This window comes from Xanthomonas sp. 3058, from assembly GCF_014199765.1.
Taxonomy (GTDB): domain Bacteria; phylum Pseudomonadota; class Gammaproteobacteria; order Xanthomonadales; family Xanthomonadaceae; genus Xanthomonas; species Xanthomonas campestris_B.
Map to the genome: position 1 here is coordinate 130592 of NZ_JACHOF010000005.1, position 57277 is coordinate 187868.

49 protein-coding genes and 1 other RNA gene (1 of these 50 only partly in view) are annotated in these 57277 nt (G+C 63.6%); 22 read left to right on the forward strand and 28 right to left on the reverse strand.

What is annotated here, in order from left to right; translation table 11 throughout:
• The 3 genes from GGR61_RS09335 to GGR61_RS09345 all read left to right on the forward strand — a co-directional run.
• Positions 1-1342 carry the 3' portion of a rhamnan synthesis F family protein gene (locus GGR61_RS09335; protein ID WP_260287368.1) on the forward strand. It extends 368 nt beyond the left edge of the window, so 1342 of the gene's 1710 nt are visible here — the last part of the coding sequence; its start codon lies beyond the left edge, outside the window; the stop codon is at positions 1340-1342.
• Between the two features lie 23 nt (positions 1343-1365).
• Positions 1366-2217, forward strand: coding sequence for a class I SAM-dependent methyltransferase (locus tag GGR61_RS09340; protein WP_184621223.1), 852 nt, complete (start codon positions 1366-1368; stop codon positions 2215-2217).
• 281 nt (positions 2218-2498) lie between these two features.
• Entirely contained in the window at positions 2499-4841 is a 2343-nt protein-coding gene (locus GGR61_RS09345) for a hypothetical protein (RefSeq protein ID WP_184621224.1), read from the forward strand.
• 160 nt (positions 4842-5001) lie between these two features.
• Here the strand turns inward: GGR61_RS09345 and GGR61_RS09350 are convergent, their stop codons facing one another.
• The 12 genes from GGR61_RS09350 to GGR61_RS09405 form a co-directional block, all read right to left on the reverse strand.
• Positions 5002-5394, reverse strand: a complete 393-nt coding sequence (locus GGR61_RS09350; RefSeq protein WP_184621277.1) for a GtrA family protein — start codon at positions 5392-5394, stop codon at positions 5002-5004.
• Positions 5395-5566: 172 nt separating this feature from the next.
• Positions 5567-6832 (reverse strand): hypothetical protein, encoded by a 1266-nt coding sequence (locus GGR61_RS09355; protein WP_184621225.1) that lies wholly within the window; start codon positions 6830-6832, stop codon positions 5567-5569.
• A 20-nt stretch (positions 6833-6852) separates the two neighbouring features.
• Positions 6853-7296, reverse strand: coding sequence for a GtrA family protein (locus GGR61_RS09360; RefSeq protein ID WP_184621226.1), 444 nt, complete (start codon positions 7294-7296; stop codon positions 6853-6855).
• The gene (locus GGR61_RS09365; RefSeq protein WP_184621227.1) at positions 7293-8600 is read right to left on the reverse strand and encodes an NAD(P)/FAD-dependent oxidoreductase; all 1308 of its coding nucleotides are present in this window, start codon (positions 8598-8600) and stop codon (positions 7293-7295) included. The genes GGR61_RS09360 and GGR61_RS09365 overlap by 4 nt, the downstream gene beginning before the upstream one ends.
• 28 nt (positions 8601-8628) lie before the next feature.
• The gene (locus GGR61_RS09370; protein WP_184621228.1) at positions 8629-9573 is read right to left on the reverse strand and encodes an NAD-dependent epimerase/dehydratase family protein; all 945 of its coding nucleotides are present in this window, start codon (positions 9571-9573) and stop codon (positions 8629-8631) included.
• A gap of 32 nt (positions 9574-9605) precedes the next feature.
• On the reverse strand, positions 9606-10277 hold the full coding sequence (locus GGR61_RS09375; RefSeq protein ID WP_184621229.1) for a class I SAM-dependent methyltransferase: 672 nt from the start codon (positions 10275-10277) through the stop codon (positions 9606-9608).
• 28 nt (positions 10278-10305) lie between these two features.
• Positions 10306-11034: an SDR family oxidoreductase gene (locus GGR61_RS09380; RefSeq protein WP_184621230.1), complete on the reverse strand. Its 729-nt coding sequence runs from the start codon at positions 11032-11034 to the stop codon at positions 10306-10308.
• Positions 11035-11036: 2 nt separating this feature from the next.
• Positions 11037-12338 carry an FAD-binding oxidoreductase gene (locus tag GGR61_RS09385; protein ID WP_184621231.1) on the reverse strand — a complete coding sequence of 434 codons (1302 nt, stop codon included), beginning with the start codon at positions 12336-12338 and terminating at the stop codon, positions 11037-11039.
• Complete coding sequence (locus GGR61_RS09390) at positions 12338-13726, reverse strand: UbiA family prenyltransferase (RefSeq protein ID WP_184408843.1); 1389 nt, start codon at positions 13724-13726, stop codon at positions 12338-12340. The genes GGR61_RS09385 and GGR61_RS09390 overlap by 1 nt, the downstream gene beginning before the upstream one ends.
• Positions 13727-13821: 95 nt before the next feature.
• On the reverse strand, positions 13822-14817 hold the full coding sequence (locus GGR61_RS09395; protein WP_184621232.1) for a lysylphosphatidylglycerol synthase transmembrane domain-containing protein: 996 nt from the start codon (positions 14815-14817) through the stop codon (positions 13822-13824).
• A gap of 15 nt (positions 14818-14832) precedes the next feature.
• On the reverse strand, positions 14833-15777 hold the full coding sequence (locus GGR61_RS09400; RefSeq protein WP_184621233.1) for an electron transfer flavoprotein subunit alpha/FixB family protein: 945 nt from the start codon (positions 15775-15777) through the stop codon (positions 14833-14835).
• A 94-nt stretch (positions 15778-15871) separates the two neighbouring features.
• Positions 15872-16618, reverse strand: a complete 747-nt coding sequence (locus GGR61_RS09405) for an electron transfer flavoprotein subunit beta/FixA family protein (RefSeq protein WP_184408805.1) — start codon at positions 16616-16618, stop codon at positions 15872-15874.
• Between the two features lie 230 nt (positions 16619-16848).
• On the opposite strand from GGR61_RS09405, the gene rfbB reads away from it, so the two are divergent.
• The 4 genes from rfbB to rfbD are packed head-to-tail and all read left to right on the forward strand — an operon-like array spanning position 16849 to position 20307.
• Positions 16849-17904, forward strand: a complete 1056-nt coding sequence (gene rfbB / locus GGR61_RS09410; protein ID WP_184408804.1) for a dTDP-glucose 4,6-dehydratase — start codon at positions 16849-16851, stop codon at positions 17902-17904.
• Between the two features lie 56 nt (positions 17905-17960).
• The gene (rfbA, locus tag GGR61_RS09415; protein ID WP_184408803.1) at positions 17961-18848 is read left to right on the forward strand and encodes a glucose-1-phosphate thymidylyltransferase RfbA; all 888 of its coding nucleotides are present in this window, start codon (positions 17961-17963) and stop codon (positions 18846-18848) included.
• Positions 18845-19402, forward strand: a complete 558-nt coding sequence (gene rfbC, locus GGR61_RS09420) for a dTDP-4-dehydrorhamnose 3,5-epimerase (RefSeq protein WP_184408802.1) — start codon at positions 18845-18847, stop codon at positions 19400-19402. Before rfbA ends, rfbC begins: the two co-directional genes overlap by 4 nt.
• A complete protein-coding gene (rfbD, locus tag GGR61_RS09425) occupies positions 19399-20307 on the forward strand; it encodes a dTDP-4-dehydrorhamnose reductase (RefSeq protein WP_184621234.1) in 909 nt (302 codons plus the stop codon). The genes rfbC and rfbD overlap by 4 nt, the downstream gene beginning before the upstream one ends.
• A gap of 117 nt (positions 20308-20424) precedes the next feature.
• Here the strand turns inward: rfbD and GGR61_RS09430 are convergent, their stop codons facing one another.
• Positions 20425-21828, reverse strand: a complete 1404-nt coding sequence (locus GGR61_RS09430; protein ID WP_184408800.1) for a mannose-1-phosphate guanylyltransferase/mannose-6-phosphate isomerase — start codon at positions 21826-21828, stop codon at positions 20425-20427.
• A gap of 48 nt (positions 21829-21876) precedes the next feature.
• On the reverse strand, positions 21877-23223 hold the full coding sequence (locus GGR61_RS09435) for a phosphomannomutase (RefSeq protein WP_184408799.1): 1347 nt from the start codon (positions 23221-23223) through the stop codon (positions 21877-21879).
• A gap of 135 nt (positions 23224-23358) precedes the next feature.
• Here GGR61_RS09435 and GGR61_RS09440 point away from each other — a divergent pair, with 135 nt between their 5' ends.
• Together GGR61_RS09440 and GGR61_RS09445 are read left to right on the forward strand one after the other, a co-directional pair.
• Entirely contained in the window at positions 23359-24090 is a 732-nt protein-coding gene (locus GGR61_RS09440; RefSeq protein WP_184408798.1) for a CoA transferase subunit A, read from the forward strand.
• Positions 24090-24725: a CoA transferase subunit B gene (locus GGR61_RS09445; protein ID WP_184621235.1), complete on the forward strand. Its 636-nt coding sequence runs from the start codon at positions 24090-24092 to the stop codon at positions 24723-24725. The genes GGR61_RS09440 and GGR61_RS09445 overlap by 1 nt, the downstream gene beginning before the upstream one ends.
• Before the next feature lie 29 nt (positions 24726-24754).
• On the opposite strand, the gene GGR61_RS09450 is transcribed toward GGR61_RS09445, so the two are convergent.
• Positions 24755-26842 carry a glycoside hydrolase family 99-like domain-containing protein gene (locus tag GGR61_RS09450; RefSeq protein ID WP_184621236.1) on the reverse strand — a complete coding sequence of 696 codons (2088 nt, stop codon included), beginning with the start codon at positions 26840-26842 and terminating at the stop codon, positions 24755-24757.
• A complete protein-coding gene (locus GGR61_RS09455; protein WP_184408795.1) occupies positions 26839-28488 on the reverse strand; it encodes an electron transfer flavoprotein-ubiquinone oxidoreductase in 1650 nt (549 codons plus the stop codon). The genes GGR61_RS09450 and GGR61_RS09455 overlap by 4 nt, the downstream gene beginning before the upstream one ends.
• A 125-nt stretch (positions 28489-28613) precedes the next feature.
• Here GGR61_RS09455 and GGR61_RS09460 point away from each other — a divergent pair, with 125 nt between their 5' ends.
• The gene (locus GGR61_RS09460; RefSeq protein ID WP_184621237.1) at positions 28614-29213 is read left to right on the forward strand and encodes an alpha-ketoglutarate-dependent dioxygenase AlkB; all 600 of its coding nucleotides are present in this window, start codon (positions 28614-28616) and stop codon (positions 29211-29213) included.
• 452 nt (positions 29214-29665) lie between these two features.
• Positions 29666-29742, forward strand: a non-coding RNA gene (locus GGR61_RS09465) — sX9 sRNA.
• A 22-nt stretch (positions 29743-29764) separates the two neighbouring features.
• Here the strand turns inward: GGR61_RS09465 and GGR61_RS09470 are convergent.
• From GGR61_RS09470 to GGR61_RS09485, 4 genes are all read right to left on the reverse strand, one after another.
• Positions 29765-30409: an ABC-type transport auxiliary lipoprotein family protein gene (locus tag GGR61_RS09470; RefSeq protein WP_184621238.1), complete on the reverse strand. Its 645-nt coding sequence runs from the start codon at positions 30407-30409 to the stop codon at positions 29765-29767.
• A complete protein-coding gene (locus GGR61_RS09475) occupies positions 30406-31332 on the reverse strand; it encodes an MlaD family protein (RefSeq protein ID WP_184408792.1) in 927 nt (308 codons plus the stop codon). Before GGR61_RS09475 ends, GGR61_RS09470 begins: the two co-directional genes overlap by 4 nt.
• 2 nt (positions 31333-31334) lie before the next feature.
• Complete coding sequence (locus GGR61_RS09480) at positions 31335-32171, reverse strand: ABC transporter ATP-binding protein (protein ID WP_184408791.1); 837 nt, start codon at positions 32169-32171, stop codon at positions 31335-31337.
• 85 nt (positions 32172-32256) lie between these two features.
• Complete coding sequence (locus GGR61_RS09485; RefSeq protein WP_184408790.1) at positions 32257-33369, reverse strand: ABC transporter permease; 1113 nt, start codon at positions 33367-33369, stop codon at positions 32257-32259.
• Positions 33370-33535: 166 nt separating this feature from the next.
• On the opposite strand from GGR61_RS09485, the gene GGR61_RS09490 reads away from it, so the two are divergent.
• Positions 33536-34795, forward strand: coding sequence for a threonine/serine exporter family protein (locus GGR61_RS09490; protein ID WP_184408789.1), 1260 nt, complete (start codon positions 33536-33538; stop codon positions 34793-34795).
• 59 nt (positions 34796-34854) lie between these two features.
• Here GGR61_RS09490 and GGR61_RS09495 read toward each other — a convergent pair whose 3' ends face one another.
• The 3 genes from GGR61_RS09495 to GGR61_RS09505 all read right to left on the reverse strand — a co-directional run bounded on the left by GGR61_RS09495 (position 34855) and on the right by GGR61_RS09505 (position 37704).
• A complete protein-coding gene (locus GGR61_RS09495) occupies positions 34855-35313 on the reverse strand; it encodes an H-NS family nucleoid-associated regulatory protein (protein WP_184621239.1) in 459 nt (152 codons plus the stop codon).
• A 145-nt stretch (positions 35314-35458) separates the two neighbouring features.
• On the reverse strand, positions 35459-37153 hold the full coding sequence (locus GGR61_RS09500; RefSeq protein ID WP_184621240.1) for a proline--tRNA ligase: 1695 nt from the start codon (positions 37151-37153) through the stop codon (positions 35459-35461).
• 149 nt (positions 37154-37302) lie between these two features.
• Positions 37303-37704, reverse strand: coding sequence for a DUF4124 domain-containing protein (locus GGR61_RS09505; protein ID WP_184408786.1), 402 nt, complete (start codon positions 37702-37704; stop codon positions 37303-37305).
• 126 nt (positions 37705-37830) lie between these two features.
• Here GGR61_RS09505 and pssA point away from each other — a divergent pair, with 126 nt between their 5' ends.
• The 4 genes from pssA (at position 37831) to GGR61_RS09525 (ending at position 41540) form a co-directional block, all read left to right on the forward strand.
• Entirely contained in the window at positions 37831-38604 is a 774-nt protein-coding gene (gene pssA / locus GGR61_RS09510; protein WP_184621241.1) for a CDP-diacylglycerol--serine O-phosphatidyltransferase, read from the forward strand.
• Entirely contained in the window at positions 38601-39074 is a 474-nt protein-coding gene (locus tag GGR61_RS09515; protein ID WP_184621242.1) for an alanine acetyltransferase, read from the forward strand. Before pssA ends, GGR61_RS09515 begins: the two co-directional genes overlap by 4 nt.
• Positions 39071-39553, forward strand: coding sequence for a ribosomal protein S18-alanine N-acetyltransferase (rimI, locus tag GGR61_RS09520; protein WP_184621243.1), 483 nt, complete (start codon positions 39071-39073; stop codon positions 39551-39553). The genes GGR61_RS09515 and rimI overlap by 4 nt, the downstream gene beginning before the upstream one ends.
• An 853-nt stretch (positions 39554-40406) precedes the next feature.
• Positions 40407-41540 carry a pectate lyase gene (locus GGR61_RS09525; RefSeq protein WP_184408781.1) on the forward strand — a complete coding sequence of 378 codons (1134 nt, stop codon included), beginning with the start codon at positions 40407-40409 and terminating at the stop codon, positions 41538-41540.
• Positions 41541-41634: 94 nt separating this feature from the next.
• Here GGR61_RS09525 and GGR61_RS09530 read toward each other — a convergent pair whose 3' ends face one another.
• The 4 genes from GGR61_RS09530 to GGR61_RS09545 all read right to left on the reverse strand — a co-directional run bounded on the left by GGR61_RS09530 (position 41635) and on the right by GGR61_RS09545 (position 47076).
• Entirely contained in the window at positions 41635-44598 is a 2964-nt protein-coding gene (locus tag GGR61_RS09530) for a valine--tRNA ligase (protein ID WP_184621244.1), read from the reverse strand.
• A gap of 209 nt (positions 44599-44807) precedes the next feature.
• On the reverse strand, positions 44808-45233 hold the full coding sequence (locus tag GGR61_RS09535) for a DNA polymerase III subunit chi (RefSeq protein WP_184621245.1): 426 nt from the start codon (positions 45231-45233) through the stop codon (positions 44808-44810).
• On the reverse strand, positions 45233-45604 hold the full coding sequence (locus GGR61_RS09540) for a hypothetical protein (RefSeq protein ID WP_184621246.1): 372 nt from the start codon (positions 45602-45604) through the stop codon (positions 45233-45235). Before GGR61_RS09540 ends, GGR61_RS09535 begins: the two co-directional genes overlap by 1 nt.
• Positions 45604-47076, reverse strand: coding sequence for a leucyl aminopeptidase (locus GGR61_RS09545; RefSeq protein ID WP_184621247.1), 1473 nt, complete (start codon positions 47074-47076; stop codon positions 45604-45606). The genes GGR61_RS09540 and GGR61_RS09545 overlap by 1 nt, the downstream gene beginning before the upstream one ends.
• A gap of 107 nt (positions 47077-47183) precedes the next feature.
• Between GGR61_RS09545 and lptF the strand changes: the two genes are divergently transcribed.
• The 3 genes from lptF to GGR61_RS09560 are packed head-to-tail and all read left to right on the forward strand — an operon-like array spanning position 47184 to position 49722.
• Entirely contained in the window at positions 47184-48266 is a 1083-nt protein-coding gene (gene lptF / locus GGR61_RS09550) for an LPS export ABC transporter permease LptF (protein ID WP_184621248.1), read from the forward strand.
• The gene (lptG, locus tag GGR61_RS09555) at positions 48263-49369 is read left to right on the forward strand and encodes an LPS export ABC transporter permease LptG (RefSeq protein WP_184408775.1); all 1107 of its coding nucleotides are present in this window, start codon (positions 48263-48265) and stop codon (positions 49367-49369) included. The genes lptF and lptG overlap by 4 nt, the downstream gene beginning before the upstream one ends.
• 5 nt (positions 49370-49374) lie before the next feature.
• Entirely contained in the window at positions 49375-49722 is a 348-nt protein-coding gene (locus GGR61_RS09560; RefSeq protein WP_184408774.1) for a hypothetical protein, read from the forward strand.
• Positions 49723-49821: 99 nt separating this feature from the next.
• On the opposite strand, the gene GGR61_RS09565 is transcribed toward GGR61_RS09560, so the two are convergent.
• Positions 49822-50289: an RDD family protein gene (locus GGR61_RS09565; RefSeq protein WP_184621249.1), complete on the reverse strand. Its 468-nt coding sequence runs from the start codon at positions 50287-50289 to the stop codon at positions 49822-49824.
• A 173-nt stretch (positions 50290-50462) separates the two neighbouring features.
• Here GGR61_RS09565 and xerD point away from each other — a divergent pair, with 173 nt between their 5' ends.
• The 3 genes from xerD to purL all read left to right on the forward strand — a co-directional run bounded on the left by xerD (position 50463) and on the right by purL (position 57054).
• Positions 50463-51434 carry a site-specific tyrosine recombinase XerD gene (gene xerD, locus GGR61_RS09570; protein ID WP_184621250.1) on the forward strand — a complete coding sequence of 324 codons (972 nt, stop codon included), beginning with the start codon at positions 50463-50465 and terminating at the stop codon, positions 51432-51434.
• Positions 51435-51797: 363 nt separating this feature from the next.
• On the forward strand, positions 51798-52601 hold the full coding sequence (locus GGR61_RS09575; RefSeq protein ID WP_184408771.1) for a DsbC family protein: 804 nt from the start codon (positions 51798-51800) through the stop codon (positions 52599-52601).
• A gap of 406 nt (positions 52602-53007) precedes the next feature.
• Positions 53008-57054 carry a phosphoribosylformylglycinamidine synthase gene (purL, locus tag GGR61_RS09580; protein ID WP_184621251.1) on the forward strand — a complete coding sequence of 1349 codons (4047 nt, stop codon included), beginning with the start codon at positions 53008-53010 and terminating at the stop codon, positions 57052-57054.
• The last annotated feature ends 223 nt before the right edge of the window (positions 57055-57277 follow it).

Genomic DNA, 57277 nt, shown 5'->3' on the forward strand with positions numbered 1-57277 from the left:
AGAGTCGTTACAGGTCAGTCGTCACCTCCAGTCCTACTTCCTTGTATTTCGCAAGAATGCTTTTTTCAGTCACTACTTCGACCGGTTCTGGAGGAATGTCCGCGTCCTGGACGATAAGTGGGAAATCATCCTTTCCTATGAGGTCGGTTTGACTCAATGGCTGCTCACGCACGGCGCCAAGCTCGGCGTTGCGTATCAACCTGATGAAGCCGCAAAGCAGGTGGCAGCGACAAGAATAAAGCGCAAACGCTTACGCGATGGTGTGAACGTGCTGATCGCAGCGCCGAGCAAGCAAGGGGTGCTCATGGCCAATCCCGCGCATTACCACTGGGATGAGCTGTATCGCCGTTTCGGCTTCATCAAGAGCGAAGTGCTTCGTGACGATCCATTGGGCGTTCTGGATCTGGAGTTGACACGGCTGATTGCCGATGATGATGCGCGTGCGATGGTCGAGCGTGAGGTCGCGCGGATGCGGCAGACACGCAAGAACACCATGCCGATCATTACAGGGGACCGCGACGCTCCTACTCCGGATGAGCTTGAGCGTTATGGTGTGGGCGCGATCGACGCGGGGAGCCTGCATGCGCGCGTGGCAATCGTCCTGCATTTGTTCCATATTGATTTGATCGATCCGATCTGCGGATACATGCGCAATGTAATCGTGGATCACGATATTTTCGTATCCGTTAAGTCGATTGCGGATCGCCGCATCGCGGTCGGGTATTTTCAGCAACACAACATCCGGGCGTTTGTATTCATCCACCCAAACATCGGACGAGACGTCGGTCCGTTTGTCAGTCTGCTCAACGCTGGCCTACTCGATCGCTACGATGCGGTCTGCAAAATCCATTCGAAGAAAAGCGTCTACCACGATGGTGGAGACCAGTGGCGTAACGAACTGATGAAGTCCTTGCTCGGCTCATCGCTCACTGTCCTGAAAATTCTCCGTGCTTTTGATGATGATCCGATGTGTGGAATCGTGGGTCCGGAAACTGCTTACCTTGGCAATGCGCGGTTCTGGGGTGGGAACGAGGAGCGCCTGCGGGTACTCGCCGCCGAGACAGGTGTCGACGACGCGCGCATCCGTTTAGGATTTTTCGCCGGCACGATGTTCTGGTTCCGGCCCGCCGCACTGGCTGCGCTTCGTGCAAGGAACATAGGATTGAGCGAATTCGACCCCGAGGCCGGGCAGCGTGATGCAACTCTCGCGCATGTAATCGAACGGTTGTTTGTACTCTGGGTCGAACAGGCCGGCTTTTACGCCAGTACCACGCGTTTGCCTGGCGTGCCGCTTTGCCATGATGATTACGATAGGCAGGGTATTGCCGTGTTGCCTTGCTGATTTTTTATTGACGGAGTGACGAAATGGATGATCAGCAGTGGTACGAGCGTATTCTTCGCTCGATAGATGACCCATCACTGGGATTGCCCGGATTTCCTTCTGTGTATCAGCAGGAGGTTTTTGTCGGTAAATCCAACGAAGTCGCGTTGGCCGAGGCGTTTACGTTCTATAAGATTGTCAAGGCTGGCAGCTACCCGCTCCGAAGCAATTCCCGGGTGCTCGATTTCGGTGTCGGCTGGGGGCGCATCATCCGGTTCTTTCTCAATGACGTGGACCCGTCCAACCTGTATGGCGTCGATGTCGACGAGGCCATTCTCGACGTGGCTCGCTCTACAGGTGTTCCGGGAAATCTAAGCTGTGTCGGCTCCAATGCACGTCTTGCCCATAATGATGGCGTTTTTGACGTGATCTACGCTTTTTCGGTCTTTTCTCATCTTTCTGAGGCGTCGGCGAAATTCTGGCTGCCCGAACTGATGCGGGTGCTCGCGCCCGGTGGAACGCTGGTAATGACCACCACAACGGATCATTTTCTCGAACTCTGCCAGGCTTGCGCACTCAAACAGAGTGATCGCAATCGCTACGAAGAGGACTACGCTGGCATGTTTCCCGACCCGGCTGATGCTCGCCGCCGGTATGCTGCGGGGAAGTATGTTTACGCGGCCGTGGCGGGAAATGCAGACGTCTTGGATGCGTCGAACTATGGCTGGGCCGCTATGCCGCCTGCCTTCGTTGAGAGGGAGATCGGATCGCTGGCTCAGACGATCGAGTTTGTTGATGACCCAAGCCTTTTGCCACAGGGCTTTTTCACCGTACGCAAGAAGGCGTCAGTCGCGCAAAGAATCAGGCGCAAGCTGCGCACACTGGCGCCAAGCTGAGCTGGAGGGGCTTACGTTGCCGTTTGGCCGGGTCAATGGTTTTTGCCTCCATATGCACGGACCCTTGGAGTGGAATCACCCTGGCTGGCAGCGCAATTAGGTCGTTTAGTGGTTTAAAGTTACAGAGTGAAAAAACTTGCCTTCGATCGCACTGCCACTCTTTGGTGTAAGCGATACGGACGCGTGGTGTGGCGGAGGTGTTCAACGCGTCAACGCCGGCGCACGTGCACGGTCAAGTTCATTTGTGCGTACGGTGGGTCAAGCGAGACAGCGAGGAAGTCATGGAAAGCGGCAGCGTGAAAAATGGTGACGAGTCGACAATGATCTGGGGCCGGATTGCCTCGGTGCTTGCTTGCATACTGACTGTGTTAATGGTGACTCCGTTCACCCCGGCCATGCCTTTTGCGGGCCTTGATGGGGCATGGGCCTATGCGATGAATGTCGCCACGGCGGAGCATCTGCGTTTCGGATCAGACATTATCTTCACGTTTGGCCCGTTGGCATCTGTCTACACATTGGTCTATTACCCCGCCACTGACGGCCTGATGATTGGCGGTTCGTTGCTTATTGCGATTGCACTCTTTGCCTGTCTGTTCGCAATCGTACCTCCGCGCCGGCGCATGTTGCTGCTATTGCTGCCGGTGGTCATCAGCCTGGGATGGGGGCGCGATGCTGTTTTCTTGTTCCTGCCTTTGCTGCTGCCCTACGTCGTTACACGCGGCATGGAACGAGGTAGACCGTATACGGTGACGCTGTGCGTGCTGGCGGCCGCCATTGGAATATTACCGTTGGTAAAGGGGAATTTCAGTGTCTTGATGGTGTTTGCGACAATAATCGGGATGATTGTTTGCTGGCGATCGTCGCCAAGAACCGCGATCATGATCATCGCCGTAGAGTTGTTCGCCATGGTGTCTGCGTGGTTGATCGCCGGGCAGATGCTGGCAGACCTACCGCGCTACGTCATCGCCCAGGCACCCATCATCTCTGGATACATCGACGGCATGTCGGTGCAGGGGCATTGGCGCGAACTTGCTGTTTTCATTGCCTTCGGCGTACTTTTGCTTGGAGTCAGCGGGCTTGCCTGGTGCCGCAGGCATTGGTACGCCCCGATCCTGATCTCAGCCTATCTTTTTATTGCCTTCAAGTCCGGTTTCGTCAGGCACGACGCGCACGCGTTGGTTTCGGCGGTCGCTCTAGTCTATATCGGGCTTCTTCTTTGCCTAACGCAGGACCGCGGCAAGAAAGCCGCGTTTGCATTTGTCGCAAGCCTGGTGGGGTGGGGCCTGATCAGCAGTACGTACATGCCGGTCAGCTGGGATACCTCGACGGCTCGGTTGGCGGAGATGGTGCGCAAGCCGGCGCATGGCATCTGGGTGCGGCTCTCGCAGCCGGGTTTACTACAGGTCCAGTTCAAGAACATGGCCGCGCATTTAGGCGCACGGCCACCATTTATGGGGTACAAAGGAGTCGCTGACGTCTATCCGTGGGATGTTGGATCCTTGATCGCCGCGGGGGCGGTGTGGAAGCCACGCCCGATCCTGCAAAGCTACTCGGCTTACACACCCAGTTTGCTGAAGGCGAATGCAGCCCATTTGGCCAGCGACCCGCCGCCACGCGTTTATTTCAATGTCGATCCTATCGATCATCGTTATCCCGCGCTCGAAGACGGCATGAGTTGGCTCTCATTGCTCGGCAGTTTCACGCCCAAGGCGATCAATGGTGGATACGCGATCCTTGAGCGAACCAATCCGGGCAAGCCGGCACTGAAACCGCAGACGCCGGAGCAGGTGGATGCTTCGATGGGTCAAGAAGTCGCCGTAGTCGGGTCGGATCAGCCGGTGTGGGTCACGATGGAGATCAGGCAAACCCTCGCTGGTAAGCTCTTCTCGATGCTTTATAAGCCGCCAAAGCTTTCGTTGAGGGTGCGCTATGAAAGCGGCGAAACAGCTGATTTCAGGCTGGTCGCGGGTATGACCCAGACCGGGTTTCTGCTTTCGCCTACTGTCGCCGATGCCAAAGATTTTGTAGCCCTTGGTTCAACGTATCGCCAGGATCTGCTCAGCAAACGTCGCGTGGTCGCATTCAATGTGGCTGGCGGCAGTGGGACAAGATTCCTGTGGGATCTGCACTATCGCGTCTCGTTTGCACGACTGGATATACCACCCACGGCCGAGGCTGACGCAGTGCTTGCCGGCGCGTGGAAGCAGAGCCCTGGGCCCTCGGCGTACAAGACGGGCGGTAACTGCAACATCGAAGATGTCGATCGCCGTAAAGTCACGGCTGTGGCAATGGACTTGCCGGCTGGCATGGTTGTTATCAGGGGGTGGGGAGTTATCGATGGTGCCAAAGGCAAGCCGAACAAGGGGATAGCCTTGCTCGTGACTGCGCGCGATTCGACCTCGCATATTCTGCCTGCGAGCCGCGTTTCTCGACCCGATGTCGCCGATTACTTCAAGCATCCTGGTCTCGAACATGCTGGATTCGAGGCGTATCTCGACGTTCGACAGCTGCCGTCGGATGCTCAGATCAGGGTCATCCAAACCGATGGTACTGGGCAGTTGCTTTGCACTCCGGCGATGCTTACCGTCCACCGCACGGATGCGGTGCCGGCGCATGTTAGGTAACGTCAGAGCGACCGTATATCCAATCAACGCCGCTTTCCAACCTGACCTTGCGCTTGGAGTTGCCTAGATCAGATGAGTGTCTGTTGGCAGTCGTTGTTACGACTTATCGCTGATACGCTCCGCCATCGGTGTCGTGGCCGGGCGGGATCAGTCGAGTGACTCATGAGCGAAATGAAAATTTCTTGTGGCCAAGATAACTGGTGACGACAGGCACGACCACGCCGATTGCATGCGCAATCGTCTCGTTGTGGAAATCTAAGCCAATCGTTGGCAGCAGCCATTTTGCAAGCAGCAGACTGACTAGAATCGTCTGTGCGAGGGCAGCGATGTTGATTGCGATGAACCAGAGCACTTGGTGGTGGAGGCGGTTACTGGCTTGGTTGAACACGAACAGCTTGTTGAGCGTGAAGGCAGTGATGATGCCAATACAAAAAGCGACAGCGATCGCAGGGACATAGTGCAGCCACTGACTGAGCGCAATACGCGAGCCAAAGTTCACCGCCGAGGCGAAACCGCCGACAGCCACAAATCTTACGAATTGCTGGGAAAGCACGGGAGTCTTCATCGGACTCATTATTTCTGAGAAATCTGTTGAGTCAGCGCGCTGCATGTCATCATGCTATTGCTTAGGATCAATCGGTAGATGACCAGCCGACCGAGTGTGCGTGGACTGCTCAACTGCCAGCTCGGATGGATCCTGGTTCGGCTGCGCTGCGAACAGCTGCTCATTTTACCTCCTTGGTTGTCGGGGTTTCGACGGTGATACCCCATCCTGGAGGATTGACTGGAACTGTATGTGGGCCGGGCAGGTCTAGTTGTTTGGCATGACCACGCCACGCATAATCGACAAACGCAGTTCGTCGTAGATACTGCTGATTGGTGAGAGCGAACAAGCAGATCAGCGCAGAGGTCATCACCGTGGCGTTCCACCGGCTGCGGCGGCTGGCGCCAGAGAGCGCCAGCCATACTGCCCACCACCAGATCACCTTGGCAAGATAGAAATAGCGGTCCGCCGCCGCGAGTCCGTAAAGGGGAGAGAAATCTTTCATTCGGACAACGGGCGCAAACACTTCGATCGCGGCAAATGCGATGAATCCCATGACGATCAGGCGGGCGCGCCCGTCGATCTTCCTGGAAAGCAGCAGCGTACCGATTAGCAGTGCATACAGAAGGAGCCAGGCAGTTCCCGTCAGAAAGTCGCTGCCAAAGATATGGATTGGCACTAACTCAGTGAAGGTGATCTTGAGTGTCGGCAGCACGTCATGCTGTATTCCGCTCTCTGCCGGGGGGCTGGTGAGCAGTACAGCTGCCTGCAACACTGCGCCAAGCGCCAAAGCCGAAAATATGTACCAATCGCGGGTGCTGAGGAAGTCACTCAGGGCACCATCGAACGGATCGATGGTAGAGCGCTTGGCGGCCAAGCTGGCAGCGAACATTCCTACGATGACGATCAACAGCAAGATGGAAAAGGGACCAGTCAATGCAATGGTGAGGATGCCAAGCGCGCGCAGCAAGGAGGTACGTAACGTGCCGCTTTGCTCTGCCGGTGCAAGGCAGTAGGCGGCTAGCGCAAACTGCAGGAACCACTGCGTGTTGGTGATAGTGCCAAATATCTCGCCACTGGTCGGTACAGCAAGGAAGGCCAGTGCAACGATCCAGGCGGGAATGTATCTCTGCAGTCGCTTGCAGGTCAGCGTAAGCGCCACTGTGCTCAAAATGATGGCGCTGGCGTTGTAGATCAGTGGCGCTTTCGCAGAAGGCAGCCAGGACGTGATCCATGCCACTGCCCTGGGTGTGGCATGCAAGTAACCGGCATATGGGGTGAATAGCTGAGGCAGCACATTTCCGAACTGATCCTTGAAAAAAACAGTGGCATCTTCTGCCCAGAACTGTGGATTGCTGAGCGCGTCGTTGCTCTTGTAGGCGATCGTAAAAAGTACGGCCAGAAAGAACCCAATCCGCTCCTTAAGCGTCTGGAACTGACGATCCATCGGTTGACTTGAAGATAGGATCATTTGCGGTGGTATCCGTTGTGCTCTTCTGCAATGCTGTTCGACGCGAATGACAGGCGCTTGTGCCCGAAGTAACTGGTGATAACCGGGACAGCAACGCCGATGGCGTGCGCGATCGTTTCGTTATGGAAGTCGATACCGATAGCTGGCAAGAGCAAAAGCGTGAACAGCAGGCTGATCACGATAGTCTGCGCAACGGCAGCGAGATTAATTGCAACAAACCACAGCACCTGGTGGTGAAGGCGGTTCCCAGCGTCGCTGAATACGAACAGTTTGTTGAGCGTAAATGCGGTGACCATGCCCATGCAGTAGGCGAGCACAATCGCAGGCACATAGTGCAACCAGTGGCTGAGAGCGATGCGAGAGCCGATATTGACCGTCGCAGCAAACCCGCCAGCGACCAGGAAGAGCACGAACTGGCGGGATAGAACTGGAGTCTTCACTTGCCGCCCGTGGTCGATGACACCAGACGAGCCAAGGACTGGCCGACCGCAATGCTTTCGTTGATCGAACGGTCTTCCGGGTAGTAATAAGCCGTGTCGGCCATGAAGAACCCGTCGAGCGGCGATTTCATTGATGGCAGCATGTCCTGGAAGCCAGGGGGACAGATTGTCTGTGCGTATTCATAGCGGTGGCAATGTGTCGCACGGATCCACTCGGGTTTGAATGCCGAGTTGATCATCGGCAGGTAGCTGATGACCTCATCGATGAGTTGCTGATTGCTCCACTGCCACTTCGGATGGGTCTTGGGCATGTAGTACGGCGCGTACACGATGTGTTCGCCTGGTCCCTTACCAGGATTGAGATTACTGTATTCGATCAAGCCCGGGATGGCGATGCGCTCATCGCTGATATTCATCCAGAAGTTCTCGCTTACCGGGTGCGAAAGTTTCAGGATTACACAAGCGACGGGAATGTTTTCTATCGCTCCGACCTGGTCGGCATACGACTTTGGCAAGCCAGGTACCAGCTTAGGCACGTACTGGATCGGTGCGGTGGATACCACGCCGTCGTATGCCAGTTGTGCATCAGGCGTGCGGATACCGGTCACTTTGCCCGCTACGGACGTGACTTCCTCGATTGGTTGTCCTAAGAGGATGTTGCCTCCCAGGCGACGAACTTCCTCGGCCATACGGTTTAGCAGCACCGCCGAACCACCTTCCAGATAGCCCATGCTTTCATTCAGCAGGTTTCGCCGCGAGAGCGCCACGCGCTTGATGCGCGTTCCGATCCATGACGCGGACAGGTCGTTCTGGTATTCGAAGAATTTCAATGCGAATGCCTTTTCCCACATTACCTTGTAGGCATTCGGCCCGATCCAGCGGGTGATCCAGTCGCGCGCGTTTTCCTTGTCCAGCGCGGCCCAGTCCTTGATGCCTTTGGTGTGCATCACGTGCAGGGCATAACGGACCTTGTCGACCAATCCCAGGTGGGGAAAGCCGAGCAGCGCGAATGGCGTTCCCCATTTGTGCAGCTTGCCTTCGTAGTAATAGCCCATCTTGGTGTCCGTCCAATGCAGGCGGTCGGACAGCTGCATCTCATCGAGCAGCTTGAATAGCGGATAGTCGGTCTTGCAGATGAAGTGGTAGTAACGCTCGATGCGCAGTCCGTCGAAGTCGAAGTCGGCCGACATGCCGCCGATGCGGTCATCGCGCTCGTACACGTCGACCATGTGGCCTTGTTTGAGCAGCTCCAGAGCTGCCATGAGGCCCATGGGGCCACTGCCGATGATGGCAAGTTTGCTCATTCCAATATTTCCCGTTTGTTCTGTCTGCTCAGCGCTGCAGCACGATGTGGCTGTAGCGCGGGTCTGTATAGCTCTCCCGGATGGCGTCTTCGAACGGAGTCTGAGTCACGCCGAAGGTCACCTGCGTATCCACGCCTTTGAAGTCATCGCCTGCCGAAAGTGCCTTGAGCTGATCTGCAGTGAATGGAGGTTTACTGCTGAACAGGCTATACACTCGGAGCAGAAATGCAAAGAAGCCGATCGGGATATGCACGATCACCGTACGCAGTTGCTTGACGCGCTTGATGGTGCGGATGATATCGACATAGTCCACCCGCGTAGCACCGACGACATCGTAGATATCACCCGCAGGTTCGCGTTCGATGCACTGGGCGATGCAGCGGCAGAAATCGCGCTCGTACAGAGGTTGGCGCATGAACTTGCCATCCCCTGGGATCGGGAATACGGGGGTGCGCGCCATGAAGCGCGACAACCAGCCCAGGTGCTTGGGGTCGAACCAGCCGAACATCAACGTTGGGCGTAGCACGCAATGAGGAATCCCGCTGGCACGTACCATCTCTTCCTGTAGCTTCTTGGTTTCGGTGTAGTCATCGGTGGCAACCGACTTCACCACCGAAGAGCTGATGTGCACCATATAGGGGATCTGGTGGTCAGCACATGCCTTCAGCACGCGCTCTGTCGCTTGCAGGTTGTTGCGATCGAACAAGCTGGGGAACTTTCCAGTGATCTGTGCATGCAACTGCACAACCAGGCGGGCGTCTGCAAACGCTTCGGTCCAGGGGCCAGGTTCGGCGAGATCGGCCAATACCGTCTTCACGTCAGGATGGAGTTTGCGCAGGATTTCGAGATTGTGCTCATGTTTGTCGATGGCGACCAGCTGGGTATATCCCTGCTGTTTCAGCTCGACGATGAGGTTCTGTCCCACCAGGCCTGCGGCGCCGGTCAAGACGATTTTTTCATTTTTTTGTGCCATGGAAGAACTCTAAAAACGGATGGAGGAATGCATCAATCGCGCTTGTAGGCAACGACCAGCGCCTGCTTTCCCAGGATGTGCCAAGCCAATGGAATGCGTAGATACAGCGATACCAGCCAGGGCGCCTGGGGCAGCCTGCTCTTGGTGGTGTAAGGCAGGAATTTGGCGATCACCACCTGCGGGTCCAACCCTGCCATCAGTACGCCTTCTACCAGGCTACGATCGCTCAACGCCGTATGGTGATCGAAATAATCCCAATACTCATCGTAAAGAAATCGAATATTGGGCTGCAGGATAATCACGCGTCCACCCGGTCGTAGCATGCGTGCGCTTTCTCGGAGTGTTTGCAGTACCAGATCCTTGGTAGGAAGGTGTTCGAGGAAGTTGCTCATGAACACCGCATCCACACTTGCGCTGGGAATAGAGCTGACCGAAATGCATGACTCGTTGATGATGCGAATCCCGTCTGCAGCGAACTTGCGCATATCCGGATTCAGATCGACTGCGATCTTGTGGGCTGCTTGAATGTTGTTGATGAACTCGCAATATCCCGCGCCTATATCTACGACGGTGTCAGTCGGTTTGACGAATCGGCTGAAGTACTGCTTGCATAACACTTGCCAGATACGATTCTTGTTGGCGAGCTCTTCCTTCGGAAAACGGTGTTGGTAGAGCACGTCGAGAACATTGTCAATACCCGGCATGTGAGCACTTCCTTAGTAGATGAACTGTCTAAAGGGATAAGCGCCGGAACACGACCTCCGGGATATTCCTGATCGCCATCATGATGGCCCACCAGAATCCGGGCAGATAGGCCACGGCGCGACGCCGGTCTGCAGCGCTGAGGATTCCCTTGGCGATCTGGTCCGGCTTTGCCCACAGTGCACTCTTTTTGAATGCAGCGGTCATCGGCGTGTCGACAAAGCCCGGTTTGATCGTGAGTACATGGATACCTTGCGGGCGTAGGCTCTGGCCGAGTCCGCTCAGATAAGCACTCACCGCAGCTTTCGCACTGCCATAAAGATAGTTGCTGGCGCGGCCGCGGTCTCCGGCGACCGATGAAATCACCGCAAGCGTGGCGCCCGAGGTCAAGCGCGGCACGATCGCCGCGCACAACGCGATCGTGGACGTGCCATTGGTCGCAAACTCGCGTAGCGACAGTTCGACCGATGCGTTGCAGGCTGCCTGATCGGGCAACGTGCCATGTGCGATCAGCACGACATCGACGCCACCAAGTGCTGCCCAGGCGGCGTCCAGTATTTCGCCATGACGTGCGCTGTCGTTGACGTCGAGGACGCCGATGCTGCTCTTGGCGCCGCGTGTGGTCAGGTCCGCCGCGATGGTCTCCAGGCGGGCTGCCTGTCGGCCAAGCAGGTGGATGGCCGCCCCGCGTGCGGCATAGCGTCGGGCGGTTGCTTCGGCGATGGCCGAGGTGGCCCCGATGATGAGGACGCGTTGCATGTCTACTCCGTGACCCGGCGCCAGAAGCCGGAAGAAAAACGTGGATCGAGATAACGGCTGAATTCGCGCCAGCGGCCATAGGCGCGCTGAAACGAATGCGCAGCCATTCGGGCGTCCTTGGCAGGGTACAGAGCACCGCCGGCCTCGTCGACGACGCGGTCAAGGCGTTCAAGCAGGCTGAACACCTCAGGACCGGTATTGGGGAAATCCAGTGCCAGCGTGGTGCCCGGCCTGGGAAACGACAGCATGCCCAGCGACGGTGCGTTGCCGAACTCCTTCAGCACTGCCAGGAACGAGCCGCTGCCACTGCGTGCGATTTCACCCAGTAACGCGTCGACGCCATCACGGGAGGCGTTCGGCGGCAGCACACACTGGTATTGCAGGAAGCCGGCGGGTCCGTACATGCGGTTCCAGTCGCGGATGCCGTCCAGCGGATAGAAGAACGGCAGCAGATGACTGACAGCGCGCTTGCGCGGTGCGGGCTGGCGCCAGTAGTAGAGCGTGTTGAAGGGCCGCAGCGAGAGCTTGTTCACCAACGACATCGGCGGCGTGATCGGCATGGACAGGCCCTTGCCCGGGGATGTCGGCCGCTCCTGGGCAAGCCCGGTGCAATGATCGGCGCGGGTGAAATGCCCGCGTCCGCGCGCCTTGCCGCTGGCCAGGCAATCGATCCAGGCGACGCTGTATTCATGGCTGTCGGCCGATGCCGCCGACAACGCAAAGAACTCATCGAGCGAGCCGAAGCGGATGTTTTCCGTTTCCAGCGCCGGGCTGGCGACGCGGCGCAGTTGAATTTCGGCCCAGGTGATCAGGCCGGTCAGTCCCAGCCCTCCCACCGTGGCTGCGAACCAGCCATCGGCATCGTCCGGCGTGCAGAGGCGGCGCTCGCCACCGCTGCGCAGCAATTCGAATGCGCGCACGTGGTGGCCAAAACTGCCGGTACGGTGATGATTCTTGCCGTGCACGTCATTGGCGATCGCACCGGCGACGGTCACATAGCGTGTGCCCGGCGTGACCGGCAGAAACCAGCCCTGTGGCAGCACCAGCTCGATGATGTCGGCCAGGGTGACACCGGCTTCGCAACGCACCACGCCAGTGGCCGGATCGAAGGCGATGAAGCGATCAAGCCCGCGCGCGCACAACAGTGCGCCATCCGGGTTCAGGCAACTGTCGCCATAACTGCGTCCATTGCCGCGAGGCAGGGCCTGGCCATCGAATGCCGGTAGAGGTGCGGCGCGATCGTAGACCGGTAGCAGTGTCTGGTGTGCTCTGGGATAGCGCCCCCAGGACTGCCCCGCGGCCATCAGATGGCGCTCAGGGCGAACAACCCGCACAGCACGACAACGATCTGGCTCACCCGGTCGGTGGCGGCGAACACGATCGGGTCATCGTGCATCTCTCCACGATGGGCGACGATCCAGACCCGGCTGACCCAGTACAGCAGCACCGGGCACACCAGCCACAGGAGCTTGGGATTGCGATAGAGCTCCACGCTCTCGGGACTGTTGATGTACAGCGCCATCACCATCACCGCGATGTAGCCGGCAGCCGCGCCCATCGACTGCAGCATCGAAAGATCCTCGACCGAGTACGCGCGCCCACTGGCCTTGGTCTTGCCGCTGCTCAACATGGCATGCAATTCGGTGTAGCGCTTGAGCAGCGCCAGCGACAAAAAGATGAAGATCGAAAATGCCAGCAGCCAGAACGACAGTTCGACGCCGATGGCCACCGCGCCGCCGATGATGCGCACGGTATACAGCGCTGCAAGCAACACCACATCGATCATCACGATGCGCTTCAAACGCAGCGAATACGCCAGGGTCATCACGTAATAGGCCAGCAGCACGAACGTGAATTCGACGCTGCAGGCCAATGAAAGCAGTAATCCGGCGATGGTGAGCGCGGGAGCGACAAGCAGGCCTTGCAACAAGGGAAGTCGGCCAGCGGCGAACGGCCGCTTGCGCTTGCGCGGATGCTGGCGGTCGGGGGTCAGGTCGAGCAGATCGTTGAGAACATACACGCCGGAGGCGCACAGCCCGAAGGCCACCAGTGCAATCGTGGATTGCACCACTGATTCCAGATCCAGGAAGCGGTGCGCGGTGAGCAGCGGGACGAACACCAACAGATTCTTCAACCATTGATGCAGCCGCAGGGCCTTGAGCCAGGCACCGCCGCGCGACGGAGCAGGCCAGTGCGCATGCACGGTCGTGCGTTGTGCGGCAGCCTTGGCCAGCGCGCTGCCGTTGTTGACGACCCAGGCGCCGCCGGCCTTGTCCCATACGTGCAGGTCCACGCTGCCGTTGCCGGCGTAATCGAAATTGCCCTGGCCAAACGTCTCAACCAGCACGTCTGCCTTGTTGCGGCCGGACAGATTGCGTTTGCCGTCGCTGGCGATCACCTGTTCGAACAGGCCGAGGTGCTCGGCGATGGGCTGGACCAACAGCGCGTCGGACGCGGTGCACAGCACCCGTGGGCGTTGTGTGGTGGTACGCAGCAGCTCCAGCACCTGCGGGTTGTAGGGCAGCGTCTCGGCGGGCAACGACACGCGCGACGCCAATTCGCGCTTCAGCGCCGCCTTGCCGCGCAACAGCCACAGCGGCAGCAGGAACACATACAGCGGGTTGCGCGCCAGCAGCGCGAGCACCGACTCATAGAGGATGTCCGAATTCAGAAGCGTGCCATCCAGATCCACGCACAAGGCGCGTCCCGAAACAACCGGACGAGTGGAACTGTTGGGTGGGACGGACATCGAAGACCTGGCGATCCATTGCGGGGCCGCGATTATACCTAGTGGATCAGCCCTGCTTGCTCTCGTGAGGCGAATTCGGCGATCGACATGGCCAATGCGCCAACAAGGATCGCGTACCAGAGCGTGACCAGGCGTGCAGCGACCGCGACGGCAATGGCATCTGCGGTGGGGATCCCGAGCCGATCGAGCATCAGCACGATGGCCAGTTCGGTGGTGCCGACGCCGCCGGGAACGAACGACAGCGCGCCGATCAGCATCGCCAACGGATAGATGCCGAACGCGACCAGTGGATCCAGCGGCAAGCCCATCCCTGCGCACAATCCGACGAAGACCGCCGATGTCAGCCCCCAGGCGATCGATCCGGCCAGCATGCTTTGCCCGAAGGCGCGCAGATCCAGGCAGCTCCGCAGTTCCAGCGCTGCCGCCAGACCGAAACGGAGCAGGCGCCGCAACCAACGACCAGGCACATGCCCGGTCAGGCGTGCACAGCGATCGAGCAGTGCGGGCCAGGCTGCTGCGCCGAACAACACGCAGACAAATCCCAGCACCACGGCAACCAGGGCGCCCAGGGTGGGGAACACCGGTGCGGCCAGCAGCGACAGCGACAGGATGACCAGCAGGTCGGACGCACGCTCGAAGACGAAGACGCCCAGCGTGCGCTCGGCCGGAATACCCATGCGCGCAAAATAGCGAATCCGCAACAGTTCGCCGGCTTTTCCGGGCGTTGCGGTCAGGGCGAAGCCCGCCAGGTAGCCGGTCAGGCCGCGCACGACCGGTACGCGATGCCCCTTGCGACGCAGCAGCCAGCGCCAACGCCAGTAGCGGAACAGATAGGTGATGGACACCGGGACGATCGCGAGCGACATCAACTCCCAGACATCGCTGAGCCGCGAAAACGTGCCGTTTCCATGATCCACCCACAGCAGGGTGGCGACGTACCCGGCGCACAACACCAGCACGAAGGCGGCCAGATAATCCAGGCGGTGCCGCATCTTGGCGGCACCGTTGACGCTGGGAGGCGAAGAAAAAGCCATTGCAGCCGGCGGGCCTCAGCCCAGCGCAGTCTCCAGCTCCGGCAACAGCGTGAAAAGATCGCCGACCAGCCCGATATCGGCAATCTCGAAGATCGGCGACTCCGGGTCCTTGTTGATCGCCACGATGGTGCCGGCGTCCTTGATGCCGGTCAGATGCTGGATCGCGCCGCTGATACCGATGGCCACATACAGCTCGGGGGCGATGATCTTGCCGGTCTGGCCGACCTGCAACTCGTTGGGCACATAGCCTGCGTCCACCGCCGCGCGCGAGGCACCGACGGCGGCGCCGAGCTTGTCGGCCAGACTGTAGATGTGCTGGAAGTTCTCGGCAGAACCAACGCCGCGGCCGCCGGAGACCACGCGCTTGGCGCTTTGCAGGTCGGGGCGATCGGAGTTGCCGGCGGCCAGGCCGACGAAGCGGGTGTGGGTTGGCAGCGAGGCGTCGATCGCAACGGATTCGATTGCCGCACTGCCGCCGGTTGCCGCTTCCGGCCACGAGGCGCTGCGCACGGTGGCCACCACGATCTGGTCGGCCGGCGCCTTCACCGTGATGATCGCGTTGCCGGCGTAGATCGGGCGCTTGAAGGTGTGGGCATCTTCGACCGACATCAGGTCGGAGATCTGGTTTACGCCCAGCAGCGCAGCCACCACCGGCATCAGATCCTTGCCAAAGGTGGTGGAGGGGCCGAAGACATGGCTGTAGCCCTGCCCGGCAAGCTGGGCGATCTGTGGCCCCAGCACCTGCGCGATGGCATGTTCGTTGGCGGCGTTTGCCACCGTCAGCACGCGTGCGACGCCCGACAACTGGGCGGCTTGGCCGGCAACGGCCGCAGGATCTGCCGCCAGCACGACGATATCGATGGAGTCGGCCGCTACCGCCAGCGCAGCGCTGAGGGTCTTGGCGGTGGCCGCATTGAGCTGGCCATTGAGATGTTCGGCGACGACGAGAATCTTAGACATCAGAGTGTCCTTTCAATCATGGGACGCTTGGGGGACGCTGGTTTCGGCATTGAGAGGTCCGGCCAGGGACGGACGGGCTCTCGGTCAGGGACGCTCACAAAAGCCCCTTCTGCTTGAGTGCGGCCACCAGTTCGGCGGCGTCCTTGACCATCACGCCACGGCTGCGCTTGGCCGGGGCGGCGTAGTGCGTGGTGCTGAGACTGTCGTGCGCATCGACGGCGAGGTCGGCAAATGCCAGCGTTTCCAATGGCTTGCTCTTGGCCTTCATGATGTCCGGCAGCTTGATGAAGCGCGGTTCGTTCAGGCGCAGGTCGGTGGTGATCACCGCCGGCAGGTCCACTTCCAGGGTTTCCAGGCCGGCATCGACCTCGCGTGTCACCGTGGCCTTGCCGTCGGCGACGACCAGCTTGCCGGCGAAGGTCGCCTGCGGGCGGCCCCACAGCGTGGCCAGCATCTGGCCGGTCTGATTGGCGTCGTCATCGATGGCCTGCTTGCCCAGGATGACCAGGTCCGGCTGCTCCTTTTCGACCAGCTTGAGGAGGGTGCGCGCGGCGGTCAGCGGCTGAATGGCGGCGTCGGTGACCACATGGATGGCGCGGTTGGCGCCCATGGCCAGGCCGTTGCGCAGGTGCGGGGCAGCATCGGCCGGCGCCAGGGTGGCGACCACCACTTCGGTGGCAATGCCGGCGTCGCGCAGGCGCAGCGCCTCTTCCAGCGCGATTTCGTCGAACGGGTTGGGCGAGAGCTTGACGCCCTCGGTGACCACGCCGGAGCCATCCGGCTTGACCTGAATGCGGACGTTGTAGTCCACCACGCGCTTGTAGGCGACGAGGATTTTCATCGTGTACGTGATCCTTCAGCTATTGCGGGAAGGCCCGGCCGCGGCGGCAGGCTCGGGTAGTGGCGTCATTCTAACCGGGCAGGGCGCACCATGCGATGGCGTATGGATGCTGCGATGCAACAGCTGCATGCATCCGTCTGGCTCCGCTTAAGTCCGATATCGCACAGACCGTATATCCTGTGTGGTTTGAAAACGCCGCGCGGTGCGCGCGCGACCAGGAGGGGTAGACAGTGGCGACTTGGCTAGTAACCGGCGGTGCCGGCTTCATCGGCGGCAATTTTGTTCTTGAGGCAGTCTCCCGCGGGATCCGCGTGATCAATCTGGACGCGCTCACCTATGCGGGAAACCTGAACACGTTGGCGTCGTTGGAAGGCAATGCCAACCACGTCTTCGCCAAGGGCGACATCGGCGATGGCGCCCTGGTGACCCGCCTGTTGCAGGAGCATCAGCCGGATGCGGTGCTGAATTTTGCGGCCGAAAGCCATGTGGATCGCTCCATCGAAGGCCCCGGCGCGTTCATCCAGACCAATGTGGTCGGCACCCTGGCCCTGCTCGAGGCGGTGCGCGACTATTGGAAGGCGCTGCCGGGCACGCGCCGCGATGACTTCCGTTTCCTGCACGTGTCCACCGACGAGGTCTATGGCACGCTCGGAGAGACCGGCAAGTTCACCGAAACCACCCCGTATGCGCCCAACTCGCCGTATTCGGCCTCCAAGGCCGCGTCGGATCATCTGGTGCGTGCGTTCCACCACACCTACGGGCTGCCGGTGCTGACCACCAACTGCTCCAACAACTACGGCCCGTACCACTTCCCGGAAAAACTCATTCCGCTGGTCATCGCCAAGGCATTGGCCGGCGAGCCGCTGCCGGTGTACGGCGATGGCAAGCAGGTGCGCGACTGGTTGTTCGTCAGCGACCACTGCGAGGCGATCCGCACCGTGCTGGCCAAGGGCAAGGTGGGCGAGACCTATAACGTGGGCGGCAATTCCGAGCGGCAGAACATCGAGGTCGTGCAGGCGATCTGCGCGCTGCTGGATCAGCATCGGCCGCGCGAAGACGGCAAGCCGCGCGCCAGCCAGATCACCTACGTCACCGACCGCCCCGGGCACGATCGTCGCTATGCGATCGATGCCTCCAAGTTGAAGAACGACCTGGGCTGGGAGCCGGCCTATACCTTCGAGCAAGGCATCGCGCAGACGGTGCAGTGGTACCTGACCAACCAGGCGTGGGTGCAGGGCGTGCTGGATGGCAGCTATCGGCTGGAACGGATCGGCGCTGCCGCCTAACGCAACCCTAGCCAGTGCCCGTGCATGCGTGCGCGGGCCTCAACAGGACATACCTGATGACACAACGTAAAGGCATCATTCTGGCGGGCGGCTCCGGCACGCGCCTGTACCCGATCACCAAGGGCGTCAGCAAGCAGCTGCTGCCGGTGTACGACAAGCCGATGATCTATTACCCGCTGAGCGTGCTGATGCTCGCCGGTATCCGGGACATTTTGATCATCAATACACCGCATGAGCAGGCGTTGTTCCAGTCATTGCTGGGCGACGGCTCGCAGTGGGGCGTCAACATCCAGTACGCCGTGCAGCCCAGCCCGGACGGGTTGGCGCAGGCCTATCTGATCGGCCGCGATTTTGTCGATGGCAAACCGAGCTGCCTGGTGTTGGGCGACAACATCTTCCACGGTCACGGCTTGACCGAGACCTTGCGCCGCGCCGATGCGCGCGAGCAGGGCGCGACCGTGTTCGGCTACTGGGTCAATGACCCGGAGCGTTACGGCGTTGCCGAATTCGATCAGCAAGGCAAGGTCATCGATATCGCCGAAAAGCCGGAAAAGCCCCGTTCTAACTACGCGGTCACCGGGCTGTATTTCTACGATGGCAAGGCCAGCGATTATGCGGCTGCGTTGAAGCCCTCGCCGCGCGGCGAGCTGGAAATCACCGATCTCAATCGCTGCTATCTGGACGCTGGCGAGCTGCACCTTGAGCCATTGGGGCGCGGATACGCGTGGCTGGATACCGGCACCCATCAGTCGTTGCACGAGGCGGCCAATTTCATCGAAACCATCCAGATGCGTCAGGGCCTGCAGGTCTGCTGCCCGGAGGAAATCGCATTCGGTCAGGGCTGGATCGATGCAGCGCAGCTGGAGCGCCTGGCCGCACCGCTGTTGAAAAATGGCTATGGCAAGTATCTGCACGAGTTGGCCGTACGAGGAGTTGTGCCTTGAAAGTGATCGAAACGCGTCTACCGGGCTGCGTCGTCATCGAGCCGGCAGTGTTCGGCGATGCGCGTGGTTATTTCTTCGAAACGTGGAATGCCGAACGCTTCGGCCAGCATGGCTTGCCGACCCAGTTCGTGCAGAGCAACGTCTCGACCTCCGCCAAAGGCGTGCTGCGTGGTTTGCATTACCAGTGGCCGCGCCCACAGGGCAAGTTGGTCAGCGTGCTTGAAGGCGAGGTGTACGACGTCGCTGTCGACGTGCGCCACGGTTCGCCCAACTTCGGTCAATGGGCGGCCGTTGTGCTGAGTGCGGAAAACAAGAAGCAGTTCTGGATCCCGGAAGGCTTTGCGCACGGCTTTGCGGTGTTGTCCGAACGTGCCGTGTTCAGTTATCTGTGCACCGACGTGTACGTCAAGGAAGCCGATGCCGGCGTGCGCTGGGACGATGCCGCCATTGGGATCGATTGGCCGATCAGCGATCCATTGCTGTCGGCCAAGGATGCCGATGCGCCGTTCCTGGGCGATGTGCCGGTGGATCGCTTGCCGGTGTATTCACCGTGACCACCTTGGTATTTGGTGCCAATGGGCAGGTCGGCACCGAACTGCTGCGCGCGCTGGCTGTCGATGGTGCGGTAACGGCGACGACGCGCAGCGGCATGCTGCCCGACGGCAGCAAGTGCGAGACGGCCGACTTCGACGCCCCGGAGACGCTGAGGGCGTTGCTGGACCGCATCGCCCCTTCGCGCATCGTCAACGCGGCCGCCTATACCGCCGTGGATCGCGCCGAACAGGATCGCGACAGCGCAATGCGTGCCAACGCGACCTCGCCGGGCGTCATCGCGGCATGGTGCGCGTCCAACAACGTGCCGTTGGTGCACTACTCGACCGACTACGTGTTCGACGGTCAGGGCAGCACACCGTATCCGGAGGATGCGCCAACCTCGCCGTTGGGCGCGTATGGCGAAACCAAGCTCGCTGGCGAGGACGCCATCCGTGCCTCGGGCGCGCAGCATCTGATTCTGCGCACGGCCTGGGTATATGCCTCGCACGGTGCGAATTTCCTGCGCACCATGCTGCGTGTCGGCGCCGAGCGTGACGAGTTGCGCGTCGTTGCCGATCAGGTCGGAACACCCACGCCAGCAGCCTTGATTGCCGATGTCACCGCGCAATTACTGCAGCAGCGCACACCCGACACATCGGGCACCTGGCACCTCACTGCCGCTGGACAGACCAGCTGGCATGGTTTTGCCGAAGCGATCTTCGCGCAAGCGGTCGGTGCGGGCCTGTTGTCGCGCGCGCCACGGGTGCTGCCGATCACCACCGCAGACTATCCGACGCCGGCAAAGCGGCCGGCTTATTCGGGGTTGTCGATCGACAAACTGCAGCGCGATTTCGACATCGTGTTGCCGCAATGGCAGGTTGGCCTGCAGCGCGTGATTGCCGAACTGGTCGCTGCCAGGCAGTAACGTCGCAACAAGATCGATGGCGACAGTAGCGCCGCCGATCAATCAACGCCGCAAACGCAAACAGCCGGGAATCCCCGGCTGTTTGCTTGGACATTGCCGCATCCTGCGCGCGAACGATCAGGTCCGCCCGTAGGTGTCCTCAAAGCGCACGATGTCGTCTTCGCCCAGATAGCTGCCGGACTGCACTTCGATCAGTTCCAGCGGCAGTTTGCCCGGGTTCTTCAGGCGATGGGTCACGCCCAGCGGGATGTAGGTACTCTGGTTTTCGGTCAGCAGCAGCACTTCCTCGCCACGGGTGACTTCGGCGGTGCCGCTCACCACGATCCAGTGCTCGGCGCGGTGGTGGTGCATCTGCAGACTGAGCGTGGCACCCGGCTTGACGGTGATGCGCTTGACCTGGAACCGCTGGCCCATGTCGATCGAATCGTAGGCACCCCACGGACGATAGACCTTGCGGTGCCAGGTCGCCTCAGAGCGGCCGGCAGCCTTGATCTGGCTGACCACGTCCTTGACCTCCTGGATGCGGTCGCGGTGTCCGACCAGGACCGCGTCGTCGGTTTCCACCACCACCACATTCTCCAGGCCGACCATTGCGATCAGGCGCGAGCCGTAGGCATAGGTGTTCTGGCAATCGAGCTGGATCACGTCGCCGTGGTGCGCGTTGCCTTGGGCATCCTGCTCGGACACGTCCAGCAGCGACGACCACGAGCCGACATCGTTCCAGCCGGCGTCCAACGGCACCACCACCGCATCGGCGGTCTTTTCCATCACCGCGTAGTCGATCGAATCCGACGGACTGGCCGCGAAGGCGTCCTTGTCCAGACGGGTGAAGTCGGCATCGCGCTTGCCACCTTGCCAGGCCTTGAGGCAGGCATCGGCGATGGCGGGGTGGAACTTGCGCAGCTCTTCCAGGTAACGCGAGGCGCGGAACAGGAACATGCCGCTGTTCCAGTAGTACTCGCCGCTGGCCAGATAAGTCTGTGCCGTGGCCAGGTCGGGCTTCTCGACGAAGCGCTCCACCGCGCTGACGCCGGTGCCTGCGCTCGCCTTGATGTAGCCGTAGCCGGTTTCGGGCGCGGTCGGCTTGATGCCGAAGGTGACCAGCTTGCCTTGTTCGGCCGCAGTGGCCGCCAGGGTGACCGCAGCCTGGAATGCAGCTTCGTTCTGGATCACGTGATCGGACGGCAGCACCAGCAGCAGCGGGTCGGCGCCGTCGCGGGTGGCTTCCAGCGCGGCAACGGCAATGGCCGGTGCGGTGTTGCGGCCCTTGGGCTCCAGCAGGATGGCCGACGGTTTCACGCCCAACTGCTGCAACTGCTCGGCGGCCATGAAGCGGTGTTCTTCGTTGGCCACCACGATGGGCGCGTGCGCAGCCACCGGAGCGCAGCGCAGCCATGTCGCCTGCAACATGCTGTGTTCGCCGACCAGCGGCAGAAACTGCTTGGGATAGGATTCGCGCGATAACGGCCACAGGCGCGTGCCGGAACCGCCGGACAGGATAATGGGAAGGACGTCGCTCATGGGCGGGGGAAACTCCAAAGTGCGTCTAAGGGTGGGGGAGGGGATGAATCAACCGCGCAGCAGGGTGGAAATTTCCTGCGTCCGCGTTTCCAGCAGTGCGGCATCGCCGCGCGTTTCCACGTTCAGACGCAACAGCGGCTCGGTGTTGGAGCTGCGCAGGTTGAAACGCCATTGGCCGAAGTCGGCGCTGATGCCATCGGTGTAATCCAGCTCGGGCGACAGCGACGCGTAATGCTCCATCACGCGGGCAACGGCGGCCTTGGCATCGTCCACCTTGAAGTTGATTTCGCCGCTGCAGGGGAATTTCTGCATGCGCGCTTCGACCAGGTCTGCCAGCGAACGGCCGGATTGCGACACCAGCTCGGCGATCAGCAGCCACGGAATCATGCCGGAGTCGGCATAGGCGAATTCGCGGAAATAGTGGTGCGCGCTCATCTCGCCGCCATACACCGCGTTCTCGCTGCGCATCTTCTCCTTGATGAAGGCATGCCCGCTCTTGCACAACACCGGAATGCCGCCGGAATCTTCCACCATCTCGACCGTGTTCCAGGTCAGACGCGGGTCGTGCACGACCTTGCCGCCCGGCTGCTTGGCCAGGATTGCCTGTGCCAGCAGGCCGACCAGGTAATAGCCTTCGATGAAGCGGCCGGTGTGATCGAAGAAGAAGCAGCGATCGAAGTCGCCATCCCAGGCGATACCGAAGTCGGCACCGTGGTCCTGGACCGCCTTGGCGGTGGCGGCACGGTTTTCCGGCAGCAGCGGGTTGGGGATGCCGTTGGGGAAGTTGCCATCGGGTTCGTGGAAGACGCGCACGAATTCGAACGGCAGATGCGGTGCGAGCAGGTCGACGATCAGGCCAGCACCGCCGTTGCCGGCGTTGACCACCAACTTGAGCGGCTTGAGCGTGCTGCGATCCACGTAGCTGAGCAGATGCTCGAGGTAGGCCGTCTTGTCGGTGCGGCTTTGCTCGCTGGCAGTGGGCTCGCCGGGTGCTGCGGTATCTGCCGCGACCGTGTCGCGAATGGCGAACAGGCCGGTGTCGGAGCTGATCGGCCGCGCCTGCTCGCGCACCAGCTTCATGCCGTTGTAGTCCATCGGATTGTGGCTGGCGGTGACCATCACGCCGCCGGCGGCCTTGAGGTAATCGGTCTGGAAATAGACCTCCTCGGTGCCGCACAGGCCGATATCGATCACCTCACGGCCGCTGGCGCGCAGGCCGGCCGAGAGCGCTTCCTGCAGCCCGGGGCTGGCCAGGCGCACGTCATGGCCCAGAACCACGGGCCCTTGATCCAGCTGAGCCGCCAGCGCCACGCCGATGCGGCGCGCCAAGTCCTCGTTGAGTTCATCCGGCACGCGGCCGCGAATATCGTAGGCCTTGAAGGCTGGTAGCGTCATTGGCAATTCCTGGGGTGGGGGACACCCGAGTTTAGCGGCTGCGTTGTGTCTTGGGTGTGGCGGAACCGTCTCCGGGGACAGGCAACAGTCAGCGGCTAGAATGGCCGTTTCCCATCAGCGAAGGCGAGGGCGGTGATGAACAATGGTGGACGTGGTGCGGCAAGCGGCAAACGCTATGCCGATGCCAAGGCGGCGCTGGATGGGGTGCTGGCCCAGGGCCAGACGCTGGCGGTTGGCGGCTTTGGTCTGTGTGGCATCCCGGAGGCGCTGATCGCGGCGGTGCGCGACAGCGGGATCGGTGGCTTGACCGTGATCTCCAACAATGCCGGCGTCGATGGCTTTGGCCTCGGTCAGCTGCTGGCCACCCGGCAGATCCGCAAGATGATTTCGTCCTACGTGGGCGAAAACAAGGAATTCGAGCGGCAATACCTGGCCGGCGAACTCGAACTGGAGTTCAACCCGCAAGGCACGCTCGCCGAACGCCTGCGCGCTGGCGGTGCGGGGATTCCGGCGTTCTATACCGCCACCGGTTACGGCACCATCGTGGCCCAGGGCAAGGAAACCCGCGAGTTCGACGGCAAGCACTACGTGCTGGAAACCGCGTTGCAGGCCGATGTCGCGCTGGTCAAGGCGTGGCGTGCGGATGCCGCCGGCAATCTGGTGTTTCGCAAGACCGCGCGCAATTTCAACCCGGCCTGTGCCATGGCCGGCAAGGTGTGCATTGCCGAGGTCGAAGAGATCGTGGAAGTAGGAGCGATCGATCCCGATCAGGTGCACCTGCCCGGCATCTATGTCGACCGGCTGGTGCTCAACGCCACCCCGGAAAAACGCATCGAACAGCGCACTGTGCGCGAAGGACAGCCCTGATGGCCTGGACCAGAGACCAGATGGCCGCACGTGCGGCACGTGAATTGACCGATGGCGCCTACGTCAACCTGGGCATCGGCCTGCCGACGCTGGTGGCCAACCACATCCCCGAGGGTGTGGACGTGTGGCTGCAATCGGAGAACGGCCTGCTTGGCATCGGCCCGTTTCCCACCGAAGAAGACGTCGATGCGGACCTGATCAATGCCGGCAAGCAGACCGTGACCGCACGTGCCGGTGCCAGCTATTTCGGCAGCCACGATTCGTTCGCGATGATCCGCGGCGGGCATATCGACCTGGCCATCCTGGGCGCCATGCAGGTCAGCGCGCGCGGCGACCTGGCCAACTGGATGGTGCCCGGCAAGATGGTCAAGGGCATGGGCGGGGCGATGGACCTGGTGGCCGGCGTCAAGCGCGTGGTGGTGCTGATGGAACACCTCGCCAAGGACGGCAGCCACAAGATCCTGCCCGCGTGCGACCTGCCGCTGACCGGCGTCGGCGTGGTCGATCGCATCATCACCGACCTGGCGATATTCGATGTCACCGATACCGGGTTGGTGTTGGTGGAGGCGGCGGATGGGGTGACGCTGGAAGAGTTGCGCGCCAACACCGGCGTCACCTTCAGGGTGCAGGGATAACCTGGTCGCTGCACAGTCGCAAGGCGCCGTCAGGGCGCCTTGCGTGCGTAGCGGTAAGGCGCATCGGACCTTGTCTGGTCGATACCCAGGGTCTGTTCGATCGTGGCGACACGGTGTCCTGACTGGGTGACTGCAAGGCCCAGAAAACGTTCGACCGCATGCGCCAGGGTGCCGTCGATCTGGCCTTGCTCGTCTTCGAATTCACTCGGCTGCAAATGCGCGTCCAACAGCGGGCGCAACGCTTCCAGTCTTGCCCAGAACATGCTGCCAGAGGCAAACAGGCTATGCGCGCTCGGCGCATCGGTGCCTGAGCGCACTGCCAGATAATCCAGTGCGTCGGCATTGCCGCCGATAAAGTCGGTTATCGCCAGCAGATGGCCATCGGGTGCCGCAAGACCAAGTTGCGGATCGGAAGAGAACGCCTTCACTAGCGCTTCGACCCGTTGCGGCGCGAGCAATGCCGTGAGCATCTCCTTGCGCCAGTCGTCGCCATCGTTGCGGTGTGTCGATTTCTTGGTGTGCAGCTTCAGCACCAGGCCGACACCTTCGTCGAGCAGGCGATTGGCGACATGGAGGAAGGGCAGGATGTCGCGGCCGCGATTTTCGAAACCTTCTACCTGTGCATGGATACCGCGCTGCTGCGCGCGCTGGCGGACCTCGGCCACCTTTGCGAGGTCGGTGGTGATGACAATGCGTAGCGGCATTCCGCATTGAACGATCGCATCGAACATCTCATCGAGGACATCGAGGTACCACGCATGCAGCACCACGCACGTGCCAGGCGCAGGTACATGCGTGGCACCCTTGGGTGCATGGGTCAGTGCCTGTCGTGTCGCATCCAGCCATGCATGCCCCAGCCGGGTATCGGGTTCCAGTACTGCCCCTTCAGCCCATTCGTTCCACGCGTTGATGAATACAATGCGCTGCGAAGCCTGCGTATTGGCAAGGCGCCGATGCACGGTGCGCGATAACCAGTCACGGTAGCGACGCGGCGAGGCGTGCAGATAGATGCGCCCCTTTCCTGAGCGACGCGGCTCGTTGTCCCATCCTGGATTCACGCCTGGATACAGCGTGTACTCGCGCAATGGGCGTTGCTCCATCTCGCGTGCCAGCTCGCGCCAGTCGAGCGCTTCTCCGTTGAAGTCTGGATTCACAAGGCGCTGCCGAGCGGTGACCGGCGGCGGGGTGCTCATGTTCGGCGGGAACTCGACCGCCGCATCGAACCCGATGTCGCGCGGATCGGGGCGCTCAAACCCCTGCACGTAGGCTAGGTGGATTTCGCCGAGCCCGTTGTCGCGACACCAACTGCGCCAACGCGCTGCGGTCTGTGCAGGATCGGGCAGTAAATGTGGGCGATATACCAGCAGCAACGGGCGGCCGTCCACGCGCAGATATTTCGGATTGCGCAGATACGTCGCGACGTGGGCGATAAAGGCGAGGTCGTCGTCGGCGCCGTGCGACTGGTCGATCAGAATGTCATCGCCACGGCCATCCCAGCGACGCGCCCATTTCTCGTTTGCCCAGCAAAGGCAGAAGGGCAATGTGATCGAGGTGTCTTCATGCCATCGGGCAATCGGCATTTCCAGCAAGGTCTTGCCGGCAAACCAATAGAAATAAAAGCAGAACGCGCCCAGTCCGTATTCCTGCGCAAGGCGTGCCTGCTCGCGCATGACCTGTGGGGTGCGAAGGTCATAAAAGCCCAAATCCGCAGGAAGGCGCGGCTGTTGATGGCCTTCGAACTGCGGAAGCGCACGGCTGACGTTGCGCCATTCGGTAAAGCCCTGGCCCCACCACGCGTCGTTCTCCGGGATGGGATGGAATTGCGGCAGATAGAACGCCACCAGGGTTGCCGGAAGCGTGTCGGGCAATGCCGCGGTGCGATAAGGCACATGGCCGATCGCTGCTTCGTCACTGCGCGCTGCAGGGCGTCGCGACACGGCATGGCCTGTACGGCCCCGCGCAGGTTCCGGTACCCAGTGGGCATGTCGATCCAGAAACCAGCTGCGCCACCGGTCGCGCGTTGCATCGCTCAACGGAATGGCACGAAACCCCGCGCGCAACAATCCGAATAGCCGGGCGCGCGCACGTGACTGCATCGAGCGACCGGGTGCACTCACAGATTCTGGTAGTTCGGGCCCGAACCACCCTCCGGCGTGACCCAAGTGATGATCTCGTACGGGTCCTTGATGTCGCAGGTCTTGCAGTGCACGCAGTTGGCGGCGTTGATCTGCAGGCGTTTGCCGGAAGGGCTGTTGGTGTCTGCGACCATTTCATAGACGTTGGCCGGGCAAAAGCGGGTGCAGGGGTTGTCGTATTCCTCCACGCAGCGGGTGGCGCACACGTCGGTGTCGAGCACTTTCAGGTGCACGGGCTGGTCTTCGTCGTGTTCGGTGGCGGCAAAGTAGACCGCCTGCAGGCGGTCCCGCGGTGCGAGCTCGCGCGTGCCGTAGTCGCGCTTGGGTTGTTCGTACTCGCCGATCTTGTGCAGCGCCGACCAGTCTGGCTTGTTCTTCAGCGTCCACGGCGAGGCGCCCTTGAGTGCGGTTTCCCATGCGGCGTTGAGCAGGCCGAACCACAGTCCCTTCTTGAAGCCAGGCTTGATATTGCGCACCTGCTTCAGCTCGGCCATCGCATCGGAGGCGCGTAACTTGGCGTCGAAGCCTTGCGGCGCCAGCTGTGCTTGCACCAGGTGCTCGGCGGCCAGCATGCCGCTGCGGATCGCCTGGTGGGTGCCCTTGATCTTTGGCACGTTGAGCAGGCCGGCGGTGTCGCCGATCAACAGGGCGCCGGGCATCTCCACCTTTGGCAGCGACTGCCAGCCGCCGGTGACGATGGCGCGCGCGCCGGCCGACAGGATGCTGCCGCCTTCCAGCAGCGGCTTGATCAGCGCGTGGTTCTTCCATTGCTGGAAGGCCTCCCACGGTTGGTACTTCGGGTCGCTGTAGTCCAGTCCGCTCACATAGCCGAGCGCGATCTGGTTGTTGTCCAGGTGATACAGGAAGCTGCCGCCGTAGGTGCGGTTGTCGGCCGGCCAGCCGAGCGTGTGCACGATCTTGCCGGGGCTGACGCGCCCCTCCGGTACCTGCCACAGCTCCTTGATGCCGATCGAGTAGCCCTGCGGGTCGGCGTCGGCGGTGAGGTCGAAGCGCTTGAGCAGGCGCTTGGTCAGATGCCCGCGGGCGCCTTCGGCCAGCACCGTGACCTTGGCGCGGATGTCGATGCCGGCGGTATAACCGGGCTTGTGCGATCCATCCTTGGCCACGCCCATGTCGCCGATGCGCACGCCGACGACCTGGTCGTTGTGGTCGTGCAGGGTTTCGGCGGCGGCAAAGCCGGGGTAGATTTCCACGCCCAACGCTTCGGCCTGCGGCGCCAACCAGGCGCACATCGCCCCCAGGCTGACGATGAAGTTGCCATGGTTGCGCATGCCCGGGGGCACGACCGGAAACTTGCGCGCGCTGTCCTTGCCGAGAAACCAGAATTCGTCGTCGGTGGCGGCCACGCAGATCGGCGGTGGATTGTCGCGCCAGCCTGGCAGCAGCGCATCCAGCGGGCCGGGTTCGATCACTGCGCCGGACAGGATGTGCGCACCGATGGTGCTGGATTTTTCGATCACGCACACGCTGATGTTCGGATCGAGCTGCTTGAGCCGGATCGCAAAGGCCAGCCCGGCCGGACCGGCGCCGACGGTGACGACGTCGTACTCCATCACGTCGCGCTCGACCGCCTCTGGCGCAGGTGCGCCGACTCCCGCTTCCGACATTGCTGCACTCCCGTTGGCTCGATGGCTGGTACGCATTTTCCGGGATTCGATGTGACGGCGGCAAATGGAATCGATTCATCCTCACCGCACGCCCGGCTCGGCAGGTGCGTGCTAGCGTCTGCGGGATGAAGATTCCGGTTGCATTGCCGCAGGCGCAGATCAGTTGGTGCCGAGGTTGGTTGCAGGCCACGCAGGCCGATGCGTTGATGCAGGCGCTGCTGGCGCAGGTGCAGTGGGAGGTGCACCGCATCCGCATGTTTGGACGGGTGGTGGATTCGCCGCGGCTGAGCAGCTGGGTCGGCGACCCGGATGCCAGCTATCGCTATTCGGGCACGCAATTTGCGCCGCAGCCGTGGCTGGAGGCGCTGCAGCCAGTGCGCACGCGTCTGCAGGACGAAACCGGGCATCCGTTCAACAGCGTGTTGGTCAACCGCTACCGTAGCGGCAACGATGCGATGGGCTGGCATAGCGACGACGAGCCGGAGCTGGGCGCGCAGCCGCTGATCGCCTCAGTGAGCCTGGGCGCGACGCGGCGGTTTGCGTTCAAGCATCGCGACGATGCGGCGTTGAAGCAGACGCTGGAGCTGGGCCACGGCGATCTGCTGCTGATGGGCGGGGATACCCAGCGCCACTACAAGCACGCCTTGCCGCGCACCGTAAAGCCAGTCGGCGAGCGCATCAATTTGACCTTTCGTCAGATTGCGATGCGCGTGTCCCAGCGATAAGAGCGGCTCACAAAACCTAGCGAGCGCTCGGCTGGCGGGGAGCGCAGTGATTTTGTTAGTCGCATCTTGCTGGGTGCGGTCGGAAGCCCAGCTCAAACGCTGCGTGGGTCGAGGGCGCGGTGCCCTCACCGCTCGCGGGACACGCCGTGAACCCATCCCTGGGGGCTCGGTGGCGGCATCCATGCCGCCACACGGTCCCGCAATCGGCGAGGACACCGCACCAGCGAGTGAGTCGGTGCTTTGTTGAAAACCTGCATACCGACCATCTTGATTGGTCCTTGCCCGCCCACCCTCGCGGGACCTTACGCGGCATGGATGCCGCGTAAGAGCTTACAAGGACGTACTTGCAGCGTGTCCCGCGAGGGTGGGCGGGCAAGGGCCCTGCAGCCAGGCCACAGATCAGCCGCTCTGCGGCAGCCCTTAGGCTGGCGCGGCCGGTGCTCGGAATCGGCATGTACCACTCGTGCACTCCCGGTTCCTGCGCGCCGTCCGCGCCCACCTAGCGACTGCTCGCTACGTTTTTCTAGCCGCTCTAAGTCTGTGGCTTGCGCTTACAACGAACGCGGCAGGTTCTGGCTATCCTGCTGACCGCTGACCAAGGTCCATCCCACCAGCTCGGTGGTGACCTGGGTCATCGCTTGCTCGAATGCCGCCGCGACCGCTGCGATGTCGGTGCTGCTGGACGGGCGTGCGACCAGGAAGGTGCGCGAGGCGGCCACGCGTTGATCCGACGAATGCAGCAACTTGGCGTTGAGTTCGATGGTGGCCGACGGCAGCGACTGGCCGGCGTAGTCCGACTCGAAGCGGCGCAGGTCGATCGCCAGCTTGTAGTCCGAGCGGATGCCGGTGCCGATGCGGGCGACCGCAGCGATCTTGCCGGAGTCCTCAAACGCACGCACCACGCTGTCTTCCAGCATGTCGGTCGCCGATTGCGCCCAGCTTGCACCTTGATAGACCTGCAACTCGCCCGGTGTCGGGCGCACGCTGATGCGCGGGCTGTCGATGATGCGGGCTGCGCTCGGCTTGGCGACCGACAGCTGCCAGGTCACCTGCGGCCAGGTGGGATTGGGCGTGACGCGCACGGTGGGGGCATAGATCGTGGCCGGCTTCTTATCGCCACCGGTCAGGACCGAGCAGCCGCCCAGCGCCAGCAACGAGACGCACAGCAGGGGACGCAACAGGCGCATGGCAGTCATTTCGGTTCGAACTCCTTGGGTGCGTCGCGGCCGAGCAGGTAGCGCGCAGGGTTGTTGTCCAGTTTGTCGCTGACCCGGCGCAGGTCGCGGATCAGGCCACGCAATTCGGTCAGCGTTGGACCGAGCTGGCCCAGGCCGTCATTGGCGAAACTATTGATGGCCGCGCGGTTCTCGCCAAGGATGTTGTCGGCGTTGCCGGCAGCCGAGTCCAGCTTGACCAACGTGGCGTCGAGCTTTTCCAGGATGCCGGGCAGCTGTTGCACCAGGTTCTGATCCAGCCGCTTGATGGTGCCGTTGGTGGTGGTCAGCGTGGTGTCGAGATTGCGCGCGGCATCGCGCGCGCTGACGATCAGCGCCTGCATGCCGTCGTCGCGGTCGGCAATGCCGCCGCTGATCTTTTCCAGGTTCTGCAGCGTTGCCGAAATGCTGGCCACGTTCTTGTCCGACAGCATCTGGTCCATGCGTTCGACGATGCGGTTGGCGGTGTCGGTGATGTTCTGCAGCGCCGAGGGTGTGGTCTGGATGATCGGCGCATCGCTCTTGTCGATGGTGGTCAGCGACGGCGCCTCGGGCGTGCCGCCGGAGAGCTGGATGATCGACGGGCCGGTCAGGCTGGTGATGCCCAGCTTGGCGCGCGTATCGCTCTTGATCGGCGTGGTGGAATTGACGCGCACGTGTGCGACGACCTGGCGCGGGTCGTTCGGCGCCAGCGTCAGCTCGGTGATCGAGCCCACCGCGATGCCGTTGTATTGCACCGGGCTGCCGACCGTCAGGCCGGTGACCGCTTCGCGGAACACCACCCGGTATTGCTGCCAGGTGCGGTCGGAAGAGTATTTGGCCGCCCACAGGCCGAACAGCAGCAGGGCGATGCCTGCCACGATGGTGAAGGCGCCGATCAGGACGTAATTGGCTTTGGTTTCCATGCTCAGGCGGTCTCGGTGGAGTCGGTCTTGGCCGCGCGCGCGGCGCGGGCGCGCGGGCCGTGAAAATATTCCTGGATCCAGGGGTGGTCGACCTGTTCGATCTCGGCCAGCGGCGCGTTGGCGATCACCTTGCGATCGGCCAGCACCGCGATGCGGTCGCAGATGGCGTACAGCGTATCCAGGTCGTGGGTGATCAGGAACACGGTCAGGCCCAGCGCCTGCTGCAAGGTGCGGATCAGGCGGTCGAAGGCGGCCGCACCGATCGGGTCCAGCCCGGCGGTGGGCTCGTCCAGGAACAACAGCGGCGGATCCAGCGCCAGCGCCCGCGCCAGGCCGGCACGCTTGCGCATGCCGCCGGACAATTGCGAGGGCAGCTTGTCCAGCGCATCGGCCGGCAAGCCGGCCAGCTTGATCTTCAGCAGCGCCAGCTCGAAATACCAGCGCTCCGGGAACTCGCCGTGATGTTCCTTCAGCGGCACCTGCACGTTTTCGCCGACGGTCATCGACGAAAACAGCGCGCCGTCCTGGAACAGCACGCCGGTGTTGCGGGTGATGTGCTGGCGGTCGGCATAACGGCCCGAGCGCGCATCTGCGCCCAGCACCTGAATGCTGCCCGCGTCCGGCTCGCGCAGGCCCAGGATGCTGCGCATCAGCACCGACTTGCCGGTGCCCGAGCCGCCGACCACGCCCAGGATCTCGCCGCGGCGCACGTCCAGATCCAGTTCCTCGTGGACGACCTGGCTACCGAAGCGGTTGGTCAGCCCGCGCACGGAAATCGCCAGCTGGTCGTCGTCGGCCTCTGGGCCGGGATTGGAGATTAGGGATTGGGGATTGGTCACAGCACCGCGCTCCCGAATGTCGGGGCGCTAGCGGCGCGTTTGCTTTGCACGAATCCCAAATCCCGAATGTCGAATCTCGGCTTCATCACCACCCCATCTTCATGAACCACAACGCCGCAATCGCGTCGAGGATGATGACCAAGGAAATCGTCTGCACCACCGAGGAGGTGGTGCGTTCGCCCACCGACTGCGCGGTGCCGCTGACCTTCAAACCCTCCAGGCAGCCGATCAGGCCGATCACCAGCGCAAACAGCGGCGCCTTCGACAGGCCGACCAGGAAATGCCGCAGCTGGATGGTGTCGTGCATGCGCGCCAGATACATCTGCGGCGGGATATCCAGATCGAACGCGCCCACGGTCACGCCACCGGCCAGGCCGGCGATCATCGCGATGAAGGTCAGCAGCGGCAGGGTGAAGATCAGCGCCAGCAGGCGCGGGATCACCAGCAGGTCGATCGGGTCCAGCCCCAGGGTGCGGATGGCATCGACCTCTTCGCGCGATTTCATCGCACCGATCTGCGCGGTGAAGGCGCTGGCGGTGCGACCGGCCAGCACGATGGCGGTCAACAGCACCGCGAACTCGCGCAGGAAGGCGATGGATACCAGTTCCACCACATAAATCTCCGCGCCGAAGTCGCGCAGGATGGTGGAACCCAGGAACGCGATCACCGCACCGACCAGATAGGACAGCAGCACCACCAGCGGCACCGCATCCAGGCCGACCTGTTCCATGTGATGCACGGTGGAGGTCAGGCGGAAGCGGCGCGGCTCGTGGATCAGCCGCGCGATCTTGACCAGGTTCTCGCCCAGGAAGCTGTTGAGCTCCAGGATGCCCTGGCCGACCCCGTGGGTGGTGCGGCCCAGGCGATCCAGCGCGGCGACGAAGCCGAAATCGCGCTTGGGCTTGGGGCGCTCGTCGTTGAGTTCCTCGATGGTGCACACCAGCGCCTGATGCTCATCGCGGAAATCGATCGCGTCTTCCTTCAGGCCGATGCGGCTGGCGAAGCGCAGCAACTGCAGTACGCCGGCCGAATCCAGTTGCGCGATGCCGCGCGCGTCGATGCGACGAATGCCATCGGGCACGGTCTGCAGCAGTTCTGCCTGCGGCAGGGCGGTCGCCAGGACCCAACTGCCAGCGAGGCGGACCTGTGCCTGATCCTGCGAGTCTTGTTCGATGCGTGGAGGTTGCGGTTTGATCATGGGTGGCCTGTCCGTGGCGCCAGCATACAGCGGCTGGCGTCAGTGAATGTGGGGATATCTGCTCTGGACGGGCGCGGCCGTTGCCAATCCGGACGCCGGTTGCGCGCGCTGCGGCATACACTGGCGGCCTCGCCAGACGGCGTTTCTCCGATCCGACTCGCCACGCATGTCCGCTGCCACTGTTGTCTTACCGTCCGCCAGCGCCACCTACGCCCAGCGCGTCGCCTTCGTTTCGGAAATCGCCGGACGCCTGCATTCGTATGGCACCACCGCGCAGCGCCTGGAGGCCGCCGTGGTCGGGCTGTCGCAGAAACTGGGTCTGGACTGCGAGCCCTGGTCCAATCCCACCGGCATCATCCTGAGCTTCAGCGACCCGACCAAGGCGATCGGTTCCAGCGATATCACGCGCGTGATCCGGCTGGCGCCGGGCGAAAACGATCTGTACAAACTCAGCGTGGCCGATTACGTGGCCGACAGTGTGGCCAACGGGCGCATGAGCATCGCGCAGGGCCACACCGCGCTGCGGCGGCTGGACCGCGAGGTGGACCGGCGCGGCAAGACCATGCAGGTGCTGGCCTTCGGGCTGGCGGCGGCCGGCGTGGCCGGACTGTGGAAGCTGCCCTGGCTGGATATCGCCACCGCCGGGGCGATCGGCATGTCGATCGGCCTGCTGACCCAGTACACCGACAAGCGGCCTGCCACCAAGGAGGCAGGTGAAGCACTGGCCGGCCTGCTGGCCGGTGTGGTGGCGGCGGTGGTCGCTTCGCTGATCGGGCCGCTGAATCTCAATACGGTGATCATCGCCTCGCTGGTGGTGCTGCTGCCGGGGATGTCGCTGACCAATGCCTTCAACGAGTTGGCCAGCCAGCATTGGGTGTCGGGTACTGCGCGCCTGGCCGGTGCGGTGACCACGGTGCTCAAGCTCACCGTCGGTGCGGTGATCGCGGTGACCTTGACCCAACTGATCGGGCTGCAACCGCAGGTGGCCGCGCTGCGCCCGCAGGCCGCCTGGGTTGAATGGGCCTCGCTGCTGGTGGCTGCCTATGCCTTTGCGGTGTTGTTCAAAGCGAGTCGGCGCGATTATTTATGGATCATGGCAGCGGCCATGTCCGGGTATGTCATTGCGCGTTATGCCGGGCATGCCTGGGGTGGTCCAGCCGGCGTGTTCGCTTCGGCCATGGCATTGACTGCCGCCGGTAATCTGTTCGGGCGGGTGGTGCAAAAACCCGGTGCGCTGATCCGTTTGCCCGGCATCATCATGCTGGTTCCCGGTAGCGTCAGCCTGCGCGGCTTTCTGACATTGGTACAGCAACAGGATGTCAGCGTCGGCCAGGCAGCGCTATTGGCGGTCACCAATATTGTGATGGCATTGATGGCTGGATTGCTGTTCGGCAATCTGTTGATACCGGCCCGCAAGAATTTATGACGGGCAGAAAAAGCGCGCAATAAAAACGCCGGCAGTGCCGGCGTTTTTATTGGTTTGAATCAAGCCGCCTTGGACTTCTTGGTCGCGCGCTTGGTGGTGGCCTTGCGCGTGGAGGTCTTCTTGGCCGGGGTCTTCTTTGCGGCTGCCTTGCTGATCAGGAAGTCTTCGACTTTCTTGCCGGCGGCGGTCAGTTCGGCCATCCAGCGCGGCTGCTTGCCACGACCGGTCCAGGTGTCCTGCGGGTTGGCGGGGTTGCGATACTTCGGCGGCACCTTGCCCAGCTTGCGGCCGGCACGCGGGCCCGGCTTGGCAGCGGCGGCGGGACGACCTGGGCGAGCGCTAGCGGAAGCGCCAAACAATTCTTCGATGGAATAACCCTGGGCTTTTGCAGCGCGGGTCAGCTGAGTGCGAACCTTGGCGATCGGGGCGCGCTTGGCAACAACGGTCTGCTGCTTCTTCGCATTTTTGATCAGGGCACCCAACTGCTTGGCCGACAGGCCGCTAAGATCGATCGACATCGTTACTCCGGAAGATGAGAGAAAAAAAGAAAGCCGGTCCGTGGCAGCGCTGTCATCATAATCTCAGAAAACCTGCATGACAAATGCGCCGAAATAATTCGGCGCATTGTGTTCATCTTTATTGAAGGAGTTCCGGGTGATTCGATCAGCGGTCCAGGCGAGAGAATAACCCTGCCTTATCCAGATTCTCTGCCGCCTCGGCAGTGCGTGCGCGATATTCAAATGTGCCGGCTGCCAATCCGCGTTCCGAGACCACCACCCGATGCGGAATGCCTAAAAGCTCCATATCGGCAAACATGGCGCCCGGGCGCAGGCCGCGATCGTCCAATGCGGCGTCGATCCCGGCGGCGATCAATTCGTCCAGCAAGGCCTGGGCGGCGGCCATCACCTGGGCGTCCTGCTTGGGGTTGATCACGCAGACCGTCACCTGCCACGGCGCCATCGGTGCGGGCCAGACAATACCGGCCTCGTCGTGGTTCTGTTCGATTGCCGCGGCCACGATGCGCGAAATGCCGATGCCGTAACAGCCCATCTTCATCACCGCGACCTTGCCGTTTTCGTCGATCACGGTGGCCTGCAGCGCCTGCGCGTACTGGCTGCCGAGCTGGAACACGTGGCCCACTTCGATGCCGCGGGCCAGCCGCAGCTCGCCGCCATCGGCCGCGCGCTCGCCGTCGATGACGTTGCGCAGATCCGCCACGGTGTCCGGCTCAGGCAGGTCGCGGCCCCAGTTGACGCCGACCAGATGCGCGCCGGGCACATTGGCGCCGACCACGAAGTCGGCCATCGCCGCCACATCGCGATCGGCCACCACGCGCACCGGCCGGGCGGTGTTGACCGGCCCCAGGAAGCCGGGTTCGCAGCCGAGGTGCTCGCGGATCTCGGTTTCATTGGCCAGGCGGTAATCGGCCAGGCCGGCGACCTTGCCCAGCTTGATCTCGTTGACCGCGTGGTCGCCACGCACCAGCACCAGCACGAAGCCGGCCTGGGTCATCACCGCCACCGACTTGACCGTGCGCTGCAGCGCGATGCCCAGCAGCTGCGCGACGTCCTCGCAGGTCTTCTGGGTGGGCGTGTCGACCTGGCGCATCGCCTCGCTGGCGGCGGCGCGCGGTGCGGGCAGGGCAGCGCTGGCGGTTTCCACGTTGGCGGCGTAATCCGAGCCGGTGGAGAATGCCAGCGAGTCTTCGCCGGATGCGGCGATGACATGGAATTCCTGCGAGGCGTCGCCGCCGATCGCGCCCGAATCGGCCTGTACGGCACGGAATTCCAGGCCCAGGCGGGTGAAGATGCGGGTATAGGCCGCGCGCATGTTGTCGTACTCGCGCGCCATGTCCGCATCGGTGAGATGGAAGGAGTAGGCGTCCTTCATCAGGAATTCGCGCGCACGCATCACCCCGAAGCGCGGGCGGATCTCATCGCGGAACTTGGTCTGGATTTGATAGAAATTCAGCGGCAACTGCTTGTAACTGTTGATTTCCTGGCGCGCGAACTCGGCCGCGGCTTCCTCGGCGGTCGGGCTGTAGCAGAACTCCTGTTCCTTGCGGTCCTTGATCTTGAGCAGTTGCCCGCCGAACTTTTCCCAACGGCCGGTCGCGTCCCACAGCTCGCGCGGCTGGATGGTGGGGAACAGCACTTCCACCGCCCCGGCGCGGTTCATCTCCTCGCGCACGATGGCCTCGACCTTGCGCAGCACGCGCAGGCCCAACGGCGACCAGGTGTACAGCCCGGAGGCGAGCTTGCGGATCATGCCCGCGCGCAGCATCAGACGGTGGCTGACCAGCTCGGCGTCGGCCGGGGTTTCCTTGGTGGTGTGCAGGTGGAACTGGGAAAGACGCATCGGGCTTCGCTTGGGCGGAAAGCCGCTAGTTTGCCAGTGTCGCGCCCCGCAGGTCATCGGCAACGCTGTCGCGCGGCCGTGTCACGGCGACTGCCACGACCATGACACGGCGCGATACGAGGAGCGGCGCGCGGGCGGTCCGGGTTGGCTCAGCTCGCCGGGCCGCTGCTGGGGGCCGGTTTGCAATAGGCCTTGGCGGCGGCCTCTGCAAGATTGCGCTGGGCGGCACGGGCCTCCGGGTCCAGTGCGGTGCCGGGCTTGCCATCGGCGCCAGCGCCCAGGCTGACCTCGCCCTTGCCGCTGAGCAATTCCAGGTTACGGCGGGCGTTGGTGCACTCGGCCGATTCGGGCGTGGCCGTGTCCGCTGCGGCGATGGCGGCAGTGCCGCTGCGTGCATCGATGCGGCGCGCTTCGTAGCGCTGGCCGCTGGGTGGCGGAGTTTCGGTGTAATGGGTCACACCCTTGGCGTCCTTCCACTTATACAGTTCGGTGGCGCCGGCGGCGGCGCTGACCAGCAGCAACAGGGCGCAGAGCCCGGACGACAGGTGCATGTGGCTTCCCCTGGATGATTCCCGCCGCGATTGCAGCATCCACGGCCCGCGCTGGCAAGTGATCCGCGCGCCGCACGGCTAAGGACGCGCTACCGCCGGACGGACCTCAGGCCCTACACTTGTCCCATGGATGAAATGAGACCGCCCCCGCGCTCGCGCACGATCTACCTGCTGCCGAACCTGTTCACCACCGCCGGGCTGTTTTCCGGTTTCTACGCCATCATCGCCGCCGCCAACGGGCAATTCGTCCAGGCGGCCATGGCGGTGTTTGTCGCTGCGGTGATGGACGGGCTGGATGGCCGGATCGCGCGCCTGACCAATACCAGCAGCGAATTCGGCGTGCAGTACGACTCGCTGGCCGATCTGGTCAGCTTCGGCATGGCCCCGGCACTGGTGATGTATCACTGGTCGCTGTCGGCGCTGAAGTACGACAGCAGCGTGATGGGCCGGGTCGGCTGGTCGGCGGCCTTTTTGTATGCCGCCTGCGCGGCGCTGCGGCTGGCGCGCTTCAATACCCAGGTCGGCGTGGTCGACAAGCGCTGGTTCATCGGCCTGGCCAGCCCGGCCGCAGCCGGCTTGATGATGTCCTTCGTCTGGGCGTTTGCGGACGACAGCCTGGGCTTCGATGGCCAACAACTGCGCTATCTGGCGCTGGCGGTCACCGTGGTGTCGGCCCTGCTGATGGTCAGCCGGATCCGTTTCTGGAGTTTCAAGGGAGCCGCGCGTGGCCCGCGTGCCGACCGCGTGCCGTTCCTGGCACTGGCGGTCGCCACGGTGGTGATCGCCTTGCTGGTGATCGACCTGGCCCGTTCGCTGCTGGTGATCGCTGTGTTGTATGCATTGTCCGGCCCGGTGATGTGGCTGTGGCGACGCGGGCGGCGGGTGCCCGAATTGCCATGAGCGCGTTGGCGTCCGAGCCGATGTGGTCCGATCTGCAGGTGTCGTATCTGCAGGCATTGGGGCACACCGTCTATCTGGACCGCGACACCGCCGATGCATTGCCGCCCGTCGACGTCATGGAGAACGCGCCGGTGGCGGCGCCGGCACGTGCCGAGCGCGCGTCTCAGCCTGCGGCGGTTCAAACCGCGCCGCCGGCGATGCGCCGCACGGCTCCGGTGGCGCCAGCCGAGCCACCGCGGACGGTCAACACGGCCCAGGCCGCCGCCCCGCAACGGCGCAGTAGCCGGGTCGGCATGCCCGATCGCCTGCAGATTGCGTTGCTGCGCGCCTCCGGATGCAACCCGGGCGACCCGGAGACACAAGCCTTGATGGCGTCCTGGCCATTGGCCGAGCTACGCGGCAATCCGGCAGCCAAGCGCGCGCTGTGGCCGCAACTGCGCGCGCTTCGGCGCCGCCGCGACAAGGCGTGAGCGCCTTGAACGCCCCGTTGCGCACCTCGCTGCGCGCCATGCGCGAGAGCGATCTGGACGTGGTGATGGACATCGAACATCGCGCCTATCCCTTTCCATGGACGCGCAGCATCTTTCGCGACTGCCTGCAGGCCGGCTACCCCGGTTGGGTGATGGAGCAGGGCGGGCAGGTGATCGGCTATGGCGTGATCAGCATCGCCGCCGACGAAGCACATGTGCTCAACGTCTGCATCGCCCCGGAAGCGCAATCGCAAGGCCATGGCCGCCTGCTGTTGCGCGCCCTGATCAAAGGCGCCTGCGATCGCGGCGCGCGGCGCGCGTTTCTGGAAGTGCGCCCGTCCAATCCGTCGGCAATTGCGCTGTATCACTCCGAAGGGTTCAACGAAATCGGTCGGCGCCCGCGCTACTACCCCTCCAACACCGGACGCGAGGATGCGTTGGTGATGGCGATCGAGTTGTCTTTCGAAGGGTTTTCCTGAGCGTCGCGGCGACGTTGCCAGCCGCACCGATCACCGTCGAAGCCGCGCGCCATCGAACCGCGGCATCAACAACGCCCGCCGGGCAAGGCGGGTTGGCGCTCTGATGTGTGATGCTGCGGTGCAGGCCACGATGGCGTGTCGATGATGGAGAGGGTCTCTCGTGGCCGATGCGGTTGGAGTCTGGGCGTGGCGACCGCGCGCGCTATTTTCGGTCCATTGGGTGTCGCTAACGGCGACGACCGGACCATAGCTGACCGCGCTGGCGACGCAATCGGGTGTCTGTGGTTTTGCCCTCAGGGCGTCCGCACCATTGCAATCGATGCCCGAATGCGGGTCCGCTTGCGGTCTGGCGCTGCGCTTGCGGATATTCCGGCCGCCTGAATGTGCGGGATGATGATTCCGCAATAGGGGTGATAGTTCCGCCATCTCCATCGCGTTGTTTTCTACCTCGCTTGCGCACGAGCAAAAATCGTCACGTAAATGGGGTTTTGGATAAATGCGCTGCATTGCAGCGAAATCGCCGCGAATAATGCCGGCGGGTGCGCGCGAAACCCCCGATTTTCTCGATATACATAGGGTTTTATTGCGGCTTAGATAATGCTGCGATGCAGTGTCCCTGGTCATGTCCCTGCGTGTCCCCGTCACCGCATTTTGTCTTCTCTTGAATGTCCTGCAATCGTTTGCGTGACTAGGCGTGCACATCGATACATCGGCTCAATACAGGCGATTGCGATGCTCCTAGTATCCGCCTCGCAGGACCGGATATTCCATAAACGAAAAACAGGTTCCGCATCTGCTAGACGAGGTAGCGCCGCCACGCGGTGCATCGCATCCATTCGAGGGAGACATCAAGATGAAGCCGAAATTTTCAACGGCGGCCGCCGCGTCGCTGTTTGTCGGGTCGTTGCTGGTAATTGGCGCTGCCTGCGCCGATTCCGCAATGGAAGTTGCGACAACTGGTTGGGCAACACAGAACGGTGGGACCAAGGGTGGGTCGAATGCGGCGGCTGCCAATATCTACACCGTCAAGAATGCCGCCGAGCTGAAGAGTGCGCTGAAGGCTAGCGTGGGCAGCAACGGGCGCATCATCAAGATCAGTGGCATCATCGATATCAGTGAAGGCACGCCCTATACCAAGACGGCGGACATGAAGTCGCGTGCGCGCCTGGACATTCCCACCAAGACCACGCTGATCGGCATTACCAACAACGCAGAGATTCGCGAGGGCTATTTCTACGTCAAGGCCAATGACGTCATCATCCGCAACCTGACCATCGAAAATCCCTGGGATCCGGAGCCTGTCTGGGATCCGAATGACGGCAACGCCGGCAACTGGAATTCCGAGTACGACGGGCTGACCGTGGAAGGTGCGTCCAACGTCTGGGTGGATCATGTCACCTTTACCGATGGCCGCCGCACCGACGACCAGAACGGCACCGCCAACGGCCGGCCCAAGCAGCATCACGATGGCGCAATGGACGTCAAGAAGGGCGCCGACTTCGTGACCATTTCGTACTCGGTGTTCAAATCGCACGAGAAGAATAATCTGATCGGCTCCAGCGACAGCGCATCCAGCACCGACAGCGGCAAGCTCAGGGTGACCATCCACAACACCTTGTTCGAAAATATTTCCGCGCGTGCACCGCGTGTGCGTTTCGGCCAGGTGCATCTGTACAACAACTACCACGTCGGCAGCACCAGCAATAAGGTGTACCCGTTCTCGCATGCGCATGGTGTGGGCAAGGAGTCGAAGATCTTCTCCGAGCGCAACGTGTTCGACATCAGCGGCGTGAGCAGTTGCGACAAGATCGCGGCCGACTACGGCGGCAGCGTGTATCGCGACCAGGGCTCGTTGCTCAATGGCAAGGCACTGTCGTGCTCCTGGAATTCCAACATCGGTTGGACGCCGCCCTACACCTACAACCTGCTGTCGGCCGACAAGGTGGCTGCAGACGTCAAGGCAAAGGCCGGCGCAGGCAAGCTCTAAGCTGGATGATGGGGAGTGACGCACAACGCCCGCAGTGATGCGGGCGTTGTGCGTTGGTGCGTCAGGGGGCCGCGCCGCGTGTTGCCGACCAGGGCTAGAGCTTGGCGCGTTGCTCGCGCAGGCCGCTCAGCTGGATGGTCCAGTCGTTCAAGCGCGCGCGTTCCTGTTCGACCACCACGGCCGGTGCGTTCTGCACGAAGGTGGCGTTGCCGAGCTTACCGTTGCACTTGCCGATTTCGCCTTCCACGCGTTTGATTTCCTTGTCCAGGCGCGTGCGTTCGGCATCCATGTCGACCAGGCCTTCCAGCGGCACCAGCAAGGTGAGCTCGCCGACGATGGTGGCCGCCGACGGCGGTGTGTCCTGGCCGGCATCGAGCCAATCGATCGCTTCGAGCTTGAGCAGGAACGACAGTTGCGAGGCGAAACGCGCCACGCGGGTGCGATCGTCGGCAGTGCCGGCCTGCAACAGCAGACGCACCTGCTTGGACGGCGGCACGTTCAGCTCGCTGCGCACACGGCGCAATGCCGACACCATCGACTTCAGCCATTCGACGTCGGTTTCTGCGCCGGCGTAACCTGCGGTAGCGACATCGCCGGCCTGCGGGAACGCCTGCAAGGAAATCGTGGAGGCGGTGATGCCCAGGCGCGGTGCGACCTGCTGCCACAGTTCTTCGGTGATGAACGGGGTCAGCGGGTGCAGCAGACGCAGCAGGGCCTCCAGCACATAGAGCAGGGTGTGGCGGGTGCTGGCCGCCGCCTCGCTGTCCTGACCATTGAGTGCGGGCTTGGCCAGCTCCACGAACCAATCGCAGAATGCATTCCAGGCGAATTCGTACAGCGATTGCGCGAGCAGGTCGAAGCGGTAGTTGGCGTAGTGCGCGTGGGTGTCTGCGGTGACCTTGTCCAGCCGCGCCAGGATCCACTTCTCCGCTTCGGTGCGCGGCTGCGGCACGCCGGCAAAGCGCGCGCCTTCGGTGTTCATCAGCACAAAGCGCGTGGCGTTCCACAGCTTGTTGCAGAAGTTCTTGTAGCCCTCGGCGCGGCCGAGATCGAACTTGATATCGCGGCCATGCGTGGCGAGTGCGGCGATGGTGAAGCGCAGCGCGTCGGCGCCGTGCGCGATGATGCCGTCCGGGAATTCCTTGCGCGTGGCTTTTTCGATCTTCTCGGCCATGCGCGGCTGCATCAGCCCGTTGGTGCGCTTGGCGACCAAGTTCTCGATGCTGATGCCGTCGATGATGTCCAGCGGATCGAGCACATTGCCCTTGGACTTGGACATCTTCTGGCCCTGCGCATCGCGGATCAGGCCGGTGATGTAGACATCGCGGAACGGCACCTGGCCGGTAAAGCTGTCGGTGGCCATGATCATGCGCGCCACCCAGAAGAAGATGATGTCGAAGCCGGTGACCAGCACCGACGACGGCAGATAGCGCTCGAAACCGCGCTCGGTCATCGCATCGGCATCCGGCCAGCCGAGCGTGGAGAACGGCCATAGTTGCGATGAAAACCAGGTTTCCAGTACGTCGCTGTCCTGGTGCAACGCAATCTGCGCGCCTAGGCCGTGCTTCGCACGCACCTCGGCTTCGTCATGGCCGACATAGCACTTGCCTGCCTCGTCGAACCACGCCGGAATGCGATGCCCCCACCACAGCTGACGGCTGATGCACCAATCCTGGATGTTCTCCATCCAGTGGCGATAGGTGTTGATCCAGTTCGGCGGCACGAACTTGATCTGGCCGCTTTCCACCAGCTCCAGGCCACGCTTGGCCAGCGCGTCCATTTTGACGAACCACTGGTCGGTGAGATAGGGCTCGATCACCTGGCCGGTGCGGTCGCCGCGTGGGACCTGCAGTTTGTGCGGCTTGGTTTCCACTAGTACGCCCAGGTCTTCGAGGTCCGAGAGCACCAGCTTGCGGGCCTCGTAGCGATCTAGGCCGTGATATTTAGCAGGAATTTCAACATTGCCGGGATTCGGATAGTGCCGATAGTTGGCTTCCTTCCCAAATAGCTGGCTGTAGTTACCGCTTGAATCGGTAGGCCCATTACCTGCTGCATAGAAATCTGCCATACGCGATGCTATGGGGCTGGAACTTATCTTGGCATCAGGGGTGAGAATGTTGATCAACTGCAAACCATGCCGCACACCTACCGCGTAATCGTTGAAATCATGCGCAGGCGTGACCTTGACCACGCCGGTGCCGAAGGCGCGATCGACGTAATCGTCGGTGATCACCGGCACTTGCCGGCCGGTCAGCGGCAGCACGATGCGTTCGTTGTGCAGCGTGGCGTAGCGCGCATCGTCCGGGTGCACCATCACGGCGGTGTCGCCCAGCATGGTTTCCGGACGCGTGGTGGCCACCACCAGATAATCGCGGATCTCGCGCAGCGTCTCGACGCCGTCGGCATCGTGCTCGACGTGCTCGTAGGTCACGCCATCGGCCAGCGGGTAGCGGATCGACCACAAAAAGCCGTCTTCCTCGACGCTTTCCACTTCCAGATCGGAGATGGCGGTCTTCAGCACCGGGTCCCAGTTGACCAGCCGCTGTCCGCGATAGATCAGCCCTTGCTCGTACCAACGCACGAACGCTTCGTTGACCGCGGCCGACGGCTGCGGGTCCATGGTGAAGGTGCTGCGCGACCAGTCGCTGGAGGTGCCCAGGCGGCGCATCTGGCGCTCGATGGTGTCGCCGGAGTCGGCTTTCCATTCCCACACCTTGGCGATGAACCCTTCGCGCCCGAGCGAGTCGCGCGTGTCGCCGTTGCCTTCCAGCGCCAGATTGCGCGACACCACCATCTCGGTGGCGATGCCGGCGTGGTCGGTGCCCACCTGCCACAGCGTGTCGAAACCGCGCATGCGGTGATAGCGCACCAACGCATCCATCAGCGTCTGCTGGAACGCATGGCCCATGTGCAGCGTGCCGGTTACGTTCGGTGGCGGCAGCAGCACGGTGTAGGGCTCGCCCTTGCCGGACGGCACGAAGTAACCGGCCGCCTCCCACTGCGCGTACAGACGCGATTCGAAGGAAGAGGGGTCGTAGCTGGAGGCGAGGGTGGTCATAGTGGGGCTGGGATTCGTTGATTCGGGATTCGGGATTTGTTGAGTCATGGGGCCGGTAGAGATCACTGGCAACCCATCGCATCACCGGCAGTGGTGGCGCTGTGGAATTGAGATCGGCTGTTCGGGATTCGTGGTTCTAGGGAGCTCTTGGGTGCGCGCAAAACCGCTCTTGCGACTCCCCAATCCCGACTCCCCAATCCCCGCCCCTCTCACATGTCGTACTTCGCCAGTTCCAGGCCCAGGGCCTTGTACTGCTTCCAGCGTTCGCGCAGCGGTTCGCGGGCGGCGGGGTCGGCGGGTACGACTTCCAGCACGCGGTCGCAGGCGCCCAGGTAGGGGTCGTCGCGCAGGTTGATCACCAGCGGGCGCGAGGGGGCGTCGAACTCGGGCGAGGCGATCAGCACCGGCGCCAGCTCGTCTTCCTCGTCGGTGCCGGCGATCTGGTGCGGGATGTAGGCCTCGTCGTCGAACGCCCACAGCAGGTCGTCCAGCGCTTCGGCCTGCGCAGCATCGCGCGCCAGGATCAGCGTGGAGAGATTGGCGTCGTAGGCCTTGCGCGCCAGCTCGCAGACCAGCCGCAGCGGTTCGTTGAGGAAGCGCGGTTTGGCGATCAGATAGAAGTCGGCGCGGGGCATCAGGCGGTCACAAAGCGGGAGGAGAGCACGAATTCGGTGGTCAGGCCGGCGGCTATAAACAGGGCGGCAAAGCCGAGCACGGCCAGCAGCAGGCCACCAAACGCGCGCAGGCGGCGCCCGGGCGGGCGCGAACGGTACAGGTATACCGGCAGGAACAACACGGCTAACGCCACGATGCCGATATTCATCCAGGCCGGCCGGCGGTAGCCGAGCCGGCGGCTGTCGGCCGCCAGCCAAACGAACAACAGCGCAAGCTGCACAACGATCCATAACAGGTCGATGCCGGGGCTGGTCCAGCCCGGCACCGCGCTGGCTGCTCCGTTCGCGACGGAAAAGCCAGCGATCAGGGCCAGTGCAGCGCGTGGCGACATCAGGCGGCGCGATCCAGCAGCCACTGCGTCAACAACCCCACCGGGCGACCGGTGGCCATGCCGCGCTTGCCTTCGTCGCTGGCCACGCCGGCGATGTCCAGATGCGCCCAGCGCTGGTTTTCGGTGAAGCGCGACAGGAAGCAGCCGGCGGTGATCGCGCCACCCCAGCGGCCGCCGATGTTGTAGACGTCGGCGAAGGTGGAATCGAGCAGGCCTTGGTATTCGTCCCACAGCGGCAGGCGCCAGGCGCGGTCGAACACGTGTTCGCCAGCGGCCAGCAACTCGTTGGCCAGGTCGTCGTGCTTGCTCATCAGGCCGGCGGTCTGGTGGCCGAGCGCCACCATGCAGGCGCCGGTCAGCGTGGCCACGTCCACCAGTGCTTCGGGGTTGAAGCGCTCGGCGTAGGTCAGCGCATCGCACAGGATCAGGCGGCCTTCGGCGTCGGTATTGCCGACCTCGATGGTCTTGCCGGACATGCTGGTGATGACGTCCGAGGGACGATAGGCATTGCCGTCGATGGAGTTTTCCACCGCCGGCACCACCACCACCAGGTTGATCGGCAGCTCGGCCTTGACCGTGGCCACGAAGGTGCCGATGACGTTGGCGCCACCGCACATGTCGTACTTCATTTCCTCGATGCCGCCCTGCGTCTTGAGATTGACGCCGCCGGTATCGAAGGTGATGCCCTTGCCCACCAGCACATACGGGCGCGCGTCGCCGCCGCCGTTCCACTTCAGCACGATCAGCCGCGGGCGGTTGGCCGAGCCGCGCGCCACCGACAGCAGCGAGCCCATGCCCAGCGACTCCATCTGCGCCTCATCCAGGATCTCGGCCTCGGCACCGGCGTACTTGCCGGCGAATGCGGCCGCGGTGTCGGCCAGGTAGGCCGGGGTGCAGTAGTTCGGCGGCAGGTTGCCCAGCTCGCGGGCGAACTCCACGCCCTCGGCGGTGGCCACGCCCACGGCCAGCGCGCGGGCGTCGTCGCCGGCGATCGCCAGGGTGGTCAGGCCGGTCTCGTCCACCTTCTTCTTGCCCAGGGTGGCGGTGTAGCGATAGGCCGCATGGTCGCTGACGATGACTGCCTGGCGGATATTCCAGGCCGCGTCGCGGGCCTTGACGGTGAGTTCGGTCAGGGTGAGCAGGGCGGTGCCGACCGCGCCGGTCTTCAGCGCGCGGGTCGCATCGCCGATCGCCTTGAGGTAGGGCGCCACGCCGAACTTGCCGGGCTCGCCCAGGCCGACCACCAGCACGCGCGGGGCGGTCACGCCGGGCAGGTCGTGGACCAGGGTGGTGCTGCCGGTCTTGGCAGCCACGTCGCCGCGTGCCACCAGGGCCGTCAGGCGGCCCTGGCTGGCGCTGTCCAGCGCCTGTGCGGCGGGCGACAGGGTCTTGTCGGCGAACACGCCAACCACGATGCAGTCGACGTGGGCGCTTGCCGGCGCGTCTTGGTTCAGGGTGAATTGCAGGGCCATTGATCAGATTCCGTAGGCAAATCCGTACAATCGCGGACTGTTTACGCCAACCTGACTAGGCTGGCGACGCCGCGAACGAATCCGAGAGTTTAAAACAAGCCCACCCCATGCCGAAGCTCGATCGATACCTGCTTAGCGATTTCACCCAGAGCTTCCTGGCCACCTTGATCGTGCTGCTGGTCGTCAGCGTGGGCGGTGTGCTGGTGGATATCCTCGGCAATATCGCCGACGGCCGCATCCCAGCTCGCTTGCTGCTGTCTCAGGTGGGTCTGCAATTTGTGGCCTACCTGCCGATCATCCTGCCGCTGGCGTTGATGCTCGGCCTGCTGCTGGCGCTGGCGCGGCTGTACCGGGATTCAGAAATGGCGGTCATTACCGCCATTGGCGTGGGTCCCAAGCGCATGTTGCGGCCGATGCTGATACTGGTGGTGCCGGTGGTGATCGTCATCGGGCTGTGCTCGCTGTGGCTGGGTCCGTGGGCCAGCCGCACCGCCGAGACCATGCTGGAAGACGCCAACCGCAGCGTGCTGATGGCCGGCCTGGAATCGGGCAAGTTCACCCCGCTGTCCGATGGCGGCGTGGTCTACCTGACCACGATCTCGGCCAATGGCAAGGACCTGGGCAAGGTGTTCATGCAGCGCCAGAAGGACGACCGCATCGATGTGGTCACCGCCGACCGCGGCGCGATGTTCTTCGAAGGCAAGGCCGACCGCTACCTGCGCCTGGAGGACGGTTACCGCATCGAGGGGCCGGCTGCCGGCGACACCCTGGATTACCGCTTGATGAAGTTCGCCAGCAACGATGTGGCCTTGCCCGACCGCAGCCAGGTGCACGATGCCAACGATCCGGAAGTGATGTGGACCACCCAACTGCTGTCCGATGAGCGCCCCGCTGCGCGGGCGCAGCTGCATGAACGCCTGGCGCCGCCGTTGCTGGCCCTGGCGTTTGCGCTGCTGACCCTGCCGCTGTCACGCAGTGCGCCACGCCAGCAGCGCTACGGCCGGATCATGCTGGCCTTCCTGGCCTACATGGTGGGCACCAATCTGATGATCGTCGGCACCCAGTGGATCGCCAACGGCAAGACCCCGGCCGCGCTCGGGCTGTGGTGGCTGACGCTGCCGCTGCTGGCGGTGGCGATCTGGGCGTATGCGCGCGATGGCCGCGTGCGTCGACCGAGGGCGGGCGCATGAGGCTGCTGCCGCGGGTGCACGACCTGTATGTCGGTCGCGTGGTGTTGTTCACCGTGCTGCTGACCTGGGCGGTGTTGCTGGGTCTGGACCTGATCAACGCGTTTGCCAGCGAGGCCAAGAGCATCGGCCAGGGCAGCTACAGCTTCGGCCATGCGGTGGCCTATGTGGCCTACACCGTGCCGCGCCGGGCGTACACCATGTTTCCCACCGCCGCGGTGATCGGCGCGCTGATGGGCCTGGGCCAGTTGGCCGCCACCTCCGAATTGACCGCGTTGCGCGCGCTGGGCGTGTCGCGCAAGCGCATGTCGGCCTCGGTGGTCGCGGCAATGGCGCTGCTGACCGCCGGCATGGTGATCAGCGGCGAGACCGTGGGCCCCTGGGCGCAGAACCAGGCCGACTCGCTCAAGGCCAGCGCCCGCTTCAACAGCAACATGGCGGCGGCGCGCTACTCGGGCCTGTGGGCGCGTGAAGGCAACACCTTCCTCAATGCGCTGAGCGGCGAGGAGAAGCTGCTCGATGGCGGCGGCACCGCGCTGGATCTGCATGACGTGCGGCTGTATCAGCTCGCTGCCGATGGCCGCCTGCAGCAGCTGACCTATGCATCCCTGGCCGAGAATCGCGATGGCGTCTGGACGCTGCGCCAGGTGCGTCGCGACACGTTCCAGGAACGCGCGGTGCAGCGCGAAACCTTCCCCGAGTTGCCGTGGCAATCGCAGCTCAGTCCGGCGGCGCTGGCCGCCGGCTTGGCCAAACCGCGCAATCTGTCCGCACGCGATCTGGAACAGAGCATCGAGTACCGGCGCCGCAACGGCCTGGATGCGCGCGATTACGAAGATCAGTACTGGAGCCGCTGGTTCTATCCGGTCAACGTGCTGGCGCTGTGCATGGCGGCGATTCCGTTTTCGTTCGGTTCGTTGCGTAGCGGCGGGTTGGGCAAGCGCCTGTTTCTGGGCATCCTGTTCGCGTTGGGCTTCTGGCTGTTGCAGCTGTTCTTCGGCCGGATGGCCGGCGCGCTCAAGCTGGATTACCGCATCGCCTATGCGCTGCCGCCGATGGTGATGCTTGGGGTATCGGCGTGGCTGTTCCGGCGGCGCAGCAGCTAAGCGCCATGCGACGGTTTAGCTGGGTCGGGCTGGCAATGTGCGTGCCCTACGCGGTGCTGATCGTGCAGTGCCAGCGGTTGGCGCATGCTCCGCATGTCAATGACAAAAGCCGGCTCGTGTGGGAGCAATTGCCGGTTTTGCCGCAGATGGTGTTAGCCGCGTCGTCAGGTCTTGGGCCTCTGTTCGACTGGTTGCCCTACGGGGTGGCGTATGCGTGGCTTGCGACACAAGCGTTCGTGATGCTGTATCTGTTCGGTTGGGCGCTGGATGAATTTTTCAGAGCCCGTGGCCGGTCAGGGCAGGGTGCATCGGCCGGGCAGGATGCGGCGACCCGGGACGAGGATCGGCGCTGAGCGCTGAGTGCGTTGGGTCGAACAGATCAAGTGGACGGGACGGTTGCGGCGTCGTGCCGGCACACCGCGTGCCCTGGCGTGTCGCGGCGTCATCGCCAGTCAGGGCGTCGGTTTAGAACTGCGTTGCAGCCTGGTCCCGCTTGCGCGGTCGTGCCACGCCAGCCGGTCGCGATCCAGCCACGCCCACCAGAATCCCAGCCCGCCCAGCGCCAGCGACAAGGTGCCGACGGCGTAGCGGATCCACAGCGCACGCCATGAGGCCTGCGGGCCGATCAGGCGCAGTCGCCACGGGCGCATGCCCAGGGTCTGACCACCGCGACGCCAGCTGACGGTGGCGTACACCCCGGCGGCGATCCAGCAACACAGCCACAACAGCCATTGCCAGCCACTGAAGGGGGCGATGTTTTCGCGCGCCGGGTGCCCGGCAAGCGTGAATCCCAGCGTGAACGCGGTGGAGATCAGCATCCAGAGCGCCACGACCGGCCAGAGGTCGTAGCACATCGCCAGCAGCCGCCAGCCCACCAGGGCAGGCGCGCGCGGGGGACGGGGCGCGGGGATCGAGGTCATGCCGCGAGCATAGCGGGCGTACCTTGCAGCGCAACGCCGCGCTGCGTCAGCGGCCTGCGCGGTTGGCGCCTGTGGATATCCGGCAGCGTTGGCGACGCGTGGAGCGTCGAGGCGTGCGCGCAGCGCTGCGGCGGCGGCATCGCAACGCACGCAGCACGTTCTATGCTGTGGCGATGTCTGCCAGCAATCCCGCCGAACGCCGTCAACTCGCCCAGCAGCTCCCGCCGCTGCAGGCCGCCGATGCCGCTGCCATCGAGCGGTTTCTGGACCGTTTCTGGGCCGAGCAGGGGGTGGCGCGGCAGACGCTGGACAGTTATCGGCGCGATCTCGAAGGCCTGGCACGCTGGCGCGATGGGGCCGGTGGCGGCTTGCTGGGGGTCGATCGTGCGGCGCTGTTCGATTATCTGGAATGGCGCGCCAACGCGCGCTACTCGCCGCGCAGTACCGCCCGGCTGCTGTCGACGCTGCGCGCGTTCTACGGGGTGTGCCTGCGCGATGGAGTGCGCAGCGACGACCCGACGGCGCTGATCGATCCGCCCCATCTGCCACGCTCGCTGCCCAAGGCGCTGACCGAGAGCCAGATCGAGGCGCTGCTGGCCGCGCCCGACATCGCCACGCCATTGGGCCTGCGCGACCGCGCCATGCTGGAGTTGATGTATGCCGCCGGCCTGCGGGTCAGCGAGCTGGTGAATCTGCCGGCGGTGGGGGTCAATCTGCGTCAGGGCGTGTTGCGGGTGACCGGCAAGGGCAGCAAGGATCGGCTGGTGCCGTTGGGCGAGGAATCCCAGCATTGGCTGGAATGCTATCTGCGCGATGCGCGCCCGCTGCTGGCCGATCACAAGCCGGTGGCCGCAGTGGATGGCCAGGTGCCGTTGTTCATCGATGCGGCGCGGCAGCCGCCCAGTCGCCAGCAGTTCTGGGCGCTGGTCAAACGCTACGCAGCGCTGGCCGGGATCGATCCGGCCACGGTCAGCCCGCACGGGTTGCGCCACAGCTTCGCCACGCATCTGCTCAACCACGGCGCGGACCTGCGCGCGCTGCAGATGCTGCTGGGTCACAGCTCGCTGTCGACCACGCAGATCTACACGTTGGTCGCGCGCCAGCATCTGCAGAAGCTGCACGCCGCCCATCATCCGCGCGGGTAGGCGGCTGCGGGACAGCGGGCCGGCATGCGCGTGTGGCGCAGCGGAGCGCGGGGATGTCTGTTGCGGCCCTGCATCGGACCGCCGACGGGGCCTGCCATGGGTGGGACGGCGATGCACGGCATGCAGTGGCGCATCCGGTCTTACTGGATCGGGAACGTGACCGCAGCGGTGCCGATCAGGTGATGTGTGGGTGTCGAGCCGCCTGCAGCGTGGGTTGCGCATGCGCGCCGGCCAGCCTGCGGGCACCCGTCACCCCTGCGGCACGCATGCAACCGGCCTGCATTCCCGCCGAGCAGCAAGCGGCGGCCAGGCTTCATGCGCGCTGTGCGAGAATCCATGCACCCCATTCCACTGGATGCGTGAATGTATCGTCTTGCCATCGCCGCGCTGCTGGGCGCGATCAGCCTTACCGCCTGCGCACAATCCTCGCAGCCTGCGGCAAGCACCGCCGGCGCCAAGCCAGCCGGCGCCGCTGCCCCCGCTGCCGCCGGCAATGTGGATCAGCGCGTGAGTACTGCACTCAAGGCGCTGGACCCGGACTTCAAGCCCGATTACATCGGCGCCGCGCCGTTTCCCGGCTTCCGCGAGGTCGTGGTGGGCGGGCAGGTGCTGTACGTCAGCGACGACGGCCGTTACCTGATCCAGGCGCAGCCGTTCGATATCCAGAACAAGCAGTTCGCCGCCAGCCCGGGCCTGCTGGCCTATCGCCGCAAGCAGCTGGAGACCGTTCCCAAGGCCGACCGTATCGTGTTCGCGCCGGCAAATCCCAAGTACACCGTGACGGTCTTCACCGACGTGGAATGCGGTTACTGCCGCAAGCTGCACAGCGAGATCGGCGAACTCAACAAGCAGGGAATCGCGGTGGAATACCTGGCGTTTCCGCGCATGGGCCTGGGCAGCCAGGACCACAAGGAGATGGTCGCGGTGTGGTGCGCCGCCGACCGCAAGCAGGCTCTGACGGCGGCCAAGTCCGGGCAGCCGGTGAACGCCAAGGACTGCAAGAACCCGGTGTCGATGGAATACACCCTGGGCCAGCGTCTGGGCGTCAACGGCACCCCGGCGATCTTTGCGCCGGACGGCACCCAGCTCGGTGGCTACCTGCCGCCGGCGCAGCTGCGCGAGGCGCTGGAAAAGCGCGCCGTCACCACGGCCGGCGGTAGCCGCTGAGGTCTCCGGCAGCGGCGCTGTGATGCTGCTTTGACGCCGGCCGCTGCGACGGTCGGCGTGATCGATCAAGAGGCCGGGATGCGCATGCATTCCGGCCTCTTGCGTTTCAGGGGGGCTGACGGTGTCGGTTGTGCGCTGTGAGAGCGGCGGCGGATCGGCGTTGGTCGGCGCTGCGTGGGTCGCCACCGCGTTGGTATCCGGGCCGGCGGCAGCTGCGCGCGGGAATCCTCGATGGCATCGCCATCCGCCTTTGGCCGTTGCCGCATCGGGCCGGAACGCGCCGCATCCAGGCAAGGCGGTGCGACGCATCACCCGACAGATCGGCAGCCGACCCACGTCGGGTCCGGCGCCGATGCATCCGCTCCGTTACAATCTGCAGCCCCGTTTCTGACACGGTTCCCCGGACATGATGGTCCTCGAGGGCGCTTCCGCCCTTTCGCCGTTCCGCCGCGCTCGGCTCGAAACCCGCCTGCAAACCCTCGTTCCCGCGCTGCGCATCACTGGCGCCTGGCACGTGTACTTCATCCGCGCCGAGGCCGGGCAAGCGCCCGACCAGGCCACCTTGCAGCGGATCCTGCAGGCCGAAGCGGCGCCCGCGCCGCGCGCCGAAGACGCCTCCTCGCGCTATGTGGTGCCGCGCCTGGGCACGCTGTCGCCGTGGTCGAGCAAGGCCACCGAGCTGGTGCGCGGGGCCGGGCAGCCGATCCAGCGCGTGGAGCGTGGCACCCGTATCGACCTGGCCGGCTGGCCGCAGGATGCCGCCGAGCAGGCGGCCGTGGCCAAGCTGCTGCACGACCCGATGACGCAGTCGCTGCTCGGTTCGGCCGCCGCCGCCGAGGCGCTGTTCAATGTGCCCGATCCCGGCCAGCTGCAGCGCGTGCCGCTGGATGGGCTGGAACAGGCCAACCGCGACCTGGGCCTGGCGCTGGCGCAGGACGAGATCGACTACCTGCGCGAACGCTTCGCCGCGCTGGGCCGCGACCCCGCCGACGTCGAGCTGATGATGTTCGCCCAGGCCAACTCCGAGCACTGCCGGCACAAGATCTTCAACGCCAGCTGGACCATCGACGGCAAGGAGCAGGAACGCTCGCTGTTCCGCATGATCAAGCACACCCACCAGCAGACCCCGCAAAACACCTTGTCGGCCTACAGCGACAACGCGGCGGTGGTGGAAGGCGTGCCGGCCGCGCGCTATCGCCCGGATCCGGCCAGCGGCGAATACCGCAGCGAGGCAGTGTTGCCGTCGGCGTTTGCGATCAAGGTGGAAACGCATAACCACCCCACTGCGATCGCGCCATTTCCCGGCGCGGCCACCGGTGCCGGCGGCGAGATCCGCGACGAAGGCGCCACCGGGCGCGGCGGCAAGCCCAAGGCCGGCTTGACCGGTTTCAGCGTGTCGCACCTGCGCATCCCGACCCTGCCACAGCCGTGGGAAGCGCCGCGCGCGCTGAATCCGCGCATGGCCCCGGCGCTGGACATCATGCTCGACGGCCCGCTGGGCGGCGCGGCATTCAACAACGAATTCGGCCGGCCGAACCTGCTCGGCTATTTCCGCAGTTTCGAACTGGCCGAAGGCCCGGGTCTGACCCGCGCCTACGACAAGCCGATCATGCTGGCCGGCGGCCTGGGCGCAATCGATCGCAACCAGGTCGAGAAGCTGCGCCTGCAGCCGGGCGATGCGGTGATCGTGCTGGGCGGCCCGGCGATGCTGATCGGCCTGGGCGGTGGTGCGGCCAGTTCGGTGGCGGCCGGCGACAGCGCCGAGGCGCTGGATTTCGCCAGCGTGCAGCGCGAAAACCCGGAGATGGAGCGCCGCTGCCAGGAGGTCATCGACCGCTGCGTGGCACTGGGCATCGACAACCCGATCCGCTGGTTCCACGACGTGGGTGCGGGCGGGCTGTCCAACGCCATTCCCGAATTGCTGCACGACTCCGGCGTGGGCGGCATCATCGACCTGGGCCGGGTGCTCAGCGACGACCCCTCGCTGTCGCCGCTGGAACTGTGGTGCAACGAATCGCAGGAACGTTATGTGCTGGGCGTTCCGCAGGCGCGCCTGGACGAATTCGCCGCGATTTGCGCGCGCGAGCGCTGCCCGTTTGCGGCAGTGGGCGTGGCCACGGCCGAGGAGCGGCTGGTGGTTGGGTATGGAGTCTTCGACTCCGGGATTGGAGATTCGGGATTCGGGATTCGCAACGGCGCGTTGCCGGCTGCCGATGCCGCTTCTGCCCATTCCCTATTCCCCACTCCCGATTCCCCGCTCCCGATCGATCTGCCGATGGATGTCCTCTTCGGCAAGGCGCCGAAGATGCATCGCGATGCAGTGCATCCGGCCGCGCCGCAGTGGCCGGTGTTGCAGACCGCCACGCTGGACTTGCAGCAGGCCGGTCTACGCGTGTTGGCGCATCCCACGGTTGCATCGAAGAGCTTTCTGGTCACCATCGGCGACCGCAGCGTGGGCGGTTTGACCGCGCGCGAGCAGATGATCGGGCCGTGGCAGCTGCCGCTGGCCGATTGCGCGATCACCCTGGCCGGTTTCGATACCTTTGCCGGCGAAGCGATGTCGATCGGCGAGCGCACCCCGCTGGCGTTGTTGAACGCAGCCGCGTCGTCCCGGATGGCAGTGGGCGAGGCGATCACCAACCTGTGCGCGGCCCCGGTGCAGACGCTGGACAGCATCAAGCTGTCGGCCAACTGGATGGCCGCCGCCGGTCACGCCGGCGAAGACGCCTTGCTGTACGACGCCGTGCGTGCGATCGGCATGGAACTGTGCCCGGCACTCGAACTGAGCGTGCCGGTGGGCAAGGACTCGCTGTCGATGCAGGCGCAGTGGGTTGAAGCCGGGATACGGGATTCGGCATTCGGGATTGGCAAAGCGCCAGAGCCGTCCGCTGTTGCGAATCCCCAATCCCCAATCTCCAATCCCATCGCTCACAAGAGCGTTTCACCTGTCTCGCTGATCATCAGTGCGTTCGCACCTGTCGGCGATGTGCGGACGCAGTTGACGCCGTTGCTGCGCAGCGATGAAGAGAGCGAGCTGTGGTTGATCGGCCTGGGGGGCGGCAAGCAGCGTCTGGGTGGCTCGGTGCTGGCGCAGGTGTATGCCGACGATGCGGCGTTGCCGGCGTTCGGCGGCGAAGTGCCGGATCTGGACGATGCGCAGCGGCTGCGTAGTTTCTTCGAGTTGATCCGTGCTGCGCGCGAGAGCGGTTTGTTGCTGGCGTATCACGATCGCAGCGATGGCGGTGCGTTCGCGGCGCTGTGCGAGATGGCGTTCGCCTCGCGGCAGGGGCTGGATATCACGCTGGATGCGTGGGGCGACGACGCGTTCCGTAGTCTGTTCAACGAAGAACTGGGCGCGGTGGTGCAGATCGCCAGCGAGGATCGCGCTGCGTTCGCCGATCTGGTCGAGCGGCATGCCTTGACCGAATGCGCGCAGCGCATCGCACGCCCCACCGGCGCGCCGCGCATCCGCGTGAGCGAGCAGGGCCGGGTGCTGGCCGAGTGGCGTTGGGAAGAATTGTTCGATGCCTGGTGGTCGGTGAGCCACGCCATGCAGAAACTGCGCGACAACCCGGATAGCGCCGACGAAGAGCGCGCGCTGGCGCGCGACTTCCAGGCGCCTGGACTGCGTCCGAGGCTGGTGTTCGATCCGTCCGAAGACGTGGCCGCGCCGTTCGTGGCGACCGGTGCGCGGCCCAAGGTGGCGATCCTGCGCGAGCAGGGGGTCAACGGGCAGATCGAGATGGCCTACAACTTCGAACGCGCCGGTTTCCGTGCGTTCGACGTGCACATGAGTGACCTGATCGAAGGACGTGTGGATCTGGCGCAGTTCTCCGGCTTCGCGGCCTGCGGCGGTTTCAGCTACGGCGACGTGCTGGGTGCCGGCCGTGGTTGGGCCACCTCGATCCTGGAGCGGTCGGCCTTGCGCGATGCGTTCGCCGCGTTCTTCGCCCGTAGCGATACGTTCGCGCTGGGCGTGTGCAACGGCTGCCAGATGCTCAGCCAGCTCAAGGACATCATTCCCGGCGCCGAGCATTGGCCGCGCTTTTTGCGCAATCGCAGCGAGCAGTTCGAAGCGCGCACTGCGTTGCTGGAAGTGGTGGAGTCGCCGTCGATCTTCCTGCGTGGCATGGCTGGCTCGCGTATTCCGGTGGCGGTGGCGCACGGCGAAGGCCGTGCCGAGTTCGACTCCGTGGTGGACCAGGCCGCCGTGCGGGTGGCCTTGCGCTTCATCGATGGCGATGGTGCGGTTGCATCGCACTACCCGCTCAATCCGAACGGCTCGCCGGACGGCATCACCGGGCTGACCAGCACCGATGGACGCGCCACCATCCTGATGCCGCATCCCGAGCGCACCCCGCGCACGGCGAACCTGAGTTGGCACCCGGCCGACTGGGGTGAGGACTCGCCGTGGTTGCGCATGTTCCGCAATGCGCGCGTGTGGTGCGGTTGATGCAGTAGTGCGCGCCTGATCCCGTCTGGCGGCAGTGAAAAACCCGGTGGCCGTGTGCAGCGATGCACACGGCCACTGTCGTTTTCGCTGTTGTCGTTTTTTGTGCCTGCGCCAGTGCGCGCTTGTTCGAGCGCTGCACTGCAGCGGTGGCGGGCGCGAGCAATGGGGGTGTGGCTGCCGCGCTTTTGCAGTGGGCGCAGGTGTTGCGTGGATGCTGTCTTGC

What these genes read in the sequence shown, in the direction of transcription:
- pssA (WP_184621241.1), top strand. Translation starts at nt 37,831, where the DNA reads ATGGATGAAATGAGACCGCCCCCGCGCTCGCGCACGATCTACCTGCTG.
- GGR61_RS09515 (WP_184621242.1), top strand. Translation starts at nt 38,601, where the DNA reads ATGAGCGCGTTGGCGTCCGAGCCGATGTGGTCCGATCTGCAGGTGTCG.
- GGR61_RS09430 (WP_184408800.1), bottom strand. Translation starts at nt 21,828, where the DNA reads ATGAGCGACGTCCTTCCCATTATCCTGTCCGGCGGTTCCGGCACGCGC.
- purL (WP_184621251.1), top strand. Translation starts at nt 53,008, where the DNA reads ATGATGGTCCTCGAGGGCGCTTCCGCCCTTTCGCCGTTCCGCCGCGCT.
- GGR61_RS09345 (WP_184621224.1), top strand. Translation starts at nt 2,499, where the DNA reads ATGGAAAGCGGCAGCGTGAAAAATGGTGACGAGTCGACAATGATCTGG.
- GGR61_RS09575 (WP_184408771.1), top strand. Translation starts at nt 51,798, where the DNA reads ATGTATCGTCTTGCCATCGCCGCGCTGCTGGGCGCGATCAGCCTTACC.
- GGR61_RS09530 (WP_184621244.1), bottom strand. Translation starts at nt 44,598, where the DNA reads ATGACCACCCTCGCCTCCAGCTACGACCCCTCTTCCTTCGAATCGCGT.
- GGR61_RS09340 (WP_184621223.1), top strand. Translation starts at nt 1,366, where the DNA reads ATGGATGATCAGCAGTGGTACGAGCGTATTCTTCGCTCGATAGATGAC.
- GGR61_RS09375 (WP_184621229.1), bottom strand. Translation starts at nt 10,277, where the DNA reads ATGCCGGGTATTGACAATGTTCTCGACGTGCTCTACCAACACCGTTTT.
- lptF (WP_184621248.1), top strand. Translation starts at nt 47,184, where the DNA reads ATGCCGAAGCTCGATCGATACCTGCTTAGCGATTTCACCCAGAGCTTC.
- GGR61_RS09475 (WP_184408792.1), bottom strand. Translation starts at nt 31,332, where the DNA reads ATGGAAACCAAAGCCAATTACGTCCTGATCGGCGCCTTCACCATCGTG.
- GGR61_RS09440 (WP_184408798.1), top strand. Translation starts at nt 23,359, where the DNA reads ATGAACAATGGTGGACGTGGTGCGGCAAGCGGCAAACGCTATGCCGAT.
- GGR61_RS09460 (WP_184621237.1), top strand. Translation starts at nt 28,614, where the DNA reads ATGAAGATTCCGGTTGCATTGCCGCAGGCGCAGATCAGTTGGTGCCGA.
- GGR61_RS09470 (WP_184621238.1), bottom strand. Translation starts at nt 30,409, where the DNA reads ATGACTGCCATGCGCCTGTTGCGTCCCCTGCTGTGCGTCTCGTTGCTG.
- GGR61_RS09380 (WP_184621230.1), bottom strand. Translation starts at nt 11,034, where the DNA reads ATGCAACGCGTCCTCATCATCGGGGCCACCTCGGCCATCGCCGAAGCA.
- GGR61_RS09535 (WP_184621245.1), bottom strand. Translation starts at nt 45,233, where the DNA reads ATGCCCCGCGCCGACTTCTATCTGATCGCCAAACCGCGCTTCCTCAAC.
- GGR61_RS09565 (WP_184621249.1), bottom strand. Translation starts at nt 50,289, where the DNA reads ATGACCTCGATCCCCGCGCCCCGTCCCCCGCGCGCGCCTGCCCTGGTG.
- GGR61_RS09500 (WP_184621240.1), bottom strand. Translation starts at nt 37,153, where the DNA reads ATGCGTCTTTCCCAGTTCCACCTGCACACCACCAAGGAAACCCCGGCC.
- GGR61_RS09435 (WP_184408799.1), bottom strand. Translation starts at nt 23,223, where the DNA reads ATGACGCTACCAGCCTTCAAGGCCTACGATATTCGCGGCCGCGTGCCG.
- GGR61_RS09560 (WP_184408774.1), top strand. Translation starts at nt 49,375, where the DNA reads ATGCGACGGTTTAGCTGGGTCGGGCTGGCAATGTGCGTGCCCTACGCG.
- GGR61_RS09540 (WP_184621246.1), bottom strand. Translation starts at nt 45,604, where the DNA reads ATGTCGCCACGCGCTGCACTGGCCCTGATCGCTGGCTTTTCCGTCGCG.
- rfbA (WP_184408803.1), top strand. Translation starts at nt 17,961, where the DNA reads ATGACACAACGTAAAGGCATCATTCTGGCGGGCGGCTCCGGCACGCGC.
- GGR61_RS09365 (WP_184621227.1), bottom strand. Translation starts at nt 8,600, where the DNA reads ATGAGCAAACTTGCCATCATCGGCAGTGGCCCCATGGGCCTCATGGCA.
- GGR61_RS09445 (WP_184621235.1), top strand. Translation starts at nt 24,090, where the DNA reads ATGGCCTGGACCAGAGACCAGATGGCCGCACGTGCGGCACGTGAATTG.
- GGR61_RS09405 (WP_184408805.1), bottom strand. Translation starts at nt 16,618, where the DNA reads ATGAAAATCCTCGTCGCCTACAAGCGCGTGGTGGACTACAACGTCCGC.
- GGR61_RS09495 (WP_184621239.1), bottom strand. Translation starts at nt 35,313, where the DNA reads ATGTCGATCGATCTTAGCGGCCTGTCGGCCAAGCAGTTGGGTGCCCTG.
- GGR61_RS09485 (WP_184408790.1), bottom strand. Translation starts at nt 33,369, where the DNA reads ATGATCAAACCGCAACCTCCACGCATCGAACAAGACTCGCAGGATCAG.
- GGR61_RS09385 (WP_184621231.1), bottom strand. Translation starts at nt 12,338, where the DNA reads ATGGCCGCGGGGCAGTCCTGGGGGCGCTATCCCAGAGCACACCAGACA.
- GGR61_RS09370 (WP_184621228.1), bottom strand. Translation starts at nt 9,573, where the DNA reads ATGGCACAAAAAAATGAAAAAATCGTCTTGACCGGCGCCGCAGGCCTG.
- GGR61_RS09505 (WP_184408786.1), bottom strand. Translation starts at nt 37,704, where the DNA reads ATGCACCTGTCGTCCGGGCTCTGCGCCCTGTTGCTGCTGGTCAGCGCC.
- GGR61_RS09525 (WP_184408781.1), top strand. Translation starts at nt 40,407, where the DNA reads ATGAAGCCGAAATTTTCAACGGCGGCCGCCGCGTCGCTGTTTGTCGGG.
- GGR61_RS09395 (WP_184621232.1), bottom strand. Translation starts at nt 14,817, where the DNA reads ATGGCTTTTTCTTCGCCTCCCAGCGTCAACGGTGCCGCCAAGATGCGG.
- xerD (WP_184621250.1), top strand. Translation starts at nt 50,463, where the DNA reads ATGTCTGCCAGCAATCCCGCCGAACGCCGTCAACTCGCCCAGCAGCTC.
- GGR61_RS09545 (WP_184621247.1), bottom strand. Translation starts at nt 47,076, where the DNA reads ATGGCCCTGCAATTCACCCTGAACCAAGACGCGCCGGCAAGCGCCCAC.
- GGR61_RS09355 (WP_184621225.1), bottom strand. Translation starts at nt 6,832, where the DNA reads ATGGATCGTCAGTTCCAGACGCTTAAGGAGCGGATTGGGTTCTTTCTG.
- GGR61_RS09490 (WP_184408789.1), top strand. Translation starts at nt 33,536, where the DNA reads ATGTCCGCTGCCACTGTTGTCTTACCGTCCGCCAGCGCCACCTACGCC.
- GGR61_RS09455 (WP_184408795.1), bottom strand. Translation starts at nt 28,488, where the DNA reads ATGTCGGAAGCGGGAGTCGGCGCACCTGCGCCAGAGGCGGTCGAGCGC.
- lptG (WP_184408775.1), top strand. Translation starts at nt 48,263, where the DNA reads ATGAGGCTGCTGCCGCGGGTGCACGACCTGTATGTCGGTCGCGTGGTG.
- GGR61_RS09400 (WP_184621233.1), bottom strand. Translation starts at nt 15,777, where the DNA reads ATGTCTAAGATTCTCGTCGTCGCCGAACATCTCAATGGCCAGCTCAAT.